The organism is Streptomyces rimosus (assembly GCF_008704655.1).
Classification (GTDB): Bacteria; Actinomycetota; Actinomycetes; order Streptomycetales; family Streptomycetaceae; genus Streptomyces; species Streptomyces rimosus.
In genome coordinates this window covers 5062044-5118493 of record NZ_CP023688.1, presented here as the reverse complement: position 1 = coordinate 5118493, position 56450 = coordinate 5062044, and the positions used below count along the sequence as shown (strand labels likewise).

Sequence of the window (56450 nt, the reverse complement as noted above, 5' to 3'; positions counted from 1 at the left end):
CTCCAGGGCCTCCGGCCAGCTCGCCGCGACCAGTTCGCCGGTCTCCGCGTCCCGCACCATCGGGTGCTCCAGCCGGTCGCGCTGCTGCGCGTACCGGAAGGCGAAGCGCCCCTTGTCGCAGATCCACTCCTCGTTGACCTCGGGGTCCTCGGCGGCCAGCCGCCGCATGACCTTGCCGCGCCGGTGGTCCGTACGGATGGCGCAGCCGCCCGCGCAGTGTTCGCAGGTGCCCGGCGAGGAGACCAGGTCGAAGGGGCGCGACCGGAAGCGGTAGGCGGCCGAGGTGAGGGCGCCGACCGGGCAGATCTGGATGGTGTTGCCGGAGAAGTACGACTGGAACGGGTCGCCCTCGCCCGTTCCGACCTGCTGGAGCGCGCCCCGCTCGATCAGTTCGATCATCGGGTCGCCAGCGATCTGGTTCGAGAAGCGGGTGCAGCGCGCGCACAGCACGCACCGTTCGCGGTCCAGCAGCACCTGCTTCGAGATCGGCACCGGCTTGGCGAAGGTGCGCTTCTTGCCCTCGAAGCGGGTGTCGGCCTGACCGGCGGACATGGCCTGGTTCTGCAGCGGGCACTCGCCGCCCTTGTCGCAGACCGGGCAGTCCAGCGGGTGGTTGATCAGCAGCAGTTCCATCACGCCGCGCTGTGCCTTCTCCGCGACCGGCGAGGTGAGCTGCGACTTGACCACCATGCCGTCGGTGCAGGTGATGGTGCAGGAGGCCATCGGCTTGCGCTGGCCCTCCACCTCCACGATGCACTGGCGGCAGGCGCCGGCCGGGTCCAGCAGCGGGTGGTCGCAAAAGCGCGGGATCTCGATGCCGAGGAGTTCGGCGGCCCGGATGACCAGCGTCCCCTTGGGGACGGAGATGTCGATGCCGTCGATCGTCAGCGTGACGAGGTCTTCGGGCGGGATGGCCGCCTCGCCGCCCCCCGCGGGGGCGTCGCTGGTGACCGTCATGCGTTCACCCCCAGGTGAGCGTCGGTGTCGGCCCAGGCGGTCGACTTGGCGGGGTCGAAGGGGCAGCCCTTGCCGGTGATGTGCTGCTCGTACTCCGCGCGGAAGTACTTCAGCGAGGAGAAGATCGGGGAGGCGGCGCCGTCGCCGAGCGCGCAGAAGGACTTGCCGTTGATGTTGTCGGCGATGTCGTTCAGCTTGTCGAGGTCGTCCATGCGGCCCCGGCCGGCCTCGATGTCGCGCAGCAGCTGGACGAGCCAGTAGGTGCCCTCGCGGCAGGGTGTGCACTTGCCGCAGGACTCGTGCGCGTAGAACTCGGTCCAGCGGGTCACGGCCCGTACGACGCAGGTGGTCTCGTCGAAGCACTGGAGGGCCTTGGTGCCGAGCATCGAGCCCGCGGCGCCGACGTTCTCGTAGTCCAGCGGCACGTCCAGGTGCTCGTCGGTGAACATCGGCGTGGAGGAGCCGCCGGGCGTCCAGAACTTCAGCCGGTGGCCGGGGCGCATGCCGCCGCTCATGTCGAGCAGCTGGCGCAGCGTGATGCCCAGCGGGCCTTCGTACTGGCCGGGGTTGGCGACGTGGCCGCTGAGCGAGTACAGCGTGAAGCCCGGGGACTTCTCGCTGCCCATCGAGCGGAACCACTCCTTGCCCTTGTTCATGATGGCGGGAACCGACGCGATGGACTCGACGTTGTTCACGACAGTGGGGCAGGCGTACAGGCCCGCCACCGCCGGGAAGGGAGGACGCAGCCGGGGCTGTCCGCGACGGCCCTCCAGGGAGTCCAGCAGCGCGGTCTCCTCGCCGCAGATGTACGCGCCCGCGCCCGCGTGCACGACGACGTCCAGGTCCAGGCCCGAGCCGAGGATGTCGCGGCCGAGATAGCCCGCTTCGTACGCCTCCCGGACGGCCTCGTGCAACCGCCGCAGGACGGGCACGACTTCACCGCGCAGGTAGATGAAGGCGTGGTGCGAGCGGATCGCGTGACACGCGATGACGATGCCCTCGATCAGGGAGTGCGGGTTGGCGAAGAGCAGCGGGATGTCCTTGCAGGTGCCCGGCTCGGACTCGTCGGCGTTGACGACGAGGTAGTGCGGCTTGCCGTCGCCCTGCGGGATGAACTGCCACTTCATCCCGGTGGGGAAGCCGGCGCCGCCGCGTCCGCGCAGGCCCGCGTCCTTGACGTACGCGATCACGTCGTCCGGCGGCATCGCGAGGGCCTTGCGCATGCCCTCGTAGCCCTCGTGCCGCAGATAGGTCTCCAGCGTCCAGGACCCCGGCTGGTCCCAGAAGGCGGACAGCACGGGCGCGAGCAGCTTCTCCGGGTTGGCCTTGCTGACCTCGGCGGCCACGGTCATCACTCCCCCTCCTCGGCGGTCGGACCGGCTGCGATGTCACCGCGGGGCGAAGCCCCTCCGTCCGGGGTGGTGGCGGGAGACGGGTGGGCGGGATCGCTCGCCGAGGTCTCCCGGGGCGCGTCGTGCGAGCTGGGGTGGGTGGCCGGTGCCTCGCCCGGCGCCCGCCCGGCGGCATCGCCCTCGCCCTCGGCGGGCACCGCGCCCCGCTGCGGTACGACATGGTCGGCGGACCCCGCACCGGGTACGGCCTCGCCCTTGGCCAGCCGCAGCCCCACCAGCGACGCGGGCCCGGCCCCGCCGGTGGCCTCGACCGCGCCGGGGCGCCGGTCGGGGAACCCGGCGAGGATGCGGGCCGTTTCCTTGTAGGTGCACAGCGGCGCACCCCGGGTCGGCTCGACGGTCCGTCCTGCCCGCAGGTCGTCCACCAGCCGTTTGGCGCTCTCCGGCGTCTGGTTGTCGAAGAACTCCCAGTTGACCATCACGACCGGCGCGAAGTCGCAGGCCGCGTTGCACTCGATGTGCTCCAGCGTGACCTTGCCGTCGTCGGTGGTCTGCCCGTTGCCGACGCCCAGGTGCTCCTGGAGCGTCTCGAAGATCGCGTCACCGCCCATGACCGCGCACAGGGTGTTGGTGCACACCCCCACCTGGTAGTCCCCGCTCGGCCCGCGCCGGTACATGGAGTAGAAGGTGGCGACCGCGGTGACCTCCGCCGTGGTCAGGTCCAGCATCTCGGCGCAGAAGCGCATGCCCGTACGGGTGACGTGCCCCTCCTCGGCCTGGACCAGGTGCAGCAGCGGCAGCAGCGCGGACCGCGAACCGGGGTAGCGGGCGATCACCTCCCTGGCGTCCGCTTCGAGCCGGGCCCTCACCTCGGCCGGGTAGTCGGGGGCGGGGAGCTGCGGCATCCCCAAGCTGACGTCTGTCACCGGTCGACGCCTCCCATCACGGGGTCGATGGACGCGACGGCGACGATGACGTCGGCGACCTGGCCGCCCTCGCACATCGCCGCCATGGCCTGGAGGTTGGTGAAGGACGGGTCGCGGAAGTGCACCCGGTACGGGCGGGTCCCGCCGTCGCTGACCGCGTGCACGCCCAGCTCGCCCTTGGGGGACTCCACGGCCGCGTACGTCTGGCCCGGCGGCACCCGGAAGCCCTCCGTCACCAGCTTGAAGTGGTGGATCAGGGCCTCCATCGAGGTCCCCATGATCTTCTTGATGTGGTCGAGCGAGTTGCCCAGCCCGTCGGGTCCGAGCGCCAGCTGGGCGGGCCAGGCGATCTTCTTGTCGGCGACCATCACCGGCCCCGGCGCGAGGCGGTCCAGGCACTGTTCGACGATGCGCAGCGACTGGCGCATCTCCTCCAGGCGGATCAGGAAGCGTCCGTAGGCGTCGCAGGTGTCGGCGGTCGGCACCTCGAAGTCGTAGTGCTCGTATCCGCAGTACGGCTGGGTCTTGCGCAGGTCGTGCGGGAGCCCGGCGGAACGCAGCACCGGCCCGGTGGCGCCGGTGGCCAGGCAGCCGGCCAGGTCCAGATAGCCGATGTCCTGCATCCGGCCCTTGAAGACCGGGTTGCCGGTGGCGAGCTTGTCGTATTCGGGCAGGTTCTTGCGCATCTTCTTCACGAATTCGCGCACCTGGTCGACCGCGCCCGGCGGCAGATCCTGGGCGAGCCCGCCGGGCCGGATGTACGCGTGGTTCATCCGCAGGCCGGTGATCAGCTCGTAGATGTCCAGGATCAGTTCGCGGTCCCGGAACCCGTAGATCATGATCGTGGTGGCGCCCAGCTCCATGCCGCCGGTGGCGATGGCCACCAGGTGGGAGGAGAGGCGGTTCAGCTCCATCAGCATCACGCGGATGACGGACGCCCGGTCCGGCACCTCGTCGGTGATGCCGAGCAGCTTCTCCACGGCCAGGCAGTACGCCGTCTCGTTGAAGAACGGCGTCAGGTAATCCATCCGGGTGACGAAGGTGGTGCCCTGCGTCCACGTGCGGTATTCGAGGTTCTTCTCGATGCCGGTGTGCAGGTAGCCGATGCCGCAGCGGGCCTCGGTGACGGTCTCGCCGTCGATCTCCAGGATCAGCCGCAGCACGCCGTGGGTGGAGGGGTGCTGGGGGCCCATGTTGACGACGATCCGCTCGTCGTCCGTACGGGCCGCGGCGGCCGCGATCTCGTCCCAGTCGCCGCCGGTGACCGTGTAGACGGTGCCCTCGGTGGTCTCCCGAGGGGTCGCATGGCTGGTGGACATCAGGTGTACGACCTCCGCTGGTCGGGAGCCGGGATCTGCGCGCCCTTGTACTCGACGGGAATGCCGCCGAGCGGGTAGTCCTTGCGCTGCGGGAAGCCCTGCCAGTCGTCCGGCATCATGATCCGGGTGAGCGCCGGGTGGCCGTCGAAGACCAGGCCGAAGAAGTCGTACGTCTCGCGCTCGTGCCAGTCGTTGGTCGGGTAGACGGCGACGAGGGACGGCACGTGCGGGTCGGCGTCCGGGGCCGACACCTCCAGCCGGATCAGCCGGTTGTGGGTGATCGAGCGCAGGTGGTAGACGGCGTGCAGCTCGCGGCCCTTGTCGCCGGGGAAGTGCACGCCGCTGACGCCGGTGCACAGCTCGAAGCGCAGCGCCGGGTCGTCGCGCAGGGTCCTGGCGACGGCCGGCAGGTACTCCCGCTCGATGTGGAAGGTCAGCTCGCCGCGGTCCACGACCGTCTTCTCGATGACGTTCTCGGGGACCAGTCCCTGTTCGTCCAGCGCGCCTTCGAGTTCGTCCGCGACCTCGTCGAACCAGCCGCCGTACGGGCGGGACGTGGCGCCCGGCATCCGTACGGACCGTACGAGCCCGCCGTACCCGGAGGTGTCGCCGCCGCCGGCCGCGCCGAACATGCCGCGGCGGGTGTCGATGACCTCGCCCTGGTCGCCGCGCTGGCCGGGGAGGTTCTGCGCGTTCAGGTCCTTGTCGGGGTTGACCCCGTTGGGCCCTTTGGCCGCGCCGGCCGCGTTGACACCGCCAGTGCCGTTGGTGTCACCGCCGCCGGTCCCGCCGGTTCCCTTGGTGCCGTCGCTCACCGCAGCAGCCCCTTCATCTCGATCGTCGGGAGCGCCTTGAGCGCCGCTTCCTCCGCCTCGCGGGCCGCCTGCCGCTGGTTGACGCCGAGCTTGGAGCTCTGGATCTTCTGGTGCAGCTTGAGGATGGCGTCCATCAGCATTTCGGGACGCGGCGGGCAGCCGGGCAGGTAGATGTCCACCGGGACGATGTGGTCGACGCCCTGGACGATCGCGTAGTTGTTGAACATGCCGCCCGACGAGGCGCACACGCCCATCGAGATGACCCATTTCGGGTTCGGCATCTGGTCGTAGACCTGCCGCAGTACGGGCGCCATCTTCTGGCTCACCCGGCCGGCCACGATCATCAGGTCCGCCTGGCGCGGCGAGCCGCGGAAGACCTCCATGCCGAAGCGGGCGAGGTCGTAGCGCCCGGCGCCGGTCGTCATCATCTCGATGGCGCAGCAGGCGAGGCCGAAGGTGGCGGGGAAGACCGACGACTTGCGCACCCAGCCGGCGGCCTGTTCGACGGTGGAAAGCAGAAAGCCGCTGGGCAGCTTCTCTTCAAGTCCCATTGATGGCTCCTAATCCCATTCCAGGCCGCCCCGACGCCATACGTAGGCGTAGGCGACGAAGACGGTGAGCGCGAAGAGGAGCATCTCCACGAGCCCGAAAATCCCGAGCGCATCGAAGGTGACGGCCCAGGGATAAAGGAAGACGATCTCGATGTCGAAAATGATGAAGAGCATCGCCGTCAGGTAGTACTTGATCGGAAATCGACCGCCGCCGGCCGGCTGCGGCGTCGGCTCGATTCCGCATTCGTACGCCTCTAGCTTCGCCCGGTTGTAGCGCTTGGGCCCGACGAGCGTGGCCATCACGACAGAGAAGATCGCAAAGCCTGCCCCGAGGGCTCCCAGTACGAGGATGGGCGCATAAGCGTTCACCGTCCCCGCTCCCTTCAGTCGACGATGACTGGATGGCGGTCCGCCCGGCCCCGCGCACCGCCCCACGAAGATCGCGCCTATGTGAGGCAGTTCACAAGCCCGAGCCGCCTGCATCTTATGCCCGCTGGTCTGTGATCTGCGACACGGGGTGCGACAACGCCTTTGTGATCTCCACCACCTGACGGCCGGTCATCCTGTCCGATGAGCGCCGATCTTCGTACGGGCAGCGCGCGGATGATCACCAGAGGTGATATTTCGCGGCGTAACCCCTGGTCAGCGAGGGGTTGCCACTATCAAGTGGTACGGGATGCAAGCAAATTGGCGCCGGTCGCCGCCAACTGATAAGGCACCGCGGGCCACTGGGCGAGGGGCACCCCACCCGCTCCACCGTGACCACCCCGAGACCGTTGTGACCGTCCCGTGATCATCGGTACGTGCCCGCGTTCACGAGCACACCCGCCCCGGCGACATCACGGGTACATAACGGGCACTCAGGAGTGAGCTATCCCACGCGCCTCACGGTCTTGAACGCTTGACCCTCGGGAAGCCTTGGCATGGCGGATCAGTTGGTGGTAAGCGCCTCCGGGGCCCGCACCGGCCCGTAAATGCCATGCGCAGGAACATGATCACGAAATTCGGACAGGCCACCGCCCGGCTCGCGACCGGCGATTAGTCCCTTTTATTCACCGTGTACGCGTCAAGTGTGGTGCACGCCACCTTTGTTGGCAGCAACCTGTGGCTCCTGATAGCCGTGGTGCCATGTCCCCGAACGCAGCCATACCCAGCCACCGGAAGCCCCGCCGTTCCGCGTCCTCGCGGGCACTGCGCGCAGGGGTCACCGGTGGCATCATCACCCTGGCGGTGACCGGCGCGAGCATGCCGGCCGGCGCCGCGGAGAAGCCCGTCTCCGAGACCCAGGAAATGCCGACCATCACCTCGGCACTCAGCACCAGCCTGGCCAAGAGCGCGGACACCGCCCAGCAGATGGCACTCGACTACGAGCTGCAGGCCGCGCAGGACACCGCCACCACCCAGGCCACCGAGGCCGCCACCAAGGCGAAGGCCGACGCCGACCGCAAGGCCGAGGCCGAGAAGAAGGCCGAACAGGCCCGTAAGGCCAAGGAGGAGAAGGCCGCCCAGGAGCGCGCCTCCCGCTCCTCCGAGCGCACGTCGCTGCGCGCCATGTCCGCGTCGTCCGACGACTCCCCCGTCACCGGCGCGACCGGCAGCACCGCCTCCCTGGTCAGCTTCCTGCGCGCGCAGATCGGCAAGTCCTACGTGCTGGGCGCCTCCGGCCCGTCCGCGTACGACTGCTCCAGCCTGGTCCAGGCCGCTTACCGGACGATCGGCATCGACCTGCCGCGCACCTCGCAGCCGCAGTCCACCGCCGGCACCCAGGTCAGCATGAGCAACCTCCAGGTCGGGGACATCCTCTACTGGGGCAGCGCGGGCAGCGCGTACCACGTGGCCGTCTACGTCGGTAACGGCAACTTCATCGGTGCCCAGAACTCCAGCACCGGCATCGTGGAGAAGCCGCTGAGCTACAGCCAGCCGACCGGCGCGGTCCGCGTCCTGTAGGACCGCCCCCGCACAACGGCCGAGGGCCGCCGTTCCCACCGCTCGGGAACGGCGGCCCTCGTGCGTTGCGTCAGCAAACGAGGGAAAGATCCTTTTTCATGACGGGTGGCCGGTTCCGGTCGCATCGTCCATTCGAGTAAGCAACGCCCGTTCGGCACAACTACCGTAACGGCTCTGTACCAGTTGTACCTCTCGCCGTACTCATCCCTTCCGCCCCGTAATGCCGACACCCCTTATCCGAGGCATCGACGGCGGCTGAACGAGAGGAAGCGTTTGCTTACATGAGAAACCGCCGCGCTCATACTTTTCGGGCCGTCACCTGGTCGGTGACGGCGACCGCTCTTGTCTCCGCCCTCAGCCTGGGACCGGTGCACGCCACCGACCTCCCCTGCCCCCAGTCCAAGGGCAGGCAGAAGTCCGCCGATAGCTGCCCGACACCGTCCGCCGGCAAGCCCGCCGCCAAGAAACCCGCCGCGAAGAAGCCCGCCGCCAATAAGCAGGCTCCGCAGAAGCCGCGGCGCAAGAAGCAGGCTGCGAAGAAGCCGCGTCCGAAGAAGCAGGCCGTAAGGAAGCCGTCGGGCGGGCGGCCGGCAGGCTGCCCGCCGTGCCAGTCCGCGCTTGGGAAAACCGCGGCGAAGGAGCCCGCCGCGAAGAAGCAGATGCCGAGAAAGCCGCGGCCCAAGAAGGAGGCCGCGAAGAAGCCCCGTCCGAAGAAGCAGGCCGCCATGAAGCCGGGGGGCGGGCGGCCGGCGGCCTGTCCGCCGTGCCGGCCCGGTACGAAGAAGCCGCCTTCCCAGAAGCCGTCGACACAGCCGCCCTCCACGACGAAGCCGCCGGCCAAGAAGAAGCAGCTCAAGGCGGACCACGGCTGGAGCTGGCAAGGGCTCACCATCGACGCCGCCGACCTGCGCAAGGTCAATGTCTTCCTCGCGCGCGCCAAGAAGGCCGAACGCACCATCAGCCCCCAGGTGCGCAGTCTCGCCCGTAAGACCAAGGCCACCATGGTCGGTTTCAACGAGCGCAAACGGTCCCCGGAATCCATCAAGCGCTCGGTCGCGCGCGATATGCAGAACAACCCGTCCGAGACCATGGACGATGCCTTGGACAAGGTTTACAACTCGGTGCGCTACATCCTCCAGTGGCCGGACGCGTCGTATGTCAAGGGCGTCAAGGACAGCACCAAGATGCTGGCCAAGTGGAAGAACGCGAACCTGCGCTGGTCCAACACGTGGGCGCGCGCACGGGGATACAAGGGAATCAATACCGCCTGGCGGGCGAACAATTCGGGCCACCCGTACGAGCTTCAGTTCCACACGCCGAAGAGCCAGGCCGCCCAGAAACGCAGCTCGAAGCTGTACGAAGAGGCACACCACCCGCGCACGACCGGCAGCCGCCGGGCACAGCTCCAGAACCAGATGAACCGCAATTACGCCTCGGTGCCGTGCCCCGCGGGGGCCCAGTTGCTCAGCGCGCCGCGGCGGCGGGCGATGGTACGGCCGGGGGTGACCACGCTGTAGGCGAAGCCTCGCCGATCCCGCCGAAAGTCAGGGGTTTTTCGCTGACGTATCCCACCGGGTCGCGAATACCGCGACCCGGTGAGCGGCAGTACGGTGAGCGAGGGTGTGGTGAACGACGTTCCGGTGTATCGCGAGATCCTTAAAGAACCAGGGCAAGAACCTTCCAACCTCCCCCCCTTCCCCCCGATTTCCCTTTGTCACCTGATCAGGTGATGGGCTCGCATCGGGGGGCCGGAAGGCTGTACGTTCACGCCACAACCCAAAAATTGAACGGCCCCCGACGGGACTGCCATCCCATGTGTCGAGGGCCTATCAAGAGGAAGCGATCCCTTCCCCATGACTCGATCCGAGTCTAACGCGCGGCCCTGCCCGCCCGCTGCCGTGTCGCCCACCGGCGTGACCCACGTTCGGCACCGCCACGACACCCACTTCACCGTCGTCGGCAATCACCTCGCCCTCCACCCGACGCTCTCCGCCGTCGCCATCGGCCTCGCCGTACGCATCCAGGCCCTGGCCGACGGCGCCCACGTCAGCATCCGGGCGCTCTCCATGCAGCTGCCGGAGACGGAGTACCGGATCGCGCGGGCCCTGAAGGAGCTGGAGGTAGCGGGCTACTTGGAGCGCCGCCGCGAGCGCGCTCCCGGCCAGCGGATCGTCACCCGAACCACGTACTACGAGCACCCGGGCACGCGCCCGGAGCCGGGTACACAGCCGCTACCGACGCCCCGGCCGCCCGAGCCCGCGGGAGACAAGCCGCCCCCGGCCCCGCCGCAGGAGCCGCCACCCCAGGAGCCGCCGCCGGACGAACCTCCACCGGACGAGCCCCCACCGGACGAGCCCCCACCCGACGAGCCCCCACCGGACGACCCCCTACCGGACGAGCCACCGCCCGCGCCCCGCCCACAGCCTGTGGATACGCCGGAGCCCGCCCCGGAGCCCGCCCCCGAGCCCGGCCCCGGCCCCGAATCCGCACCCGATCCCCACCCCGAACACTCCCCCGCCCCGGCCCCCGCCCTCATCCCCACCCCCGCCACCGACCTCCTCGCCTCCCTCCGTCTCGTCGACGCGCGGCTGACGCTCTCCGTGCGCGATGTGAGCCGGCTGGCCCCGGCGGTGGTGGAATGGCTCGACCGTGGCGTACCGCCCGCGAACATCGTCCGTACGCTCGCCTCGGCCCTGCCCCTCGGCACCATCTTCCGCCCGGCCGCGCTCCTGGAGCACCGGCTCACCGAGTGGCTGCCGCCGCCGCTTCCCGTCCATCCCGTGGTGCCCGGCACATCGCCGGGGTCCGCCGGGCCCGCACCCGTCCGGGTGTGCTGCACAGGCTGCGACCGTCCCTTCGTGGACCCGGCCCCGCCCGGAAGCCAGGACCCGCCGGTGACGCGCTGCCGTGCCTGCCGTACGCAGCAGCCGGCGGCCGAGGAGGAACCTCCGGCGCCGCAGCGCCCGTCCGCGCTCCGCAACGTCCAGGCGCCCCACCACCTCAAGACCGGAGCAGCCGCTTCTGTACGGTCTCAAGCGGCCCGTGCTCGAAATGCCGCAGCCACAGCCGGGCCCCGGTGAACAGCACCACGCACACCACCGCCCACAGGCCCATCACCCACCACGGCCCGTGGTCCGCCCAGCGCGCGGCCAGGCCGAGGCCGATGCCGTAACAGGCCAGCATGCACAGCACGTTCTGGAGGACGTAGCAGGACAGCGCCGTACGGCCGATCGCGACGAGCCCCGCGGTGAGCGGGCCGGGCCGGCGCACACGGTCGACGATCAGGCCGATGAGGCCCACGTAGCCGATCGCGACGACGGGGGCCGCACCGTACCGGCCCAGCAGATAGAAGTCCGAACCGGCCACCGCTGTAAGGACGTTGAGCGGAAGGCCGATGCCCAGGCCCCAGACGCACATCCGCCGCCGGATGCGCCGCCCGTTCGCGTCCGCGGCGAAGGCGCCCGCGCGGAACAGCCGTACTCCGAGGTGGAAGAGGAAGACCAGCAGGGCGAACGAGACGACGGGCTCGATGCGCAGGCCGACCGCGTTGTGCAGACGGAACGCGATCTGCTCCGGATAACTGCCCTCGGCGTACAGCGCGACGGCCTCGGCACTGGCCCCGCCGCTCCCGTTGGAGGACCTGCCGAGCGCGGCGGCCGTCAGCAGCGCCAGCACCACCACGTGCACGCCGCCCGCCACCGCCATCAGCACCCGCTGCGTACGTGCCGTACGCGTCAACTGCCAGGCCACCAGGAGCGCGACGACCGCGTACCCCATCAGCACGTCCCACGCGAAGACGAGGACGAAGTGGACGGTGCCCTCGACGAAGAGGAACAGCGCCCGCCACTTGTAGCGGCCGGGCCATGTGCGGCCGCGCTTGGCGGCGGACCGGAACTGGATGGCGAGGCCGACGCCGAACAGCATCGTCAGCATCGACAGGAACTTGCCGTCCGCGAGGAACCGGAAGGCCCCCTCCGCCAGCCCCGACCACGACGAGTCGGACACCGACATGGCGGCGCCGCCCTTCAGGACGCCCGCTTCCGCGCCGGGCGCCGCGAAGATCCAGACGTTGGTCATCAACGTCCCGAGAATCGCGACACCGCGCAGCACATCCAGCAGGGGCAACCGCGCGGCCCCGCCCCCACCGGCCACAGGAGCCACCCGGGCCCCCGCCGCGACCTCCGCCGTCTTTGTCCCCGCCACGCCGTCTCCCACCGCCGGTGCCAGTTTCCCCACCATCGTCGGGGCGCGCAGCGGCCGCTTCTTCGTCCGCTACGACGAGAAGCGGCTGCGTACGGCTACATCCTTCGATGCAGCGGGGGTGGAGACAGGGGTGGAGCCGGGGATGGAGACGGGGGTGCGGTCGAAGACGCCGGCAGGGACGCGGACCGCGTCACGCCTTCGGCGCCACCTTGCTCAGACCGTTGATGATGCGGTCCATCGCGTCGCCGCCCGTGGGGTCGGTGAGGTTGGCGAGCATCTTGAGGGTGAAGCGCATCAGCAGGGGGTGGGTCAGACCGCGCTGGGTGGCGATCTTCATGACCTTGGGGTTGCCGATGAGCTTCACAAAGGCGCGGCCGAGCGAGTAGTAGCCCCCGTAGGTGTCCTTGAGGATCTTCGGGTAGCGCTGGAGGGCCAGCTCGCGCTGCGCGTACGTGGCGCGGGCGTGCGCCTGCACGATGACCTCGGCGGCGATCGCGCCGGACTCCATGGCGTACGCGATGCCCTCGCCGTTGAACGGGTTGACCAGGCCGCCCGCGTCACCGACGAGCAGCAGGCCCCTCGTGTAGTGCGGCTGGCGGTTGAAGGCCATGGGGAGGGCGGCGCCGCGGATCGGGCCGGTCATGTTCTCCGGGGTGTAGCCCCAGTCGGCGGGCATCGAGGCGCACCACGCCTTGAGGATCTCGCGCCAGTCCAGCTCCTTGAAGGAGGAGGACGTGTTCAGCACGCCGAGACCGACGTTGCTCGTACCGTCACCCATGCCGAAGATCCAGCCGTAGCCGGGCAGCAGCCGGTCCTGCGCGCCGCGGCGGTCCCACAGCTCCAGCCAGGATTCGAGGTAGTCGTCGTCGTGCCGGGGCGAGGTGAAGTACGTACGGACCGCGACGCCCATCGGGCGGTCCTCGCGGCGGTGCAGGCCCATCGCCAGCGAGAGGCGGGTGGAGTTGCCGTCCGCCGCGACCACGAGCGGGGCGTGGAAGGTGACCGGCGTCTTCTCCTCGCCCAGCTTCGCCTGGACGCCCTCGATACGGCCGGTCAGATCGTTGATGATGGGCGCGCCCACGTTGCAGCGCTCGTACAGGCGCGCGCCCGCCTTCTGCGCCTGGCGCGCGAGCTGCTCGTCGAAGTCGTCGCGCTTGCGGACCAGACCGTAGTCCGGGTACGACGCCAGATCCGGCCAGTCGAGCTGGAGGCGATTGCCGCCGCCGATGATGCGCAGACCCTTGTTGCGCAGCCAGCCCGCCTCCTCGGAGATGTCGATCCCCATGTTGATCAGCTGCTTGGTGGCGCGCGGGGTCAGCCCGTCGCCGCAGACCTTCTCACGCGGGAAAGCGGTCTTCTCCAGGAGGAGGACGTCCAGGCCGGACTTGGCGAGGTGGTACGCGGTCGCCGAGCCGGCCGGACCGGCCCCCACGACGATGACATCCGCGCGGTGCTCGGAGCGGGGGGTGGTCACGGACTCGCTCACGGACTCAGTCGCGGATTCGGTCACGGCGGGATCTCCCGGAAGTCGATATCTGGGTGCCGACCGGCACTGGGCCCCGTCAGTCTATGGGGGCACTGCTGATCAGGATCTGAAGGGTTGGTCGGTCCATGCACGAGCCACAGGCACAGCCGTTCCCGGCACCACGGCCGCCGTCCGCGGCGGGCTTCACGCTCCGGGTGCCGTCCGAGGAGGACGCACTGCACTGGCACCGGGTGTTCGCCCACCCGGACGTGATGGAGTTCTACGGCGGCACCCCCGCCGAACTGTCCGTCTACCAGGAACTGACCGCACGGCAGCGGCGGCACCACGCGGAACACGGGTTCTGCATGTACTCGATGATCGGTACGGGAGCCGGTGGCGAGGAGGCCGGCACCGTCCTCGGCTTCACCGGCGCGCAGCCGTGGCCGCGCGACTGGGGCCCGGTGGGCGAGATCGAGATCGGCTGGCGGCTGGGGCGGGCGCACTGGGGCAAGGGATACGCGACACAGGCGGCCCGCGCCGCGCTGGAGGCGGTACGGGCCGCGGGCGTACGGAGCGTGGTGGCGATGGTGGCGTCCGGGAACGAACGGTCCATCGCCGTGACGCGGCGGCTCGGCATGCGGCACGCGGAGACGTTCCGTACGCCGTCCGGGCAGGAAGGATTCTGCTTCCGGCTGGAACTGTGAGCAGGCGTACGGGTAAGGGGCCGGGCGCGGGCGCGCGGCCCGCCGCCCTCACACGCCCGGCTTCGTCCCCCGGTGCAGGGCGACGATGCCGCCCGTCAGATTGCGCCAGGCCACCTTCGACCAGCCCGCCCGCTGGAGGAGCGCGGCCAGCGCGGGCTGGTTGGGCCAGGACCGGATGGACTCGGCGAGGTACACATACGCGTCCGGGTTGCTGCTCACCGCACGCGCGACCGGCGGCAGCGCCCGCATCAGGTACTCCGTGTAGACCGTACGGAACGGCCCCCACGTCGGCTCGCTGAACTCGCAGATGACGACCCGGCCGCCCGGCTTGGTCACCCGGTACAGCTCGGCCAGCGCGGCGTCCGTGTCCTGCACGTTGCGCAGCCCGAAGGAGATGGTGACGGCGTCGAACACATCGTCCGCGAAGGGCAGCCGCATGCCGTCACCGGCCACGAACGGCATCCACGGGTGGCGCTTCTTGCCCTCCCGCAGCATGCCCACGGAGAAGTCACAGGGCACGACGTACGCGCCGGCGCGCGTGAAGGGCAGCGAGGAGGTACCCGTCCCGGCGGCAAGGTCGAGCACGCGCTCGGCGGGCCGCGCCGCCACGGCCCGGTCCACCTCCTTGCGCCACAGCCGCGACTGCCCGAGGGACAGCACATCGTTGGTCAGGTCGTAGCGCGCCGCCACGTCGTCGAACATCGCGGCGACATCCTGCGGCTGCTTGTCCAGGGAGGCTCGGGTCACTCGCCCATTGTCCCCCACGCCCCGAGAAGGCTTTGGACGGGGACGGCCCGATGCCCCCCTCAGAACATCCGGGCGGTCCAGCGGTGCTGCATCAGGTGCGAAGCATCGTGAGCGGCCGAATCGGCCGTCCCCGCGAGAAAGATCCTGCCGGGCGGTAGCCGGGGTTCCGGTTGCGTTGACGGGTCCCTGACGCGTTGGGCGGCGGCCTTCACGGGCCCTTGACGGCGGCCGTCACAGCTCCAGCAGACTCGCCAGGTCGATGCCGATGGGGAAGGGCCGGTCCGTCTCCAGTTTCTCGGTGTGGCGAGGGTGCTCGGGGGCGGGTACGTACTCGCCCACGTCGCGGCGCAGCCAGAACTCGTGCACCACCGGCTTGTCGTCCTCACCGTGCTCCACCCGCCAGAAGTACGGGATGCCCGCCTCGGCATACAGGAAGGGCTTGCTGCTCCGGTCCCGGACCTGGGACCCCGGCGAGACCACTTCCACCACGAGCTTCACGATGGAGGCGGGCGTAGCCCCCAACGGGGCGACGTCGATACCGCTCTTGTCGAAGACGACGACATCGGGCTTGACGGAGTTGTACGCGTCGAGCAGCAGGCTCCGCTCGGAATTGACGCCGTACGGATCGGGCTTGAGCTGCTTGAGGCGGAAGAACAGCTCGTCCCGCACCTGGTCGTGCCACCACTCCGCCATGCCCCGAACCACGACCGCTCCGTCCATGAGTTCCCAGTCGAAGGGCAGCTCCAAGTCCTTGACCTGGTCGTACGTCCACCGCCCGCCGGGCGGGCTCATCCAGGTCTCCGGAGTCGCCTTCTCCAGCCGCCGGTCAGTGCTCATCACTGCTCCCATGGACGCGAGTGTGGACGCGAGTGCGGATCACGGTCCTGAATACGACAGTACCGTCACACGAAGTGACGGGGGCGCTTCTCGGCGTTGACGGTGGGGCGGTGGGGGCGGTCAGCGTCCCCGGTGGACCAGTCGTCCGCCCAGGACCGTCACCAGGCACCGGCCGTCCTCCGTGAAGACCGCGAAGTCGGCGGGGGCGCCGGGCGCCAGGGGCCGTGGGGCCGAGCCGCCGCGCAGGCCCGAGCGGGCGACCGCGGTGCGGACGGCGGGGTGGGTGAAAGGGCCCGCGATCGACGTCGTGCCGGTGGCGAGCAGGCGCTGCACCCCTCTGCGGGCGCTGGCGCCCCAGCGGGTCTCGGTCATGCCGAGGGCGGTCAGCGCGTCGCCCGTCAGCGGGGCCGTGCCCAGGTCGCCGGCCTCGCGCGGGTCGGGGTGGTAGGCGGCCTCCAGGTAGGCCGTGCCGTGCGGTTCGTGGCGGCCGGGGGTCAGGACGCCGTCCCACTCGCGGACCCGGGCGCGCTCGCCGTAGCGCTCGTACAGCTCCTCGTACGGGCCGATCGCCTCGATGCGGTCACCGGAGACGACGACCGCGTGCCCGGGGACCGGGGCGCCGTCCGCAGCGCGGCGGACGGCGTGCACGCGGTGGATCGTCAGCACGGCGGGATCAGTTCGCTTCGACGAGCTTCAGCTCGGGGTGCGCCGTGCCGCCCTCGATCGCGGTGGACGAGATGTGGGAGGCCACGCGCTCGTCGACCGGGTCGTTGGCCGGGTCGTCGTGGACGACCAGGTGCTCGTACGTGGTCGTGCGCTGCGCCGGTACGCGGCCCGCCTTGCGGATCAGGTCGATGATCTCCTGGCGGTTGGAGCGGTGCTTGGCGCCGGCCGAGGAGACCACGTTCTCCTCCAGCATGATCGAGCCGAGGTCGTCCGCGCCGTAGTGCAGCGACAGCTGGCCGATCTCCTTGCCGGTGGTCAGCCAGGAGCCCTGGATGTGGGCGACGTTGTCGAGGAAGATCCGGGCGATCGCGATCATCCGCAGATACTCGAAGATCGTCGCCTGGGTGCGGCCCTTGAGGTGGTTGTTCTCGGGCTGGTAGGTGTACGGGATGAAGGCGCGGAAGCCGCCCGTACGGTCCTGAACGTCGCGGATCATGCGCAGGTGCTCGATGCGCTCGGCGTTGGTCTCGCCCGTACCCATGAGCATGGTGGACGTGGACTCGACGCCCAGCCTGTGCGCCGTCTCCATGATCTCCAGCCAGCGCTCGCCGGACTCCTTCAGCGGGGCGATGGCCTTGCGCGGGCGCTCCGGCAGCAGCTCGGCGCCGGCGCCGGCGAAGGAGTCCAGGCCCGCGGCGTGGATGCGGCGGATGGCGTCCTCGACGGTGGTCTTGGAGATGCGGGCCATGTGCTCGACCTCGGAGGCGCCGAGGGAGTGGATGACCAGCTGGGGGAACGCCTTCTTGATCGCGGAGAAGTGCTCTTCGTAGTACTCGACGCCGTAGTCCGGGTGGTGGCCGCCCTGGAACATGATCTGGGTGCCGCCCAGCTCCACGGTCTCCGCGCAGCGGCGCAGGATGTCGTCGAGGTCGCGGGTCCAGCCCTTGGCGGTGTCCTTGGGCGCGGCGTAGAACGCGCAGAACTTGCAGGCCGTCACGCACACGTTGGTGTAGTTGATGTTGCGCTCGATGATGTACGTCGCGATGTGCTCCGTACCCGCGTAACGGCGGCGGCGCACGGCGTCGGCGGCGGCGCCCAGCGCGTGCAGCGGCGCGGAGCGGTACAGGTCGAGCGCCTCCTCGGGCGTGATCCGCCCGCCCTCCGCGGCACGGTCGAGTACGGACTGAAGGTCGGCGTTCTCGGTCACCGGGCGTCCCTTCGGAGGCGGGCATAACGACCGAACCAGCGTACGCCAGCGGTCCGGCACCACTGGCGGCGGGCGGCGCGGGCGGCTCAGCCGCCGCCCCTCCGGGACGCGTCGGGTCAGCCGCCCGTCTTCTTCAGGGACGCGTGGGGGCGGCCGCCCGCCTCGTCGTCGGAGGCGAAGGCGAGCGTGCCGCCCTTGCCGAGCGTGTACGTGACGGCCGCCTCGGCCCCCGTGCAGCCGGGCCCCGGCTTGCCGTCCGTGCGTTCCCGGACGGTCAGCGCGGTGGCGGTGGCGGACACCAGCTCGGCCTTGGCCTCGCACCGGGCGATCAGGAAGTCGTACGTGGTGCGGACCACGTAGTCGCCCTTGGCGCCCGGGGTGATCGTGCTGGTGATGGTGCCGTTGGGGAGGTTGTGGCGGGTGACGACCGTGCCGGTCCAGGTGCCGAGGAACGGCTCGGGAACGGCCGACGCGTCGGGCCGGGTGTCCCCGGGCGCCGGGGACCGCCCGCTGCCGGGCGGCTTCGCGGCCGCGTCCCTGCCGCCGTCGCCGCCCTGCCCCGGCAGCAGCTGGAAGACGAACGCGGCGGTCGTCGCCGCGGCGAGCACACCGGCCACGGAAAGCACGAGCGTGCAGCTCAGCCTGCGACGGCCGGAGCCGTCGGCCCCGCCGCCGAGGACGCCGTTGAAGGTGAGGCGGCGTTCTTTGGAGGAGGGTGAGGCCGGTGACCCGGGTGGCCAAGGTGGCCCGAGCGGCTTCGGCGGCGGCGTCGGGATGCCGCCGGAGGGATGACCGATACGGGCGTCCGCCGAGGTGGCGGCCGGGACGTCGGCTACGGCGTCGAAGGGGACGAGGCCGGAGCCGTACGAGGGGTCCGGAGGCCCGAAGGCCCCCGCCACGTGGGACTCGTCCGGGCCCACGCCTACGCCCGGGCCCACGCCCGCGCTCGGAGCCACCCGCCCGTCCAGGTTCAGCAGTTCCACCGCCTGCCGGCTGACCCGCTCGACCAGCGGCGCAGGCAGCCATCCGGTGCCGCGCTCCGGAGCACCGCCCAGCCGCCGCACGATCTCCCCCGGCGCAGGCCGGTCCCCGGGGCGCTTCGCCAGGCAGGCCGCGGTCACCTCGCGCAGTTCGCCGGTGAGGGCGGCGCCCAGGTCGGGGTCCTCGTGGACGACCTTGTAGAGCAGGGCGGCCGAGCTGTCCCCGGTGAACGGGCCGGCCCCGGTGGCCGCGTACGCCAGTACCGCGCCGAGCGAGAACACGTCGCAGGCGCCGGTGACGTCCCTGCCCAGGATCTGCTCGGGTGCCATGTAGCCGGGCGAGCCGACCTGGACGCCGGTGGCGGTGAGCGCGGCGCCGCCGTCCATGGCGCGGGCGATGCCGAAGTCGATCAGCAGCGGGCCGTCGAGGGTGAGCATGACGTTGGACGGTTTGACGTCGCGGTGCACCAGGCCGTGGGTGTGTACGGCGGCCAGCGCCGCGGCCAGCCCGGCGCCCAGCGTCCGTACGGCGGACGCGTCCAGCGGGCCGAAGTCCTCGACGGCCCGGGTGAGCGAGGGCCCGGCGACGTAACCGGTGGCCACCCAGGGGACGGGGGCGTCCGGGTCGGCGTCCAGTACGGGCGCGGTCCAGGCGCCGCCGACCCGGCGCGCGGACTCCACCTCGCGCCGGAAGCGCGCCCGGAACCGATCGTCGGCGGCGAGCCGCGCGTGCACCGATTTCACCGCGACGGTCCGGCCGCCCGCGCTGCGTCCCAGGTAGACCCGCCCCATGCCGCCCGCGCCGAGCCGGCCCAGCAGCCGGTACGCACCGATGACGCGCGGATCGTCCGCCCCCAGCGGCTCCATCGCCTCGCCTCCCCCTCCCGGCCCGGATCCCGCACCAGCCTATGGGCCTATGACCCAGGTCATGCCGGGTCCGGTGAACCGGCACAACGGCTTTCGCCTCCAAAGAGGTGGAACGCCAGCAACAGTCCGACTTGTCCCGCGGGGCAGCTCACCGACCGGAGTACTTCCGTGCAGCATCATGCCGGGCAGCAGCCCTCGTACGGCTCCGCCGAGCCGCCCCCGTACGGCTCGGCGCAGCAGCCCTCGTACGGTTACGTCCAGCACGGGCCGGGGCCCGAAGGGCCTGACCGCCCCGACCGCTCCGGCCGGCGTTCCCGGCCGCGGCGGGCCCGCGCCGGGCGGCGCAAGCGGTTCCTGTGGATCGGCGCGGCCGTCGCCGTCCTCGGGCTGGCGTCCGTCCCCGTACTGAACGCCTTCGACGTCTTCTCCGACAACGGCGACCCGATGTCCTTCGACCGGACCGGCCCCGGCGGCGGCTCGGGCGACGCCGGAAAGGGCGGGTCCTCCGGTACGGGCGATCCCCGGGTACGGATGCCCACGGGCCCGCGCGCGGATTTCACGACGGCGAACACGCTGGACGACGGCACCAAGATCGGCGTGACCACGCTGCACGGGAAGAAGTCCGGCTTCACGGGCAGGGTCTGGGTCTGGGCCCCCAAGGAGTACTACGAGGAGAAGTACGCCAAGAGCGCCTTCCCGGTCCTCATCGCGCTGCCCGGCGGCCCCGGCTACCCGGTCAACTACTGGATGGGAACCGACCTGAAGCTGCAGAGCAGCATCAGCGAGTGGTCGAAGTCGGGCAAGAGCAAGCCGTTCATCGTCGTGATGCCGGTCCTGAACGCGGACAACAAGAACTACTACGACGGCAGCGACATCCCGGGGCAGCCGAAGATGGGCACCTGGATGTCCGACGACGTCCCCGACCTGGTCAAGGCCAACTTCCGCACCTTCGCCTCGCGGGACGGCTGGGCCTTCATGGGCTCGTCGTCCGGCGCCTTCGTGGGCCTCAAGCAGGTGCTCCAGCACCCCGACCGGTTCAAGGCCGTGATCGCCAGCGGCCCTGACCTGCGGCCGGACTCGCCGCTGTGGCGCGGCCACGAGAAGGAGATGCGGGCCAACGACCCCGAGCAGCTGGCCAAGAGCCTGATCGCCCGTCCCGGTGCGCCGGACGTGCACCTCGCCTTCCAGATCGGCACCAAGGAGGGCGGCCGGGCCAAGCTGGAATCCTTCATGAAGAAATACGGCAAGGGGCCGATCAAGACCCGCCTTCAGGTGATCGAAGGCGGCGGCCACAACGCCAGGGGGTACGTCCGGGGCATGGACGACGGAACCATGCAGTGGATCAGCAAGGTGATACCGGGCCCGACGCCCGCGCCGTGACGTGACATGACGCGATGTGGCGCGCGACCCGAGGCGCGCCGCGGAGCATTTCGTACGGCTTGCCGACGCTTGCCGATGCGTACGATTCGCACGCCTTGCCGACGCGTACGCCTTACGGACTTTCCCGCCGGGTTTCGACGGGCCCGAGAGACGCCCGCGCGGGATTGCCGCCCCTTTCCCAGGAGCTGGCCTGGGCCCCTGAGGCACCTGCGGGACTTCCCGAGGATTCCGTGCGGCCCTTTCGGCCGCCCTCGGTGAATTCCCGGTGTCTTCCCGGCGACTTTCCGCCGCCCCGTCCATGGCGTCCGTGCGACTTCCGCGCACTCGCGTACGACTTCCACACACCTTCCGCGCGGCTCCCGTACGCCCCCCGTACGACTTCCGCGCGCATCGGGAACACCTTCCCTATGCCGTCGGGACGCATCGATATGCCGACCGCATACCCGCACCCGGCCCGCCCGCGGAATTCGCCGCCGGAATCGGGCCTCAGGCCCGCGGGTGCTCCAGGAGGTCCACCCGCACATCCGCCGGATAACCGGTCGTTTCTCCCGTTCTGCGGGCGAATTCCGCCACACCGCGCAGCTGGTCGGGGCCGAAGCGGAAGTCCAGCGTCGTGAAGTAGCGCTCCAGCACCTGCTCGTCGAAGCTCTCCCAGCGCGCGGCCTGCTCGGCCACCTTGCCGACCTCCTCCAGCGACAGGTCGCGGGAGGCCAGGAACGCCTCGTGCACCTTGCGTACGACCAGCGGCTCGCGCTCCAGGTAGTCGCGCCGGGTCGCCCAGACGGCGAAGACGAACGGCAGACCCGTCCAGTCCTTCCACATCTGTCCCAGATCGTGCACCTGGAGGCCGAGCCGGGGCGCGTCGTGCAGGTTCGCGCGCAGCGCCGCGTCCCCGATCAGGACCGCGGCCTCCGCCTCCTGCATCATCAGGCCGAGATCGGGCGGGCAGGTGTAGTAGTCAGGGGTGACGCCGATCTTCTCGGCCAGCAGCAGTTGGGCCAGACGTACGGACGTACGGGAGGTCGAGCCGAGCGCGACCCGAGCCCCGTCCAGCTCTTCCAGGGGCTTTTGCGACACGATCACGCAGGACATGACCGGGCCGTCGCAGCCGACCGCCAGGTCGGGGAAGGCGACCAGGTCGTCGGCGGCCCGCAGGAACTCCACGAGGGTGACCGGGGCGATGTCGAGGTCGCCGCGCACCAGCTGTTCGCTGAGCTTTTCCGGGGTGTCCTTCGTGAGCTCCAGGTCGAGCAGGGTGCCCGTACGCGCGAGGCCCCAGTACAGGGGCATGCAGTTCAGAAACTGGATGTGGCCCACCCGCGGCCGGCTGCGACGGTGGTCGGCTGCGACTCCTGCGGATGCGTCTCCAACGGTTGAATTGTCCACATGCGGAGGCTAGACCCGGCACGCGCCGGACGGTGCGGCGGGGCCTCCTGTGGTTCCTCCCGGACCGGTCCACCGCGCGGGTAAACGTGATCTTTGGCTCTTCCGCCCTACAACCGCCCCGTGCTACGCTCAGCGCAAGTTGCAGTTTGGTTTCCCTTGCAGTACAGAGCCTGCGGAGCATGTGACGCCGCAGGCTTTTGTAGTTTTCAGACTTCTTGCAGGTTCTGGAGCAGGGCAACCCTTTGGCCCAAGGAGGGCTTATGGCTACCGGAACCGTGAAGTGGTTCAACGCTGAAAAGGGCTTCGGCTTCATCGCCCAGGACGGCGGCGGCCCGGATGTCTTCGTTCACTACTCTGCGATCAACGCCTCTGGCTTCCGCTCCCTGGAGGAGAACCAGCAGGTGAACTTCGACGTCACGCAGGGCCCGAAGGGCCCGCAGGCGGAGAACGTCACGCCGGTCTAAGTTGCCCGGTCCGACCGATCGCGGTTCGGCTTAGCAGTACCCAAGGAGCCCCGCCTCTTCCTTTCGGAAGGGGACGGGGCTCCTGCCTTTTCGCCTGCCGCTGGGCTTGGCCGATTTGCGGTGGGCGCCCGCGCGGTCTCCGGACGCGGCCTCCGGCCTGCTTGTCCTCAAACGCCGGACGGGCTGGATTCACCTCTTCGCCCCCTGCGGCTACCGTGCTGTGCCATGACCGGGCCGACCATCGCGGTGCACCATGTGCGGGCCGTCCTCGGCGGGGCGCGGCGGGCAGGGCTGGACACCGTGCCGTTGCTGCAGGCCGCGGGGATATCGCCGTTGCTGCTCGGGGACGACCGGGCGCGGGTGGCGGCGGACCGGTTCGCGCGGCTGGTCAAGGAGCTGCACCGGGCCACGGACGATGAATTCCTGGGGCTCGGGCCGCGGCCCAGCCGCCGGGGCACGTTCGCCATGATGGGCCTCGCCTGCGTGGGCTGCCCGGATCTCGGTACGGCACTGGAGCGGGCCGTACGGTTCTACGGGCTGTTCCCCGGCGGGCCCGAGATGGCCGTGACGATGCCCGGCCGGAACGGCGAGCCCCGTATCCCCGACCGGGACGACCGGGACATCCGGGACGCCTCCCCTGCCCGCCCCGCCGAGTTCTCCCTCCTCAGCGACCTGCGTCCGTACCCCGAGGGCACCTTCCTCGCCGAGTCCGTGCTGATCATCTGGCACCGGCTGTCCAGCTGGCTCATCGGCCGGCACATTCCGCTGTCCGATGTGTGCTTCGTCCACCCGGCCCCCGCACACGCACACGAGTACGAGCTGCTTTTCGACTGCGCGGTGCGCTTCGGTGCGCCGCGTACCGCGGCGGTCTTCGACGCCCGCTGGCTGGCGGCACCGGTCGTCCAGGACGAGGCGGCGCTGGCGGCGATGCTGCGGCGGGCGCCCGCCGACCTGCTGAGCCGGCGGGAGTACGGCACGACCTTCACCGAGCGGGTGCGCCGCGCGCTCGCCCCGGCCCTGCGCAGCCCGGGCCCGGCGCGGCTGCCGGAGGCGGCCGAGGTCGCGGCGCGGCTGGCGGTGAGTCCGGCGACGCTGCGCCGCCGGCTCCAGGCGGAGGGGACCTCGTACCAGCGGCTGAAGGACGCGGTGCGCCGGGACGCGGCGATCAGCGCGCTGGCGGCGGGCCGGGAGCCGATCGCCGCGCTGGCGGCGCGGCTGGGCTTCTCCGAGGACACCGCGTTCCACCGCGCGTTCCGGCGCTGGACGGGAACCACTCCGGGCGCGTACCGGCTGCGCCCGCCCTCACCTGCCCTCCCGGGCTCCCCGGTCCTCCCACCCACGCCTGCCCTGCCGGGCGCCCCTGCCCTCCCGGGTCAGCAAAGCTGAGCGTCCTGGTCAGCGCCTTACTTACCCGCGAGTCACTACGGTCACCCCAACTACCCCGTCCTCCGGACCGTTGGGAGAGCCGCATGGTGCCCCACACCCCCCATGACCGGCGTGCGAATCGCGCGCTGCGCACCACCGCCGCCACCGCCGCCACGGCGCTCGCCCTCTCGCTCGGCCTCACGAACGCCGCCGCCACCACACCGGCCGCCCCGCAGCCCGCCCCGGCGGCCGCACAGACGGCCCCGCGCCCCGGCGACATCGTGAAGTCCTCGCCCACCTCCTTCCACCCCCTCCCCGGCCAGCCGACCCGTACCCGCGCCTGGCACATGGAGTACCGGTCGACCAGCGCCCAGGGCACCCCGAACGTCGTCTCCGGCACGGTCATCGTCCCGGACGACGGCCGTACCGGGCCGCGCCCCCTGGTCACGTACGCCGTCGGTACGGTCGGCCTCGCCGACATGTGCGCGCCCTCGGCCGGCTTCCCCAAGGGCACCACCGTCGAGGCCAACCTCATCCAGCAGCTCACGGCGCGCGGCTGGGCGGTGGCCGTGACCGACTACGAGGGCCTGGGCACGCCCGGCGACCACACGTACACCGTCGGCCGGGCCGAGGGGCAGGCCGTACTGGACGCGGCCCGCGCCGCCCAGCGGCTGCCCGGCGCCGTGCAGGCGGGCGTCACCGCGGACTCCCCGGTCGGGATCATGGGCTATTCGCAGGGCGGCCAGGCGTCGGGCTGGGCGGCCGAGCTGCACGGTACGTACGCGCCGGAGCTGAAGGTCAAGGGCACCGCGACCGGCGGGGTCCCGGCGGATCTGCTCAAGGTCGCGGACTTCAACAACGGCAATGTGGGCGCGGGCCTGATCCTGATGGCCGCCGTCGGCCAGGACGCCGCCTTCCCCGAACTGGACCTGGCGAAGTACCTCAACGCCAAGGGGCGGCACTACGTCGACTTCATGAAGAACAACTGCGTGGCGATCGACGGCATCGCGGGCGCCTTCAAGAAGATCTCCGACGTGACGGTCAGGAACCCGCTGTACGAGGCGGACTGGCAGCGGCGGCTGCGCGAGTCGGACCTCGGCACGCGCAGGCCGGACGCGCCGGTGTTCCTCTACCACGGCACGCTCGACGAGCTGATCCCGTACGGCGTCGGCCGGCAGCTGCGCGCGGACTGGTGCGCCAGGGGCGCCGACGTGCGGTGGAGCACGATCCCGCTGGGCGAGCACGTCATCGGCGCGGTAGCGGGCGCCGTACCGGCCGCGAACTGGCTGGCGGACCGTTTCGCCGGTAAGGCGACGAACGGCAACTGCGGCTGAGCCGCGCCCCGTTGGTACGTGAGCGGCAAGGAACCCCGCGCCACTTCCCCCACAGAGGTGACACGGGGTTCCCGTTTGCCGGGCCCGGCCCCCACCACGTTACCGGGGGGTCAGTTAACGTGGCATCAGGGCCCGGGCGCCTCGCTCCCGCCCCGTATGTACAGCTCCTCGATCTCCTCGGCGAAGTCGCGCGCGATGGCGGCCCGCCGCAGTTTCAGGGACGGCGTGAGATGACCGGCCTCCTCGGTGAAGTCCACCGGCAGCACGGTGAAGCGGCGTATCGATTCCGCCCGTGACACCAGTTTGTTGGCATCGTCCACGGCGTCCTGGATGTCGGCCAGCAGCACCTCGTCCGTGACCAGTTCCGCCATCGGCACCCGCTGCTTCTTCTCCATCATCCGCCAGTGCGCCAGGCCGTCGGCCTCCAGCGTGATCAGCGCGGTGATGTACGGGCGGTCGTCGCCGATGACCATGCACTGGCCGACGAGCGGATGCGCCCGCAGCCGGTCCTCCAGCGGGGCCGGGGCGACGTTCTTGCCGCCGGAGGTGACGATCAGCTCCTTCTTGCGGCCGGTGATGGTCAGATAGCCGTCGGCGTCGAGGGCGCCGATGTCGCCGGTCGCCAGCCAGCCGCCGTCGCTCTTCCCGTAACCGTGTTCCTCGTATGCGGGGAGCCCCTGGCCGTGCCCGGCCCCGAACCCGTCGCCGTTCCGCAGCGGGCCGCCGGTCGCCGCGTCCCAGTAGCCCGTGAAGACCTGGGGGCCGCGCAGCAGCACCTCGCCGTCGTCCGCGATCCGTACCGCGGTGCCGGGCAGCGGCCGCCCCACCGTGCCGATACGGGGCCTGAGCGGCGGGGTGAGGGTGGCCGCCGCGGTGGTCTCGGTCAGCCCGTAGCCCTCGAAGATCTCGATGCCCGCGCCGGCGTAGAAGGCCGCGAGGCGGTGCCCGAGCGGGGAGCCGCCGCAGATCGCGTAGCGGACCTTGCCGCCGAGCGCGGCGCGGATACGGCGGTAGACCAGCGGGTCGTACAGCCGGCGGGCGGCCTTCAGCGCCGCGCCGGGACCGCTGCCGGTGCCGTGCTCCTTGGCCTCGACGGCTTCCCCGTAGCGCCGGGCGATGCGGGCCGCGCGGTCGAAGGAGGCGGCCCGGCCCATCCTCTCGGCGGTGGCGCGGCCGGTGTTGTAGACCTTCTCCAGGACGTAGGGGATCGCGAGCAGGAACGTCGGCCGGAAGGTGGCCAGGTCGGCGAGCAGGTCCTCGGTACGGATGCTGGGCGCGTGGCCGAGGCGTACCCGCGCGCGCAGGCAGCCGACCGCGACCATCCGCCCGAAGACGTGTGACAGCGGCAGGAAGAGCAGCGTCGAGGCGGGCTCGCTGCTGACCGACTTGAAGACCGGGTGCAGCAGTTCGGTGGCGTTGTCCACCTCGGCGAAGAAGTTGCCGTGGGTCAGGACACAGCCCTTGGGGCGGCCGGTGGTGCCGGAGGTGTAGACGAGGGTGGCGATGTCGCCGGGTCCGGTGGCCGCCCGCCGTTCGGTCACCAGCGCGTTCGGCACCCGCCGGCCGGCCGCGACGAGCTGCCCGACCGCGCCGGTGTCCAGCTGCCACAAGTGCGCGAGGTCCGGCAGCCCCGTACGGACCGAGCTGATCAGCCGGGTCTGCTCGACGCTCTCCACGACACACGCCGCGGCGCCCGAGTCGCGCAGGATCCAGTGCGCCTGGTGGGCGGAGGAGGTCGGGTAGACCGGTACGGTGACCAGCCCGGCCGCCCAGGCGGCGAAGTCCACGAGCGTCCACTCGTAGGTCGTACGGGCCATGATGGCCAGCCGGTCGCCGGGCCGCAGCCCGTGCGCGATCAGGCCCTTGGCCACGGCGAGCACCTCGGCGGCGAACTCGGCGGCGCTCACGTCCCGCCACGCGCCCCCGGCACCCGGGCCCGCCTTCTTGCGCGCCAGAACCACCTCGTCCGGCGCTTGCGCGGCGTTGTCGAAGGGGATGTCTCCCAGTGAACCGGTCCGCACCGGCGGCGCCAACGGCGGTACGGACACCTCCCGTACGACCCCGTCCCGCACCTGGGTGCGCGGCTTGGCCGGAGCGGGCGCCGAGGGCCCGCCTTGCAGTTCCCGGCCGGGCAGATCCCGGCCGGGCAGTTCGCGACTGGACACGAGCGGCTCCTCGTCCCGCGGTGAGCGCGGCGGCCGGCACACCCAGGCGCCCGGCGGCGCGGACCCCAACGGACCTCAGGAGCAGGCCCGTTCGGGGCCGTGACAGCGCGGCGCCTCGCGGCCGCACCCTCGACCATCACCTGACCCGACAGTAACCTTACTTCGAAGTAAATTTACGCGAGGACCAGGAGTTGGCCAATGCCCGAACACCGTCTTCCGTCCCCCCGATCCGGCCCCGCGGCGCCTCCTCGCCCGCCGCGCGCCCCGGCAGCGCCGCGCACCGCACCGGCCGGGTGCCTGATGCCGGGCGAGGCGCCGGGCGGCGCACCGGGCGGCGCGGCGACCGGCCGGTCCCGCCCGCCACGGCTGCTGCCCGCGCTGGCCAAGGGCGTCCTGACCGGGATCGGCAAGCACCCGCGCCCGGACGCCGCCCTGCCGCGCACCCGCCTCATACTGCCCGCCGTACGCATCGGGCTCGGCCGCGCCGCCTCGTACGCGCGGGTCTGCGGCTACGACGCCGCCGAGCCGCTGCCCGTCACCTATCCGCACATCCTCGGATTCCCGCTGGCCGCACGGCTGATGAGCACACGGGACTTCCCGCTGCCGATGCTCGGCCTGGTGCACACCGGCATCGAGATCACCCAGTACGCGCCACTGCACCCGACCGACACCCTCGAACTGACCGTGTTCGCGGCCGCGTTGCGGGCACACCGGCGCGGCACCGAGGTCGTCATGACGACCGAGGCGCGCCGGGGGGACGCGCTGGTGTGGCACGACCGCAGCACGTATCTGGCGCGGCACCGGACGGCCGAGGGCGAGGGGGCGCGGGGCGCCGGTTTCCAGGCGGCCCCCGCCCGCCCGCGTGAGCTGCCCGTACGCGCCCAATGGCGCCTGCCGACGGACCTCGGCCGCCGGCACGCCGCCGTCTCCGGCGACTACAACCCGATCCACCTCCACGCCCTCACGGCCCGCCCGCTCGGCTTCCCGCGCGCCATCGCGCACGGCATGTGGACATTCGCCCGCTGCGCCGCCGAGGCGGTGCTGCCGGGCACGCCGTCGCTGCGCATATCGGCGGAATTCCGGGCCCCGGTGCTGCTGCCCGCCACCGTTTCGTACGCCTACGAGACCACGCGTACGGGCGGCAGCTTCCAGTTGCTCGGCGGCCCGGACGGCCGGACGCGTGTGCACCTGGAGGGGCGGGTGGAGACGGACGTGTGAGGGACGGCGCCCCCCTGGAAGGCGCCCCCTACGGCCTCAACTCCCCGGCGACCACCGCTCCCCGGCCATCAGCCGCCCCAGCCCGGCCCACGCGAAGTTCATCAGCGTCGCCGCGGTGTCCTTGGCGGGCGGGCGCTCCCCCGCGCCCGGGCCGCCGGAGTTGGCCCAGTCGGCCAGTGATTCGGCGGCGCCCACCAGGGCGTGCGCCAGTCCGGAGACTTCGCGGGCGGCCGGTTCCCGGTCGCAGCCCGCCTCCTGGGCCGCCGCCCCGATCATCGCGGTGACGAATTCGACGATCTCGGCGCGCAGCACGGCGACTTCGACCGCGAACGGCTCGCCCTGGGTACGGGCCTGCTGGTGGAGCACCGTCCAGCCGTCCGGATGCTCGGCCGTGTGTGCGAAGAATCCCTTCAGCCCGCTCCACAGCTGCCGGTCGGCGGACACCCCCGGCTCCACCGCCGCCCGTACGGCCTCGGCGAGCGCCGCCGCCTCCCGCCGGATGACGGCGCTGAACAGCTCCTCCTTGGAGTTCAGATACAGATAGACCAGCGGCTTCGACACCCCGGCCACCTCGGCGATCTCATCCATCGAGGCCGCCCGGTACCCGCGCCGCGCGAAGGTCAGCACGGCCGCGTCGAGCATCTGCTGCTCCCGTACGGCCCGCGGCATCCGCTTGCTCTTCACAGCTCCCACACCAATTGCCCTTCTGTCCCGCCCCTTTACCCCCAAGTAAGTTTACGTTTTCCCGCCTTGTCCGCCCGGTCTTGACGTGATCGCTTCGTTTACGAGACGATACGACTCGTCTCGTTCAGTTCGACGGAAGGACCCCGCCATGCAGCAGGCGCACCAGCAGTTCGTGGACGCGGCCCCGGGCGTGCGCCTGTGGACCGAGCAGCGCGGCCCGGCCGACGCGCCCCCACTGCTGCTCGTCATGGGTGCCCAGGCCGCCGGCCTCGGCTGGCCGGAACCGTTCGTGGACGCGCTCGCCGTCCAGCACCGCGTCATCCGTTACGACCACCGCGACACCGGCCGCTCCACCTGGTCCTTCGACGAGCAGCCGTACCGCATCACGGACCTGGCGCAGGACATCGTCCGCGTCCTCGACGGCCTCGGCATCGAGCGGGCGCACCTGGTGGGACTGTCCCTCGGCGGGATGCTGACCCAAATCGTCCTCGCCGACCACCCCGACCGCGTCCTCAGCGCCACCCTGATGGGCACCTCCGCGATGAGCACCACCCCGTACACCCGCCCGGACGGCACCGAAGTCCCCGTCGACGAACTGCCCGGCATCGCGCCGGAAGTACTGGAGATGTGGGCCCGCCCGGTCGAGGACCACGGCCTGGAGGCCGAACTCGACCGGCGGGTGGAGCACTGGCGGGTGCTCAGCGGCGGACAGCTGCCGTTCGACCCCGCCCACTACCGCGACCTGGAACGCCGCATCATCGAACACACCGGCCGCTACGACGTCTCCACCGCCCCCGCCCGCGCCGACCACTCCGGCATGCTCCGCACCGAGGCCCTGGCCACCACCGAGGTCCCCACCCTCGTCATATCCGCCCCCGCCGAACCGGTCTTCCCACCGCCGCACCCCCAGCACCTGGCCCAGGTCATCCAAGGCGCCAACCTGGTGGAAATCCCGGGCATGGGCCACGCACTGCCGCCGGAGGTGCAGGGGCCGCTGGCGGAGGCGATTCTGGCGCATACGGGGAAGGTGGGCTGAGGGGGACCGAGCGCGTCACGTTCCGGGCCGTTCCTTCGGCCCGGGGCCCAGCATCGGCACAACGGCCCGCCGGACAACAGCCGTAACCGTATTGTCTGTATGCACGTTGGTCAGAGCGCGGTATGTCGTCTGTGACCAGGGGTGGGGCATGGCCAAGCCGAAGCGTGCGGGGATCTACGTCCGGATCAGCAAGGACCGCAAAGGCGAGGAGCTCGGCGTCCAGCGCCAGGAGAAGGCGTGCCGGGAGCTCTGCGAGCGCATGGGCTGGTCCGTCCTCAAGGTCTACCCGGAGAACGACGTGTCCGCGTCGACCACCAGCAAGCGCGGCCGCCCCGCCTACACGGAGATGCTCCGCGACGCGCGCGACGGCTTCATCGACGGCATCGTCGTCCACTCCATCGACCGTCTGACGCGTCGGATCAGCGAGTTGGCCGGCTTCCTGGAGGAGCAGCAGAAACACGGCTTCGCGTTCGCCACGACGGAGGGCGAAGACACATCGACCGCCGGCGGACGCATGATCCTGACGATCAAGGGCGCCGTGGCCCAGCAGGAGACCGAGCGCATGTCGGAGAGGATCAACACCTCTCTCCTGCAGCGCAGGGAGCAGGGCAAACCGCACGCGGGCGGAAAGCGGCAGTTCGGCTTCAAGGAAGGATCGTGCTTCCAGGAGCTGGACCAGGCCGAGACCGAACTCGTCCGCGAGGGCCACCGGATGCTCATGGACCGGAACCCGAAGACTCCCGGCGACGTGGCCCGGTTCTGGAACTCCTGCGGCTCCACATCTCCTCAGGGCGGCGCCTGGACGATCCAGTCCGTGAAGCGGGTGTACCGCTCCGAGCGGACCGGCGGAATCGTCACGTACAAGGGGCAGGACATCGGGGACAGCGTCTACGCCGCGCCACTGACCCGGGAGCAGTGGGAGACCGTACAAGCGCTGCTCGACAGCCGGGCCACACCGGCACCGCACGGCTCCGGCAGGCGGAAGCACCTGTATTCGGGATTCCTGCGGTGCGGGAACTGCGGGTCGGCCCTGCGCGTCCAGTGGGCAACCGTTCAGGGACGGACGTTCCGGCGTACGTTCTGCCATTCGGGCCAGCGGGGCAAGGACGGCCGTCTCGGCTGCGGGAAGGTCAGCCGCAAGTACGTGTGGATCGAACAACAGCTCAACGAGGTGATCGCGGCGGCTCTCAGCGCACGGGAGCCGCAGCGGCAAGAGGCTCCGGCCGAGGACTTCAGGGGCGGGATCGGCCTCCTGGAGGCCCGTATCCGGACGCTCCGGGGCCGTTGGAAGGACGGCCGGATGGCGGACGAGGACTACTTCGATTCGTTGGCCCACCTCCGCGAAGAACTCCGGACGCTCCGGGCCCGTGCGGCCGCGTCAGTCGTCCGCCGCTCCCGTACAGAGAGCGATGCGCCGGCGGTCTGGGCGGACGAGACCGTGGAAAACCTCGAACGCCGCCGGGCCATCGTGGCTTCGGTGATCGACCACGTCGACGTGTTCAGCGTCGGTCGCGGGCGGCGCAAGCCTCCCGAGACCACGTCGATCAGGATCACACCGGCTTCGGGCTGACCGCGTGAACACGTCCGTGCCCCCGTACCCGGAGGCGGGTACGGGGGCACGGACGGCGGACGAATCAGGGTCGTCAGGCGGCGGCAGCCACCGACTGCGTCTCGTCCACGGGAGAGGACGTCGCCGAGTCGTACTTGTCGCGGTCGAGGATCTTCTCCTGCGCGGCCACGATCAACGGCGTTACAACCTGGCCCGCCACATTCGTAGCCGTCCGCATCATGTCCAGGATCGGGTCGATCGCCATCAGCAGACCGACGCCCTCCAGGGGGAGGCCGAGGGTGGACAGGGTGAGGGTGAGCATGACGGTGGCGCCGGTGAGGCCGGCGGTGGCGGCGGAGCCGATGACCGAGACGAAGGCGATCAGGACGTAGTCGCCGATGCCGAGGGGGACGTCGAAGATCTGGGCGATGAAGATCGCCGCGAGCGCCGGGTAGATGGAGGCGCAGCCGTCCATCTTGGTCGTGGAGCCGAAGGGCACCGCGAAGGACGCGTACTCCTTGGGGACGCCCAGGCGCTCGGTGACCTTCTGGGTCAGCGGCATGGTGCCGACCGAGGAGCGGGAGACGAACGCCAGCTGGATGGCGGGCCAGGCGCCCTTGAAGAAGTGCAGCGGGTTGGCCTTGGCGAAGACCGACAGCAGCAGCGGGTAGACGCCGAACAGCACGATCGCGCAGCCGACGTAGATGTCGACGGTGAACGTCGCGTACTTGCTGATCAGGTCCCAGCCGTAGTCCGCGATGGCGTAGCCGATCAGGCCGAGGGAGCCGATCGGGGCGAGCCGGATGACCCACCACAGGGCCTTTTGCAGCAGCTCCAGCGCGGAGCGGCTCAGGCGCAGCACCGGCTCGGCGCGGTCGCCCAGCTTCAGGGCCGCGATGCCGGCCACCGTCGCCATGAAGACGATCTGCATGACCTTCAGCTCGGTGAAGGGCGTGATGACGTCCTTGGGGACGATGCCGGTCAGGAAGTCGATCCAGGAGCCGGCGTGCTCGGGGAGCTTGCCGTCCTTGGGGGTCAGGCCGGTGCCCGCGCCGGGGTTGCTGATCAGGCCGATCGCCATGCCGATGGCGACCGCGATCAGCGAGGTGACCATGAACCACAGCAGGGTGCGGGTGGCCAGCCGGGCGGCGTTGTTGACCTGCCGCAGGTTGGTGATCGAGACCAGGATGGCGAAGAAGACCAGCGGGGCCACGGCCAGCTTGAGCAGCTGGACGAAGAGGTGGCCGATGGTGTCGAGGGTGGTCTTCAGCCAGGAGATGTCACCGCTCTTGGCGATCCAGCCGAGCAGCACACCGAGGACGAGGCCGAGCAGGATCTGGGCCCAGAACGGGACCTTGGGTATCGGGAAGGTTCTGGCGGTCTCGGGGGACCGCCCGGTCTCGGAAGACGTGGTGGACAACGGACACACTCCGGGGACAGACAGGCGTCGAAAGGGTGAGGAGACGGCGCACAGCGCCAGGAGACAGGAGGTCCGTAACCGATCCGTACGGGATCTCCGGCCGCTGCGAGCTGGGATCAGCGGCGGCAACAGGCCGCGGACATACAGCGGCAAAGATCGACGTGCAGGCGCGCCACGAGCGGGACGCCCGTGGTGTGGTGGTGCGCTACTGCTGTCTTCATGGCGAACACGTTAACACTTGAACTTTGGGGAACCCAAAGAGATTCTTTGGGAGAGGGAGACGGAAGACGCCCGGATCGTCCGGTGAGACGCGTGATGCCCCGCCGTGGAGGGGTTTTCTCCACGACGGGGCATCCGTCGGCTGTGAGGCGCGTTACAGCGCCGCGGGTACGGGGGCGACCCGTACCCGCGCTACAGGAGGCCGTCCTCCTGGCGGGCGTTGGCCGCGATACGGGCCTTCTGCTTGTCCACCTTGGCCACGATCTGCTCGGACATCGCGTCCCGCTGCTTGCGCAGGAGCACGAAGCTCAGCGGCGCGGAGATCACGATCGCGAGCAGCAGCAGCCACACCGCGTTGGAGCTGCCCACGCCGAGCGGGATGACGTGGAAGTACGCCAGCACCCAGACCAGCGCGAAGCACACGACGAAGATCCCCAGGCGCAGGGCGGTGTAGCGGAGCGTGGCGAACTTCTGGCTACTCACGGGCGGACCTTCTTCACGACGACAACCGAAAGGGTCTGCATCCAGTCAAGCACAGCCCGATTCGTGATCTTTCGGGCCCCCACCGAACCGGAGCGTGGCACGACGGCCATCGGCCCCGGCCCGGCTACGCCAGCTCCCGCCACATGGTGACGTCGTCCCGGTAGTCGTCGTCGGCCACCTTGATCGCCGACGGCACCCGGCCGACTTCCTTGTAGCCGCAGGCCCGGTAGAAGTCCTCCAGGCCGTTGCCGCCCCGGCAGGTGAGCCGGACGGCCTCGACGCCGTCCATCGAGCGGGCGGCCTCCTCCACGGCCGTCAGCAGGGCGCGGCCGGCGCCCTGCCCCTGGAGGCCGGGGTGGACCATCACCGTGGAGGCCCACAGCCAGTGCCGGTGGATGCGGTGGGTGTTCAGGTGCAGGAACGCGGTGGCCCGCACCCGTCCCTGCCCGTCGCGGCCCACGATCAGCCGGGCGTGCCCCTCGGACATCGACGCCAGGTGGGCGAGCAGGTCGCCGCGTACGTCCTCGGGCGTCACCGGCGGTACGTAACCGACGGCGCCGCCCGCGTTGGACACCTCGGCCCACAGCGTACGGATGCCGTCGGCCAGTTCGGGGGTGACGGCGGGGTCCAGGTCGAAGCGGAGATCCATGCCGCGGTCCCTTGCCGCTCTGCCCGGGTTCACACCCGCATCGGCTGCGGGGCCTCGCGGCGGTTCGCGTCCGGGCCCGGGTATTCCTGGATGATCTCGTAGCGGGTGTTGCGCTCGACCGGCCGGAAGCCCGCGTCGCGGATCAGGTCCAGCAGGTCGTCGCGGGTGAGCTTGTTCGGCGTGCCGTAGTTGTCCGCGTCGTGCGTGATCTTGTACTCGACGACCGAGCCGTCCATGTCGTCGGCGCCGTGCTGGAGCGCGAGCTGCGCGGTCTGCAGGCCGTGCATGACCCAGAAGACCTTCACGTGCGGGACGTTGTCGAACAGCAGCCGGGAGACGGCGAAGGTCTTCAGCGCCTCGGCGCCGGTCGCCATCGTGGTGCGCGCCTGGAGGCGGTTGCGGACCTTGCCGTCCTTCATGTCCACGAAGTCGTGCTGGTAGCGCAGCGGGATGAAGACCTGGAAGCCGCCGGTCTCGTCCTGGAGCTCGCGCAGGCGCAGTACGTGGTCGACGCGGTGCCGGGGCTCCTCGATGTGCCCGTACAGCATGGTGCAGGGGCCCTTGAGGCCCTTCTCGTGCGCCAGGCGGTGGATGCGCGACCAGTCCTCCCAGTGGGTGTCGTGGTCGACGATGTGCTGACGCACCTCCCAGTCGAAGATCTCGGCACCGCCGCCGGTCAGCGACTCCAGGCCGGCGTCGATCAGCTCGTCGAGGATCTCGGAGGCGGACAGCCCGGAGATCTTCTCGAAGTGGTGGATCTCGGTGGCGGTGAACGCCTTGAGGGAGACCGTGTCGGGCAGCGCCTCCTTGAGGGCGCTGAGCGAGCGCGGGTAGTAGCGCCACGGCAGGGTCGGGTGGAGGCCGTTGACGATGTGCAGCTCGGTGAGCTTGTCGCCCTCCATCGCCTTGGCGAGGCGGACGGCCTCCTCGATGCGCATCGTGTACGCGTCCTTCTCGCCGGGCTTGCGCTGGAAGGAGCAGTACGCGCAGGAGGCGGTGCACACGTTGGTCATGTTCAGGTGACGGTTGACGTTGAAGTGCACCACGTCGCCGTTCTTGCGGGTGCGCACCTCGTGGGCGAGGCCGCCGAGCCACGCCAGGTCGTCGCTCTCATAGAGGGCGATGCCGTCCTCGCGGGTCAGCCGCTCCCCGGACCGGACCTTGTCCTCCAGCTCGCGCTTGAGACCCACATCCATGGATGCAGTCATCCGGCCGCCTCCCATATCTCTGCCAAAATCGGGCTTCACCGAGCGTACTCCCCCGTTTTCCTGCCCCGGCGGGCCCCCACGCCTGTACGGCCGGGGGCCCGCCGTACAGGCGTGGAAGCGGGGTCCTACGCGTCCTCGGGCAGCTCGCCGACGCGGTTCTCCCACTTGGTGGAGAGCACGATGGTGGTACGCGTACGGGAGACGCCCTTGGTCCCGGAGAGCCTGCGGATGGTGCGCTCCAGGCCGTCCACGTCGCTGACCCGGACCTTGAGCATGTACGAGTCGTCGCCCGCGATGAACCAGGCGTCCTCGATCTCCGCGAGGTCGCGCAGCCGCATGGCCACGTCCTCGTGGTCGGCGGCGTCCGAGAGGGAGATGCCGACCAGGGCCGTGACGCCCAGGCCGAGCGAGGCCGCGTCGACGGTGGCCCGGTAGCCGGTGATCACGCCGGCCGCCTCCAGGCGGTTGATCCGGTCGGTGACGCTGGGCCCGGACAGGCCCACGAGCCGGCCCAGCTCCGCGTACGAGGCCCTGCCGTTCTCCCGCAGTGCCTGGATGAGCTGCCTATCTACGGCATCCATACGCCCCTGACCTTCCATTCGCTCTGCAATCCCGGCTTTTCCATGTAGAATCTAAGGCATACAGGGGCTGCGACCCTGCAAACCGTCAATCTCAGTTGATCAAAGACGATCTTTCACAGGAGAAGTCACCGTGTACTCGATCGAGATGGCCTACGCCCGCATGCGCGAGCTGCAGGACCTGGCCAATCGTTCTCGTGCCCACCGTCCTGCCGCCGCCGCTGAGGGCAAGCGCCGCTTCGGCCGCAACGGCTCCGCCAAGAAGCGCTAGTCGGCCTCCCTGGAGCCCGAGCCCAGCTCCCCCACCCACCGCCGGTAGAGCCGGTGCGGCACCCCGGCCGCGTCCAGCACCCGGCCCGCGACGAAGTCCACCAGATCCTGGATGTGCGTCGCTCCCGCGTAGAACGCCGGAGAGGCGGGCAGCACCACAGCGCCCGCCTCGTCCAGCGTCACCAGATGCTTGAGGGTCTGCCCGTTCAGCGGGGTCTCCCGCACCGCGACCACCAGCCTCCTGCGCTCCTTGAGCGTCACGCTCGCCACCCGCTGGAGCAGGTCCTTCGACAGCCCCAGCGCGACCCCGGCCACACACGCCGTACTCGCCGGCACGATCAGCATTCCCTTGACGGGGTACGAACCCGACGACGGCCCCGCCGCGAGGTCCCCGGCCGGCCAGTAGCGCACCAGATCCAGGTCCGCTTCCGTGACCGCGAACGTGCCCGGCTTGCCGTCCGCGCCGAGCGCCAGCCACTCCCGCAGGTCGGCGCGCCAGTGCGCGTCCCGGAAGGAGATGCCCGTCTCGTCCAGCAGCGTCAGCCGCGAAGCCCGGCTGACGACCAGGTCCACCGCTTCCCCCGCCGCGAGCAGGCCGCGCACCACGGACGCCGCGTACGGCGTGCCGGACGCGCCCGAGACACCCACCACCCAGGGACGGCGGGGCGCATCGGCGGACCCGGTGCCCGGCCGGGCGGAGCGGCCGCCGGGCCTTGTGACACCGGGCTGACTGGGGTTGTTGTCCTGCGGTTCCACGGCATCGAGCCTATCCGGCGGAACCACCGGACCCGTCACGGCCGTTTGGAGAAGTGAACGGGGAAAGGAAGGTGCCGCCGATGATGACGCGAGCGCTGGAGCGCGCGAAGCCGGCCGCCGCGCTGATGCTGGGGTGGGTCGCGCTGCTGTGGGTCCTGGAGATGGCCGACGCCGCTTCGGGGAACGCGCTGGACACCTTCGGCGTACGACCGCGCGAGATGAGCGAGCTGGCGGATGTGCTGCCCGCCGCCTTCATCCACTTCGGCTTCGACCACCTCGCCGCGAACACCCTGCCGCTGCTGCTCCTCGGCTTCCTCGCCGCGCTGCGCAGCGGCCTCGCCCGGTTCGTCGGTGTGGCCCTGCTCATCGCGCTGACCAGCGGACTGGGCGTCTGGCTGACCGCGCCAGCGGGCAGCAACACCGCCGGTGCCTCCGGCGTCGTCTTCGGCCTCTTCGGGTATCTGCTGATACGCGGCTTCATCGACCACAAGCCGCTGGACATCGCCCTCGGCGCGCTCGTCGCCGTGGTGTACGGCTCGATCCTGTGGGGCGCGCTGCCGAGCGACAATGGCGTCAGCTGGCAGGGCCATCTGTTCGGGCTGGTGGGCGGCGTGCTGGCGGCGTTCGTCTTCCGGCAGCGGGCGGCCGAGGCGCCGCCCGGTGGTACGGCCCGGCCGATCCCGTAGTCTCGCCGGACGGCGCGTTCGCAAGGTCGCGCGCCGCGGCACAGAACAGCACGACCCTTGGGGGGACCTGGCATGGTCGAATTCCACAAGCCCGACGAGCCGCAGCAGCCTCAGGACCGGCAGCCGGCTCCGCAGGACCAGCAGCAGGACCAGCAGGCTCCGCAGGACCAGCAGCAGCCCCAGCAGGCCCCACAGTCGGCGCAGACACCGCCCCCGTACGGCGCCGGGCCCGAGCAGCAGCCCGCGCCGCCCCCGCAGGGCGGCGGTTACGGCCAGGCTCCCGGCCCCCAGTCGTACGGCCCGGGCCCCGGGTACGGTCCCGGTCCGGGCCAGGGCGGCGCCTCCGGCCCGTACGCCCAGGGGCCCGGCGGATACGCGCAAGGCCCTGGCCAGTACCCGCAGGGCGGCGGCTGGGGCCCCGGCGGGCAGCCCGGCTACGCGCAGCCGATGCGGCCCCCGACGACCAGCGCCATGTGGGCCCACCTGGGCGCGCTGCTGACCATCACCGTCGGCTCCAGCTTCTGCTGCGGCCTGGGCGGCGTCCTCGGCTGGATCGCCCCGATGACGATCCGCGGCAACGAGCAGAACCGGCACGATCCGCTGGTGCGCCACCACAGCACCCAGGCCATGAACTTCGGCATCACCCAGGCCATCGTGGTGGCGATCGGCGCCGTGCTCTATTTCTCCGCCCTGCTCGTCGGCATCGGCCTGGAGCACGCGAACGGAGGGCGGGCGCCGCTGGCGGCCCCGCTCGCCATCATGATCGTCGCGCTGCTGGTCGTGGCGTTCGAGATCACCAGCATCGTGTTCGCCATCATCGCCACGGTGAAGGCGAACCGCGGCGAGTTCTGGTCGTACCCGAAGGCCGTCGCCTGGCCGATGGTCAAGCCGTAACGCACCAGACGTCACAAAGCGCTCCGGGGCAGGCCCCGGAGCGCTTCGTCGTTGGCAGGGCCGTCAGACCGTCAGGCCGCGCACGATCAGGTCCAGCAGCGCGCAGACGAACAGCGCTATACCGATGAAGCCGTTGACCTGGAAGAACGCCCGGTTCAGCCGGGAGAGGTCGTGCGGGCGCACGATGGTGTGCTCGTAGAGGAACGCGCCGACGACGATCACCAGGCCGAGCCAGAAGAACACCCCGGCGTGGGTGGCGAGCGCGTACCAGACCAGCAGCGCCGTGGTGACGGCGTGGCTGGCGCGGGCGCCGTGCAGGGCCGCCGGGATGCCGAAGCGGGCCGGTACGGACTTCACGCCGTGCGCCCGGTCCGCCTGCACGTCCTGGCAGGCGAAGATCAGGTCGAAGCCGCCGATCCAGACGCCCACGGCCAGGCCGAGGATCACCGCGTCCCAGGACCAGGACCCCGTGACGGCTATCCACGCGCCGACCGGGCCCATCGCCTGGGCCAGACCGAGGATCGCGTGCGGGAAGTTCGTGAAGCGCTTGCCGTACGGATAGACCACCATCGGGATGACGGCGATCGGCGCCAGCGCCAGGCACAGCGGGTTGAGCAGGGCGGCGGCGCCCAGGAAGAAGACCACCGCGATCAGCGCGCCGGTCCAGGCGGAGCGCACCGAGACCGCGCCGGTGACCAGCTCGCGGCCCGCGGTGCGCGGGTTACGGGCGTCGATCTCCCGGTCGATGATGCGGTTGGCGGCCATCGCGAACGTGCGCAGCCCCACCATCGCGACCGTGACCAGCAGCAGCTTGACCCAGTGGACGGTCTTGTCCCACTGGTGCATCGCGGTCAGCGAGGCGATGTAGGCGAAGGGCAGCGCGAAGACCGAGTGCTCGATCATCACCAGCCGGAGGAAGGCTTTGATCCGGCCGGGCGGTGCGGGTTCGGGGGCGAAGAGATCCGGTGTCGCTGAATCGGCGCTCATGTCTAGAACCCGTACTCCTTCCAGCGGCGGTCGACCTTCGCCGCCGTCGCGGTGTCCGACTCGACCATCTCCGGCCAGCCGCCGTCCCTGGTGTACCCCTCCTCGGGCAGCTTGCGCGTCGCGTCGATGCCCGCCTTGCCGCCCCAGAACTGCTGGTACGAGGCGTGGTCGAGGTGATCGACCGGCCCCTCGACGACGGTCAGGTCGCGCGCGTAGTCGGTGTTGCCCAGCGCCCGCCAGGAGACCTCGTGCAGGTTGTGCACGTCGCAGTCGGCGTCGACCACGATGATCAGCTTGGTCAGCGACATCATGTGGGCGCCCCAGATGGCGTGCATCACCTTCTGGGCGTGCTTGGGGTACTTCTTGTCGATCGAGACGATCGCGCAGTTGTGGAAGCCGCCCGACTCGGGCAGGTGGTAGTCCACGATGTCCGGCACGATGATCTTGAGCAGCGGCAGGAAGAACCGCTCGGTGGCCCGGCCCAGCGGGCCGTCCTCCGTCGGCGGCCGGCCCACCACGATCGACTGGAGCAGCGGACGCCGGCGCATCGTCACACAGTCGATGGTCAGCGCCGGGAACGGCTCCTGCGGCGTGTAGAAGCCGGTGTGGTCGCCGAAGGGACCCTCCGGCAGCATCTCGCCGGGCTCCAGCCAGCCTTCCAGTACGACCTCGGCGTTGGCCGGTACCTGGAGCGGCACGGTCTTGCAGTCCACCATCTCGATCCGCTTGCCCTGGATGAAGCCGGCGAACATGTACTCGTCCATGTCGCCGGGCAGCGGCGCGGTGGAGGCGTAGGTGACGGCCGGCGGGCAGCCGAAGGCGATGGCGACCGGCAGCTTCTCGCCGCGCTTGGCGGCCACCTGGTAGTGGTTGCGACTGTCCTTGTGGATCTGCCAGTGCATGCCGATGGTGCGCTTGTCGTGGCGCTGGAGGCGGTACAGACCGAGGTTGCGCACACCGGTCTCCGGGTGCTTGGTGTGGGTCAGGCCCAGGTTGAAGAACGACCCGCCGTCCTGCGGCCAGGTGAACAGCGCGGGCAGCCGCTCCAGGTCCACCTCGTCGCCCTGGAGCACGACCTCCTGGACCGGGGCGCTGTCGCCCTTGACCTTCTTCGGCGGGACGTGCGCCATGTTCGCGAGCTTGCCGAAGGCTTCGCGCACACCGACGAAGCCGTGCGGCAGCTCCGGCTTGAGCAGCCCGCCGATCTTGTCGCTGATCTCGTCGTACGACGTCAGGCCGAGCGCCTTCAGCAGCCGGCGGTCGGTGCCGTACACGTTCATGGCCAGCGGCATCGACGAGCCCTTGACGTTCTCGAAGAGCAGTGCCGGGCCACCGGCCTTCTGCACCCGGTCGACGATCTCGCCGACTTCCAGATGCGGATCGACCTCGGCCTTGATGCGCTTGAGGTCACCCTCCCGGTCGAGCGCGCGCAGGAACGAGCGAAGATCGTCATAAGCCATGCTGTCCAGTATCCGGTACGCACTACCCTGGACGGGTCACCGGGCCCCGCGAGGCCCGCCCGTCAGCACAGGGGGGCTGCTTCCGCAATGCTCAGGTATCTGCCGTTCCTTCTGATCCTGGCGCTGTGGATCTACGCGTTCATCGACTGCCTGAACACGCCGGAGAACCAGGTCCGCGGCCTGCCGAAGATCGCCTGGGTCTTCATCATCCTGCTGTTCGGCGAAGTGCTCATCGGCCCGGTCGCCTGGCTGGTGGCCGGCCGCCCGCGGCGCGAACACGCCGGCGGTGGCGCGCCGTGGCCCGGCGGCGCGCGCGGCCCGGCGCAGAAGTGGGTCGCACCGGACGACAACCCCGAGTTCCTGCGCTCGCTCAAGGACGAGAACAAGAAGGACGAGGCGCTCCTGAAGGACTGGGAGGCGGACCTGCGGCGCCGCGAGGAGGAACTGCGGCGCAAGGAAAACGGTTCGTCGGACGGCGAGGGGAACAACCCGCCGGCCAAGGGCTGAGGGCCCGGCCTTCGGGGCGTGGGGGCGTTTGCGGGCTGTCGGCTCCTGGCGCAGGGCCGTTCCGTGCGCCGTCGGCCCGGAGCGTACGGCCGTCCCGCCTCCCGGAGCGCACGGCCGTACGCCGCGCGCCCTCGGCCCGGGGCGTACGACCACTCCGCGCGCCCCTCGCCCCTCGCCCACCGGCCGGATCGCGGCCCGTACGTTGCCGGACCGCTCCCGGGCGAGGAGAGTGGCCGTCGTGAAGGATCTGGAGCGCGCGATGCTGGCGACGGCGGTCGCCGAGGCACGGGCCGGACTGGCCGAGGGCGGCATCCCCATCGGTGCCGCGCTGTACGGCCCCGACGGTGCCCTCCTCGGACGCGGCCGCAACCGGCGCGTCCAGGACGGCGACCCCACCGCACACGCGGAGACCACCGCCTTCCGCGCCGCCGGCCGGCAGCGCCACTACCGCGGCACCACGATGGTCACCACCCTCTCCCCGTGCTGGTTCTGCAGCGGCCTGGTCCGCCAGTTCGGCATCTCGCGCGTCGTGATCGGCGAGGCCCGTACGTACCACGGCGGACACGACTGGCTGGCGCAGAGCGGCGTACGCATCGTGCTGCTGGACGACGCGGAATGCGTGGCCATGATGCGGGAGTTCATCGCGGCCCGCCCCAAGCTGTGGCACGAGGACATCGGCGATGAATGAGACCCGTGACCCCGCGCCCGAGCACGGCCCCGCCCCCACCACCGGCCTCGCCATCCCCACCATCGACCTCGCCCGCTGGCGGTCCGACGGCCCGGACGCGCGCCGCGCGACCGCGGCGGCCGTCGACACGGCCCTGCGGACCACCGGCTTCCTCCTCATCACCGGCCACGGCCTCGACCAGGACCTGCGCACCCGCATCCGCCGCACCGCCCGCACGTTCTTCGCCCTGCCCGCCGCGGAGAAGCAGCCGTACGCCACCGAGGTCGGCGGGCGCGGCTGGCTGGGCCCAGGCGCCGAGGCGAACGGCGCCGCCGAGGGCACCGCGACACCGCCGGACCTCAAGGAGTCGCTGTCCTTCGCCTCCGAGGAGCCGACCGGCGATCCGGCCGTCGACGCCGAGTGGTTCCTGCCCAACATCTGGCCCCACCAGGTCCCGGCCCTCCGCCTCGACGTCCAGGACCTGCTGACCGCCCTGCGCGCCCTCTCCGACTCCCTCCTCGAACTCCTCGCCACCACACTCGGCGCCGCCCCCGACCGCTTCACCCGCCACACCGCACACCCCACCTGGGGCTTCAACATCAACTGGTATCCGGGTACGCGGACGGTGGGCGAGGCGCTGCCCGGCCAGTTCCGCATCGGCCCGCACACCGACTTCGGCACGGTCACGGTCCTGGACCGGCAGCACGGCAAGGGCGGCCTCCAGGTCTGGACCGACCCGGCCCACGGCGGCACCGGCTGGCAGGACGCCCCGTACGTCCCCGGCTCCCTGACCGTCAACATCGGCGACCTCATGGCCCGCTGGACCGACGGCCGCTGGCGCGCCGGCCGCCACCGCGTCCTGCCGCCCCCGCCCGACGCCCCCGCCGAAGAGCTGATGTCCCTCGTCTACTTCTACGAGTGCGACCCCGGCACCCGCATCGGCCCCCTCGCCGACTCCCACACGTACCTGCGCGCCCAGCTCAACGCCATCAACCCGGGCCGTCCCGCCTGACCCCGACCCCGCAAATTCAGTGGCCGCTCAGGGCATCGAACCGCAGACTGACGCCCCATGAACAACCAGCCCCACCCATCCCCCACCGAACCCCCGCGCCGCATCCGCGCCGCCCACACCGCCACCACGATCACCGTCTACCAGGCGTACGCCCCGTCCCTCGGCCTCCCCGCCGCCCGCGACGGCCGCTTCCCGCCCGCGTGGAAGCGGGAGCGGATGACGTGGATCAAACCGTCGTTCCTGTGGATGATGTACCGCTGCGGCTGGGCCACCAAGCCCGACCAGGAACGCGTCCTCGCCATCGAACTCGACCGCACCGGCTTCGACTGGGCCCTGCGCCACGCCTGCCTGTCCCACTACGACCCGGCCGTCCACCCCGACCGGGACACCTGGAAACACCAGCTGCGGCACTCCCCCGCCCGCATCCAATGGGACCCCGAACGCGACCTGCACCTGGCCGCGCTCCCCCACCGCTCCCTCCAGCTGGGCCTGTCGGGCGAGGCGTCCCGCCGCTACGCCGACGAGTGGACGGTCGCGATCCGCGACGTCACCCCGCTGGCCCACAAGATCCACGCCCTCGTCCGCGAGGGCAACACCGCAGCCGCGACCGCCCTCCTCCCCGAGGAACGCCCCTACCCGGCCCCGGCGGAAACCCCGGGCCTGTCCCCCACACCGGCCTGACCCTTACTGTCCTGCGGCCGCGTAGTCGGCACGCAGCTCCCGCCACCGATCCAAGTTCCACGTGGACCAGTCCTTGGGACGGCCGTCGAGCGCGTCGGCGAGAAACTCGAAGTGGTGGTGCCAGCCGGCCAGGCAGTCCAGGCGGGAGGCGGCGGAGCCGGTGAACTCGTTCGTGAAGCGCAGACGGGTGCCCTCGGAGCCCTCGTCCCGGAGGTCGAAGCGCATACGGCCGTGAACGTCGACGGTGTACTCCGCCAGCCGCACCGGCCCCCAGCCCGTGACCCGCCCGGGAGCCACCGTCGCGTTCCCGTGCTCATCGGTGTTCTGCCACCGAAGCGTGATCACCCCACCCTCATGCCGCACAAACGGCTCGGCCACAGCAAGCCACCCCGGCAGCCCCTCCCGAGTAGCCACCGCCTCCCAGACCCGCTCCGCCCCCTGCGGAAAACGCAGCTCATACCGGAGGGTGTGAGTATCACCGGCGGAAACAGCAGTGCCGTACGGCACAGAACTCTCCAGACGCTCCATGAGCCCACCATCGCGCACGGCACGGGGTTCGGCAGGTCGGGGTGGGGCGGGTGGACCAGGTCCCCGAGCAGAAGCTGGCCGGTCGCCGGTCGGCTTTGGCGCGGGCTCCTGGTCGAGGGCATGGCACAGCGCGGCGTGGACTCGTTCTGCCTCGGATACGGTCAGCCGCAACGGGGCGGTGGCGATCGGGGCCCCACGGCGGGTGATCCGGACCAGCACAGCCAGTCGGCCGTCTGATTCGCGGCTGACGGTGTTGCTCGCCAATGGGGCGAGCAACACCCGTACGGCTCCTGTCCCGTCCGGCTCATTCGGTCACCTCGTCGTCGAGCGCCTGCCGCTCTTCCGACTCGGCAACGGCGTCATCATGTTCGGCCAGCAACCCGCCCCTGCTTTCGGCCACCCGCAATGCGTCGCGCAGCGCTTCGCACAGTCGGGTGCTCAAGAAACGGAATTCGAGGGCCCCGGCCTTCCGGCCTCCGAGTATTTCGGTCGCGTGGTCGAGCAGTTCAGCCCCCATGGTGAGCTGGACTTCCTCCATCTCGTCGGCGAGCCGGGACAGAATGCCGCCGTTGTCGTCGGCCACGAGATAAGAGCGCTGCCCGGCCAGTCCCGGCCAGGGAAGCAGTCGCGGGTGAACGCTCACCATCCCACCGCCGCGTGGCGCGAAGCGCTCAGTGGCGCCCCGAAAGCCCTACTCATTCGGTTCCGCATGTCGACCTGCCTCCTCCGGATTGGCCATGCCCCGGGATGCCGTCACGCACCACCGGGCGTCTTGTCTCGACAGTCAACGACCGTCTTCGGCCCATAGGCAGCGTCGATACGGGAGTTCACGTGCACACGAGGTTCGGAATACCGCTCCAGGGGGTTCACGGTGAACCCTTACGCGAGCGAACTCACCGTGCCACCATGGGCACCCACCGTGACCTCCGGAAGGGCGGCTGGGACATGCGCCAAGAGCCGAACCACCGCTTGGCCGCCGTCATGGCGGAAGCCGGAGCCTCGAACAAAGGGCTGGCCAAACGCATGCGTGAGGTCGCGCAACGACATGGCGATCACCTCGGCACCACGCATGTCGCCGTCCAGCGGTGGCTGGACGGGAAGGGCATCCAGCGGCAGACCGCGCTGTACGCAGCCGAGGCATTGAGCGACAAGTTACGGCGGAGGCTTACGCCACAAGAGCTGGGGTTTTCCGGTGTCCCGCGGGCTCTCGGCAGCTCATTCGGTATGGACTACGCCCGGTCGCTCCCCGAGTTACTGGATGCACTTGGCGGCCTCACGCACCAGTGCCCCGAGGGCGGCCGGTCGGACGAAACCCAGCTCCCGGACGCCGATGTGCATTCCGCTGTCCTTACCTGGCTGGTCTCCCGGTCGGAGGGCGTGCCCAGTGGCGCCCCTGTCACTCGCCGAGTCGGCATACGGGATGTCGCCGCGATCCGTACTGCCGCCGGGTTCTTCATGCAGCTGGACTTCCGGTTCGGTGGCGGGCATGCGCACAAAGCCTTTCGGCACTACTTTCGGGAAGACGTACTTCCCCTCCTGGGAGCCTGCTACAGCGCCAAGGTGGGTGAGGCATTGTTCAAGGCCGTCTCGGAAATGTCGCAGTTGTTGGCCTGGAGCGCGTACGACATCGGGAACCATGCTCTCGCCGAGCGTTACCTGCTGTCGACTCTGCGACTTTCTCATGTAGTGGGCGACCGCATGATGGGCGCGCGAATTCTGGCCAACTTGAGCCATCAGGCCAACTACCTGGGTAATGCGCCGCGGGCCCTGACGTTGGCCCGTGCGTCGGTGGAGGGTGGCAAGGCCGGTTCCACGCCTCGCGCGATGGCACTGTTCTCCGCCCACGAGGCTCGCGCCTTGTCCACGGCACTGGACCACAAGGGCGCTGCCCGCGCGATGAACGAGGCTGAGAGGTTCTTCGCGCAGGCCGGGAGTGCCGATGACCCGGACTGGCTCGCTTACATGGATGAAGCCGAGCTGAACGGCGAGTTCTGCCACTGTTTCCGAGACCTCGGGCAGGGAACGGAGGCAGTCCGGTTCGCCGAACGCGCCGTAGAGCTCACCGACCCCAAGTACGCCCGCTCGCTCGGTTTCTGCCGCATGGTGCTCGCCCAGAGTCAGTTGCTCAACGGAGAACTCGAAGCTGCTCTGGCCACCGCCGGGCTCGCCGTCGAAGCGGGAGACGCCCTCCAGTCAGCCCGGTTCCAGCGTTACGTGGACGACTTCCGGTGCGAGGTGTCGGCCCGCGCGGCCCATCCTGTCGTGCAGCGCTTCACCGAACAGGTGCGGCAGGCCATGGGCAGGATGGACGACGAGTGACGCGGGTCATCCCGGGCTCCAGTCGCGTGGCTCGTCCTCGTTCCGCAGCGAGGAGATGCGCCGGGCGTACTCCGCCGCCGTTTCGGCACTCTCGGCGACGTTCTGCATGAGCCACGTCGTCATCTTGAATTCCTGCAAAGCTCGCAGGGTGGGGAAGCCCGGCCAGCCGCGCAGGTCCCGGCCATATGCGCCGACGAAAGCACCGTACTGTTCCTTCGTCTGCCACCCCAGGCTGTGATGCTCGGTGGCGGTGACCATCAGATCCCATTCGGGATGGTCGAAGCTGAATCGTTCGAGATCGATCAGGGTGACCCGGCCACCGCGATCCACCATCAGGTTCTGCACGTGCGCGTCACCGTGCACGGCGCATTTCCGGGATTCGAAGCGCAGGCCCGCGACACGTTCCCGGAGTTCTCCGGCGCGCTTGCGCAGGAAGGCGCGGTCGTCCTCCGGTATGCCGGCTGCTGTTGCGATGCGCCGGTCGGTCCGGCCCAGGGCCGGGTACGGCGGTAAGGCCAGTGTGTCCGGGACGGTGAGCGAATGAAGGTCTCGGAGGACCGCGCCCAGTTCTCCGTACGTCGGCTTGCGGGGGCCTTCCTCGATCACATGCCAGAACGTGACGGGGTGGCCGTCCACCACCACGGGCTGTTCCAGGTCGTCGACCACGCGTGTCACGGGGAATCCCGTACGTGACAGCCAGCGGGATACGCGCACCTCGCCCTGGACCGCATCCAGGTACTCCCGCGAGCGGGCGATCCGCACCACCACAGGGTGTGCCGCCAGCCGGAACAGCGCGTTCTCTCCTAAGCGGATCAGGCGCGCCCCGTCACTGTCGAGGCCCGCCCGTCGGCAGGCCCCGGCCAGTACCCGGGCGGCACCGCCCGACGTGAATGCGTGCTGCGTGCTCCGCTCGGCGTCGGACGGCATGCCCGTATCCACTCCTCAGCGCCGCTGGCCGATAGCCACGCCCCCCGAATCAGATCCCCGAGTAGGAATGCAGTCCCGAGAAGAAGTAATTCACGACGTAGTAATTGAAGATGTACGTCAGGAACGCGAACAGGCCCAGGTAGGCGGCCTTGCGGCCCTTCCAGCCGACGGTGGCGCGGGCGTGGAGGTAGGCGGCGTAGGCGACCCAGGTGACGAAGGACCAGATTTCCTTGGAGTCCCAGCCCCAGTAGCGGCCCCATGCCTCGCCGGCCCAGATGGCGCCGGCGATGATCGTGAAGGTCCACAGGGGGAAGATCGTGGCGTTCACGCGGTAGGAGAACTTGTCCAGGCTGGCGGCCGCGGGGAGGCGCTCCATCACGGAGGTGGCGAAGGCGCCGGGCTGCTTGCCGTTCGGGTCGGCCAGCTTGCTCTCGTAGCGGTCGCGGAAGAGGTAGAGCAGCGTGGAGACGGCGCCGAGGTAGAGGAACGCGCCGGAGATGATCGCGCAGCTGACGTGGATCCACAGCCAGTAGGAGTGGAGGGCCGGGACCAGCTGGGAGCTTTCGGTGTAGAGCCAGGTGACGGCCACGCCGAGGTCCAGCAGGACGGTGGCGGTCAGCAGCAGGCCGATCCAGCGGACGTTCTTCCGCAGGGCGAGGAGGATGAGGTACGCGGCGACCGCGACCATGCCGAAGGTCGTGGAGAACTCGTACATGTTGCCCCAGGGGGCACGCTGCACGGACAGGCCGCGGGTGAGGACGCCGCCGAGGTGGATCAGGAACGCGAGGGTGGTCAGCGAGATGGCGATCCGGCCGTAGAGGTCGCCCTTCTCGGTGCCGCCCGCGGCGCCCGGGCCGTCCGGGACGTCCCGCTTGCCGTTGGCCGCGCGGGTGACGACCTTGGGGCGCTCCAGTACGGCGGTGCCGCCGCCCTGCTCGGCCGTGCGGGCCGCCGGGGCCTTGGCGGGGGCCGGCGCGGTGGCGGTCAGGGCCGCTGCCGTGCGGCCGACCTTGCTGCGGCTGCCGAAGGCCCACTCGGCGAGGTGCGCGAGGAAGGCGAGGGTGTAGACGGCCATGGCCGAGTAGATCAGCATGTTGCTGATACTGGCCAGGCTCTCGTTGGTGGCTGCGGCAGCGAGGTTCACGCGCGCGCTCCTTCGGAGGGGTCGGCAGGATCATCGGCGGAGTCGGTGGAACCGGTGGACTTCGCCGTGCTTTCGGAGCCGGTGGGGGTGGGTTTCTTCTCGTCGGCGGCCGGGGACGGGGCGGGGACGGGGGCGGAGTCCGCGCTCGCGTCCTCGTCCGTGACCGGGCCGGAATCCGTGGCCGCCTCCGCCAACGGCGCGTCCGCCTCCAGCGCCCCCGCCAGATCGGCCAGCTCCTCCGGAAGGCGGGTGGACTCGCTGCGGCCCAGGCCCGCCATCTCGACGACGGTCACGCCGTCGGCGCCGCGTACGGCCCGTACCCAGACCCGGCGGCGCTGGATGAACAGGGAGCCGGCCAGGCCGATCAGGATGGCGATCGCGCCGATCAGGGCGAGGCCGTTGCCGGGCTGGTGGGAGACCTGGAAGGTGGCCCACTGCTTGACGCCGACGAACTTGATGCTGCCGTCGCCGCCGGGGAGCTTCATGGTCTCGCCGGGCTTCATCATCTGGGCGACGGCGCGGCCGTCCTGCTTGTACTGCTTGAGGTTCTTCTTCTCCAGCTGGTACACGCTCTGCGGCAGTCCGGAGTCCACGCCGAGGTCGCCGTGGTACGCGGTCAGCGTCAGCCGCGGGTTGTCCAGCGCGGGGAACGTGGAGAACATCGAGCCGGAGCCCTTGCCGCCGTACGTGGGCACGAAGAAGCCCGAGAAGCCGAGCTGGTTGCGCTTGCCGGCGGCGGTCTGCGCGTTGGGCACCTTGACCACGCCGGTGGAGGTGTAGTTCTGCATGTCCTGCGGCAGGAACGGCACGGCGCCGCTGTAGACCTGCTTGCCGCGGCCGTCGGTGACCTCGACGACCGGCGCGTAGCCGTGCGAGAGCAGGAAGATCTTGGAGTCCGCGATCTCCAGCGGATGGTTGACCTCGATCTTGCCCGGGTGTTCCTTGCCGTCCGCGCCCTGGAAGTACGAGATGTTGGCGCGGAACTCGCGCGGGGTGCCCTTCTGGGGGCCGGTGCGCTCGTAGGACGCGTCGAAGCTCTTGAGGGAGAAGCCGAACGGTTCGAGGTCGTCGGTGTCGTAGAAGGCGCCGGATTTGAAGTTGTCGTACTGGGTGAGGCTGTTGGCGAAGCCGTCTCCCTCGACGACCAGCTTGCCGCCCTCGGACTTCCACAGGCTGCCGACGGCGACCGCGACCAGGATCACGATCAGTGAGACATGGAAGATCAGGTTGCCCGCTTCGCGCAGGTAGCCCTTCTCGGCGGCGACCGCGTCATCGACGGTGTGGGCGCGGAAGCGGCGCTTCTTCAGCAGGCGCTGGGCCGCGCCGAGCACCTCGTCGGGCGCCCGGTCCGTACGCCACGTCGTGTACGCGGGCAGCCGGGTCAGCCGGCGCGGGGCGCGCGGCGGGCGGCTGCGCAGCTGGCCGACGAACTGCCACGAGCGCGGCACGATGCAGCCGATCAGCGAGATGAACAGCAGCAGGTAGATCGCGGAGAACCACACCGAGCTGTAGACGTGGAACAGGCCCAGCTTGTCGTACAGCGGCGCCAGCGTCGGGTGGTCGGTGCGGAACTGCTCGACCTTGGTCGGGTCGATGCTGGTCTGCGGGACCAGCGAGCCGGGGATGGCGCCCAGCGAGAGCAGGAACAGCAGGATCAGCGCGACCCGCATCGACGTCAGCTGCCGCCAGAACCACCGGGCCCAGCCGATCGGCCCGAGGGACGGCAGGGAGACCTCCCCGGCCGCCTCCTCCTCGGGGGCGGTGGACAGCTGCGAGCCCGCGGCGCCGACCTCGGCGTCGTCGGCGTCGCGGGGGGTGTCGGTCTTGGAGGCCATCAATCAGATCCCTGGGGTGAAGCTGCTGGTCCAGCTCTGCAGGCCGGACATCATGTCGGCCCATACGCCGGTGAGGAGCAGGACGCCGAGCACGACCATCATGCCGCCGCCGAGCCGCATCACCCACACGTAGTGGCGCTTGACCCAGCCGAAGGCGCCCAGCGCCTTGCGGAAGGCGAGGGCGACGAAGACGAAGGGCAGGCCCAGGCCAAGACAGTAGGCCACGGTCAGCAGGGCGCCGCGCCCGGCACTGGCCTGGTTGAGGGCGAGCGAGCTGACCGCGGTGAGCGTCGGGCCCAGGCACGGCGTCCAGCCGACGCCGAAGAGCACACCGAGCACCGGCGCGCCGGCCAGGCCCATGGCGGGCTTCTTGTGGAAGCGCAGCTCGCGCTGGCCGAAGTTCTTCAGGACGCCGGCGAAGGCCAGGCCGAGCAGGATCATCAGGACGCCGAGGACCTTGTTGATCGGGTCCTGGTAGTCCTGGAGCTCCTGGCCGAAGTAGCCGAAGAGGGCGCCGCCGGAGACGAACACGGCGGTGAAGCCGAGGACGAAGAGGGAGGCACCGGCCAGCATCCGGCCGCGCTTGGCCTCGGCGAGGTCCGCTCCGGTCACGCCCGTGACGTAGGACATGTAGCCGGGTACGAGCGGCAGCACGCAGGGCGAGAAGAAGGAGACCAGGCCGCCGAGGAGGGCGACGGGCACGGCGAGCAGCAGCGCGCCCGAGGTGATCGTGGCGGCGGGGCCGGTGGCGGCGGCGAGCGTGATCACGTGATCACTTCTCGTCGATCAGCGGCTTGAGCATCTTGCGCAGCTCGTCCTCACCGAGCGGCCCGATCGAGCGCGCGGCGATCTTCCCCTGCCGGTCGACGGCGATGGTGGAGGGGATGGCCTGCGGGTTGAGGCTGCCCTTGGGGAAGCGCAGCATCAGCTTGCCGGTCGGGTCGAACAGGCTCGGGTACGGCACCTTGTGCTGTTCCTCGAAGCTGACCGCCTGGGACTTCTGCGAGTCGCGGGTGTTGATGCCGACGAACTGGACGCCCTTGTCCTTGGTCTCGTTCGCGACCTTGGCGAAGTTGGGGGCCTCGGCGATGCAGGGGGCGCACCACGATCCCCAGACGTTCAGGACGACGACCTTGCCCTTGTAGTCCGCGATGTCCAGCTTGGCACCCTGGGTGGTTTCGCCGGAGATCTCGGGTACGGGCTTACGGTCCGCCTTCGCGACCCGCTCGACGCCGTCCTTGCCCTCGACGAACTGGGTCTGCTCCGAGCCGCCCGAGCGGCCCTCGCCGCAGGCGGCCAGGGTCAGCGCCGCGAGCGCGGCACCCGTGGCGAACAGGGCGGTGCGGCGATGACTGGCGAGTCGTCGGGGGACGCGGCAGGCACTCATGTGAAAAGTTTCGCATGGGGCGGTTACGGATCTTCCGCACCCCCCTCGCCGGGTCGGCGCCGGGCCGGTCCGGGCAGGTCCGGGCACGTCAGGCGTACCGCGCCGGGCGAGCTGTACGGGCCGCGGCCGACGTACGGGCCGGAGCGCGCCACCCCGGCCCGTACGGATGCGTGGAGTCGCCCCGTACGGCCCGGACGCCGTTCCGGCTCAGGCCCCCGAAAGGAACGTCTTCCAGCCGCCGGCCGGCTTCTGGCCCACGCCCAGGCCCTGGAGCTTGGCGACGACCTTGGGGTCCTGGGCGTCCAGCCAGTCGGTGAACTGGCGGAAGGAGACCAGCCGCACGTCCTTGCGCTTCTCGTCGGCGATGTGCTTCAGCGCCTCCTCGACGGCGTCCATGTAGATGCCGCCGTTCCACTGCTCGAAGTGGTTGCCGACGAACAGCGGCGCGCGGTTGGTCTCGTAGGCCCGCTCGAAGCCCTTGATGTAGGCGCCGGTGGCCTCCTTGCGCCAGCCCGGGTAGTTGGCGGGCGGGCCCTTGGTGGAGTTCTTCGACTGGTTGGCGAGGATGTTGTAGTCCATCGAGAGGACCTCGAAGCGGTGCCCGGGGAAAGGTATCTGCTGGAGCGGGAAGTCCCACAGGCCCATCTTCTTCTTCGGCCAGCGCTGCACGCCGCCCGGCGAGCTGGCGTCGTAGCGCCAGCCCAGCTTCTTGGCGGTGGGGAGCAGATTGTCCTGGCCGAGCAGGCACGGCGTACGGCCGCCGACCAGCTCCTTCTTGTAGTCGAACGGCAGCGGCTCCAGATCGGTGAAGCCGGTGTTCGTACGCCACTTCGTGACGAAGTCCATCGCCTGGTCGATCTCGGACTGCCACTGGGCCGGGGTCCAGTGCTTGACCGAGGTGCGGGCCTCGCCGCAGAAGTGCCCGTTGAAGTGGGTGCCGATCTCGTGGCCCTCCAGCCACGCCTCCCGCACGTTCTTCAGCGTCGCCTTGATGTGCTCGTCGGAGAGGTAGCCGATGTCGGAGGCGCCGACCTTGTTGTTCGGCGGGCGGTAGAGGTGCTTCTTGGACTCCGGGAGGCAGTACAGCCCGGAGAGGAAGAAGGTCATCGCCGCGTTGTGGTCCTTGGCGAGCTTGCGGAAGCGCGGGAAGAGGCCGTTGCCGACCTCTCCCGCGCCGTCCCACGAGAAGATCACGAACTGCGGCGGGGTCTCCCCCGGCTCCAGCCGGCGCGGCTTGTCCGGCTGGTGGGGCTGCGGTCCGGCGTCGGCCGTCGATCCGTCGCCGATCGGCTTGGCCTTCGCCTGGACGTCGTTCTTGCCGTTGCCGGACCCGGAGCCGGACCCGGAGCCGGAGGAGCAGCCCGCGACGCCGAGCGCCGCGGCCGCACCCACTCCCATGCCCAGCAGGTTCCGCCGACTGATCGCGCGCATACCGTCGTCCCCATCCGTACTCGTCACACTCAATATCCGTATAAACGGACATGGAGTAAGAGGTTCTGGCGAACACGGAGGTTCCGGACTAATAGCGCAATTTTATTATTTTACTTTTTGTCGACCCTGCGTCACATAGCCAACACTGCATCACACCGGTCCCTCGCGTCCCTCACGCAACAGGATGCGAGAAACCGGCCGGAGGTTACGCCCCGGCGGCCTTGGATTTCCCCGGGGCCGGCTTGGCGCCCGCCCGCAGATGCACCGGCACCAGATCGAGCGCCGGCTCGGTGTACCCCACCGAAATGATCTTGTCGCCGCGGAAGGTGAACGACGTCAGCGAGGCGAGCGTGCACTGCCGCTTGCGCGGGTCGTGCCACAGCCGCCGCCGCTCCGCGAAGCTGCGCACCACCCAGATCGGCAGCTGGTGGCTGACCGCCACCGCCTCGTGCCCGCGGGCCGCGTCGCGCGCCGCGCCGAGCGCCGCCATCATCCGTACGACCTGCTCCAGGTACGGCTCGCCCCACGACGGCCGGAACGGGTTGGTCAGGTACTTCCAGTTCCCCGGCTTCTTCAGCGCGCCGTCGCCGACCCCGAAGGTCTTGCCCTCGAAGACGTTGGCCGCCTCGATCAGCCGCTCGTCGGTGGCCAGGTCGAGGCCGTGCGCCTTGGCGATCGGCGTCGCGGTCTCCTGCGCCCGCTCCAGCGGGGACGCCACGACATGCGTGACGTCCCGCCCCGCCAGATGCTCGGCCACCCGGTCGGCCATCCGCCGGCCCAGCTCGGAGAGGTGGTAGCCGGGCCGCCGCCCGTACAGCACGCCCTCGGGGTTGTGCACCTCGCCGTGCCGCATCAGGTGGACGACGGTGGTCTCTTCGCTGTTCATGTCACCCATCTTCCGGTCCGTCCCGCCGTACGCACCGCTCACGCGGTCGCTTCGGCGGCGGCCCGCGCGGCCGACGGCAGCGCCGCGGCGATCCGCTCGACGGCCCGCTCGTCGTGCGCGGTCGAGACGAACCAGGACTCGAACGCGGACGGCGGCAGGTACACGCCCTGGGAGAGCATCGAGTGGAAGAAGGCGGTGAAGCGGAACGCCTCCTGCGCCTTGGACCCGTCGTAGTCGGTCACGTCCCGGTCGGTGAAGAAGACCGAGAACATGTTGCCCGCGACCTGGACGCGGTGCGCGACGCCCGCCTTGGTCAGCGCGTCGGTGACCAGCGAGCGCACCTCGGCCGAGACCGCGTCGACCTTGTCGTACGCCGCCTGGTCCAGCAGCTTGAGCTGGGCGACGCCGGCGGCCGTCGCGACCGGGTTACCGGACAGGGTGCCCGCCTGGTAGACCGGGCCGGCCGGGGCGAGGTGGGCCATCACGTCGGCGCGGCCGCCGAAGGCCGCGGCCGGGAAGCCGCCGCCCATGACCTTGCCGAAGGTCATCAGGTCGGGCCGGACGCCGTCGATGCCGTACCAGCCGGTGCGGCTGACCCGGAAGCCGGTCATGACCTCGTCGGAGATGTACAGCGCGCCGTTCTCGGCGCACAGGTCCTTCAGGCCCTGGTTGAAGCCGGGCAGCGGCGGGACGACGCCCATGTTGCCGGGCGACGCCTCGGTGATCACGCAGGCGATCTCGCCGGGGTGGGCTGCGAAGGCGGCCCGTACGGCCTCGATGTCGTTGTACGGCAGCACGATCGTGTCCCCGGCCTGGGCACCCGTGACGCCGGGGGTGTCCGGCAGCCCGAAGGTCGCGACGCCGGAGCCGGCCGCGGCCAGCAGCGCGTCGACGTGCCCGTGGTAGCAGCCGGCGAACTTCACGACCTTGGCGCGGCCGGTGTAGCCGCGCGCCAGGCGGATGGCGGACATGGTGGCCTCGGTGCCGGAGGAGACCAGGCGCACCTGCTCGACCGGGTCGATCCGGTCCACGATCTGCTCGGCCAGCTCGACCTCGCCCTCGCCGGGCGTGCCGAAGGAGGTGCCGCGGGCGACGGCCTCCTGGACGGCGGCGGTGACCTCGGGGTGGGCATGTCCGAGGATCATCGGGCCCCACGAGCACACGAGGTCGACATACTCGCGGCCGTCGGCGTCGGTGAGGTACGGACCGGTACCGGACACCATGAACCGGGGCGAACCGCCCACCGCGCGGAACGCGCGCACGGGGGAGTTCACCCCGCCCGGCGTCACAACGGCCGCGCGGTCGAAGAGCGTCTGCGAAACTGGGGCTTCATAGGGAAAAGGCACTGTGATCCTGACCTGCACAAACGTAGGAAGGGGCGACGGCTTGCGG

Annotated in this window: 54 protein-coding genes (1 of these 54 only partly in view); 19 read left to right on the top strand and 35 right to left on the bottom strand. The window is 70.4% G+C overall.

The window, feature by feature from the left end; translation table 11 throughout:
- From CP984_RS21815 to CP984_RS21785, 7 genes are all read right to left on the bottom strand, one after another.
- A protein-coding gene (locus tag CP984_RS21815) for an NADH-quinone oxidoreductase subunit G (RefSeq protein ID WP_030184579.1) crosses the window boundary here: on the bottom strand, positions 1-957 show its start. The gene continues 1608 nt to the left of window position 1, outside the view; the window shows 957 of its 2565 coding nt (coding positions 1-957); the start codon lies at positions 955-957; its stop codon lies beyond the left edge, outside the window.
- Entirely contained in the window at positions 954-2309 is a 1356-nt protein-coding gene (gene nuoF / locus CP984_RS21810) for an NADH-quinone oxidoreductase subunit NuoF (protein WP_003984241.1), read from the bottom strand. Before nuoF ends, CP984_RS21815 begins: the two co-directional genes overlap by 4 nt.
- Entirely contained in the window at positions 2309-3235 is a 927-nt protein-coding gene (nuoE, locus tag CP984_RS21805; protein WP_003984242.1) for an NADH-quinone oxidoreductase subunit NuoE, read from the bottom strand. Before nuoE ends, nuoF begins: the two co-directional genes overlap by 1 nt.
- Entirely contained in the window at positions 3232-4554 is a 1323-nt protein-coding gene (locus tag CP984_RS21800) for an NADH-quinone oxidoreductase subunit D (RefSeq protein WP_003984243.1), read from the bottom strand. The genes nuoE and CP984_RS21800 overlap by 4 nt, the downstream gene beginning before the upstream one ends.
- Positions 4554-5252, bottom strand: coding sequence for an NADH-quinone oxidoreductase subunit C (locus tag CP984_RS21795; RefSeq protein ID WP_030184582.1), 699 nt, complete (start codon positions 5250-5252; stop codon positions 4554-4556). Before CP984_RS21795 ends, CP984_RS21800 begins: the two co-directional genes overlap by 1 nt.
- A 113-nt stretch (positions 5253-5365) precedes the next feature.
- Positions 5366-5920 carry a NuoB/complex I 20 kDa subunit family protein gene (locus CP984_RS21790; protein ID WP_003984245.1) on the bottom strand — a complete coding sequence of 185 codons (555 nt, stop codon included), beginning with the start codon at positions 5918-5920 and terminating at the stop codon, positions 5366-5368.
- Between the two features lie 9 nt (positions 5921-5929).
- On the bottom strand, positions 5930-6289 hold the full coding sequence (locus tag CP984_RS21785) for an NADH-quinone oxidoreductase subunit A (RefSeq protein WP_003984246.1): 360 nt from the start codon (positions 6287-6289) through the stop codon (positions 5930-5932).
- A gap of 759 nt (positions 6290-7048) precedes the next feature.
- Here CP984_RS21785 and CP984_RS21780 point away from each other — a divergent pair.
- The 3 genes from CP984_RS21780 to CP984_RS41360 all read left to right on the top strand — a co-directional run bounded on the left by CP984_RS21780 (position 7049) and on the right by CP984_RS41360 (position 10947).
- Positions 7049-7867 carry a C40 family peptidase gene (locus CP984_RS21780; RefSeq protein ID WP_003984247.1) on the top strand — a complete coding sequence of 273 codons (819 nt, stop codon included), beginning with the start codon at positions 7049-7051 and terminating at the stop codon, positions 7865-7867.
- Between the two features lie 368 nt (positions 7868-8235).
- On the top strand, positions 8236-9384 hold the full coding sequence (locus CP984_RS21775; protein WP_139679700.1) for a hypothetical protein: 1149 nt from the start codon (positions 8236-8238) through the stop codon (positions 9382-9384).
- A gap of 396 nt (positions 9385-9780) precedes the next feature.
- Complete coding sequence (locus CP984_RS41360) at positions 9781-10947, top strand: helix-turn-helix domain-containing protein (protein ID WP_157849557.1); 1167 nt, start codon at positions 9781-9783, stop codon at positions 10945-10947.
- Here the strand turns inward: CP984_RS41360 and CP984_RS21765 are convergent.
- Together CP984_RS21765 and CP984_RS21760 are read right to left on the bottom strand one after the other, a co-directional pair.
- Positions 10868-12070, bottom strand: a complete 1203-nt coding sequence (locus tag CP984_RS21765) for a DUF418 domain-containing protein (RefSeq protein WP_371280722.1) — start codon at positions 12068-12070, stop codon at positions 10868-10870. The two genes, CP984_RS41360 and CP984_RS21765, sit on opposite strands and share 80 nt — an antisense overlap.
- A gap of 190 nt (positions 12071-12260) precedes the next feature.
- Positions 12261-13580: a geranylgeranyl reductase family protein gene (locus CP984_RS21760; protein ID WP_003984252.1), complete on the bottom strand. Its 1320-nt coding sequence runs from the start codon at positions 13578-13580 to the stop codon at positions 12261-12263.
- 101 nt (positions 13581-13681) lie between these two features.
- Between CP984_RS21760 and CP984_RS21755 the strand changes: the two genes are divergently transcribed.
- Positions 13682-14239, top strand: coding sequence for a GNAT family N-acetyltransferase (locus CP984_RS21755; RefSeq protein ID WP_003984253.1), 558 nt, complete (start codon positions 13682-13684; stop codon positions 14237-14239).
- Positions 14240-14287: 48 nt separating this feature from the next.
- On the opposite strand, the gene CP984_RS21750 is transcribed toward CP984_RS21755, so the two are convergent.
- From CP984_RS21750 to CP984_RS21730, 5 genes are all read right to left on the bottom strand, one after another.
- Positions 14288-14986, bottom strand: coding sequence for a demethylmenaquinone methyltransferase (locus tag CP984_RS21750; RefSeq protein ID WP_003984254.1), 699 nt, complete (start codon positions 14984-14986; stop codon positions 14288-14290).
- A gap of 231 nt (positions 14987-15217) precedes the next feature.
- Positions 15218-15823: a Uma2 family endonuclease gene (locus CP984_RS21745; RefSeq protein WP_003984255.1), complete on the bottom strand. Its 606-nt coding sequence runs from the start codon at positions 15821-15823 to the stop codon at positions 15218-15220.
- Positions 15824-15943: 120 nt separating this feature from the next.
- Positions 15944-16489, bottom strand: coding sequence for an amidohydrolase family protein (locus CP984_RS21740; RefSeq protein ID WP_003984256.1), 546 nt, complete (start codon positions 16487-16489; stop codon positions 15944-15946).
- A 7-nt stretch (positions 16490-16496) separates the two neighbouring features.
- Positions 16497-17696, bottom strand: a complete 1200-nt coding sequence (mqnC, locus tag CP984_RS21735) for a cyclic dehypoxanthinyl futalosine synthase (RefSeq protein ID WP_003984257.1) — start codon at positions 17694-17696, stop codon at positions 16497-16499.
- 116 nt (positions 17697-17812) lie between these two features.
- Positions 17813-19543 (bottom strand): serine/threonine-protein kinase, encoded by a 1731-nt coding sequence (locus CP984_RS21730; protein ID WP_003984258.1) that lies wholly within the window; start codon positions 19541-19543, stop codon positions 17813-17815.
- Between the two features lie 168 nt (positions 19544-19711).
- Here CP984_RS21730 and CP984_RS21725 point away from each other — a divergent pair, with 168 nt between their 5' ends.
- Entirely contained in the window at positions 19712-20923 is a 1212-nt protein-coding gene (locus tag CP984_RS21725) for an alpha/beta hydrolase (protein ID WP_003984259.1), read from the top strand.
- A 486-nt stretch (positions 20924-21409) separates the two neighbouring features.
- On the opposite strand, the gene CP984_RS21720 is transcribed toward CP984_RS21725, so the two are convergent.
- Positions 21410-22309, bottom strand: a complete 900-nt coding sequence (locus tag CP984_RS21720; protein WP_078575528.1) for a menaquinone biosynthetic enzyme MqnA/MqnD family protein — start codon at positions 22307-22309, stop codon at positions 21410-21412.
- Between the two features lie 260 nt (positions 22310-22569).
- On the opposite strand from CP984_RS21720, the gene CP984_RS21715 reads away from it, so the two are divergent.
- From CP984_RS21715 to CP984_RS21705, 3 genes are all read left to right on the top strand, one after another.
- Complete coding sequence (locus CP984_RS21715; RefSeq protein WP_003984261.1) at positions 22570-22773, top strand: cold-shock protein; 204 nt, start codon at positions 22570-22572, stop codon at positions 22771-22773.
- A gap of 225 nt (positions 22774-22998) precedes the next feature.
- Entirely contained in the window at positions 22999-24159 is a 1161-nt protein-coding gene (locus tag CP984_RS21710; RefSeq protein WP_003984262.1) for an AraC family transcriptional regulator, read from the top strand.
- A gap of 83 nt (positions 24160-24242) precedes the next feature.
- Positions 24243-25472, top strand: a complete 1230-nt coding sequence (locus CP984_RS21705) for a lipase family protein (RefSeq protein WP_003984263.1) — start codon at positions 24243-24245, stop codon at positions 25470-25472.
- A 125-nt stretch (positions 25473-25597) separates the two neighbouring features.
- Here CP984_RS21705 and CP984_RS21700 read toward each other — a convergent pair whose 3' ends face one another.
- Positions 25598-27592: an AMP-dependent synthetase/ligase gene (locus CP984_RS21700; RefSeq protein ID WP_030183604.1), complete on the bottom strand. Its 1995-nt coding sequence runs from the start codon at positions 27590-27592 to the stop codon at positions 25598-25600.
- A 345-nt stretch (positions 27593-27937) separates the two neighbouring features.
- Here CP984_RS21700 and CP984_RS21695 point away from each other — a divergent pair, with 345 nt between their 5' ends.
- Positions 27938-28855 (top strand): MaoC/PaaZ C-terminal domain-containing protein, encoded by a 918-nt coding sequence (locus CP984_RS21695; RefSeq protein ID WP_030190452.1) that lies wholly within the window; start codon positions 27938-27940, stop codon positions 28853-28855.
- Positions 28856-28891: 36 nt separating this feature from the next.
- Here the strand turns inward: CP984_RS21695 and CP984_RS21690 are convergent, their stop codons facing one another.
- Entirely contained in the window at positions 28892-29548 is a 657-nt protein-coding gene (locus CP984_RS21690; RefSeq protein ID WP_030183601.1) for a TetR/AcrR family transcriptional regulator, read from the bottom strand.
- 139 nt (positions 29549-29687) lie between these two features.
- Between CP984_RS21690 and CP984_RS21685 the strand changes: the two genes are divergently transcribed.
- Positions 29688-30575 (top strand): alpha/beta fold hydrolase, encoded by an 888-nt coding sequence (locus CP984_RS21685; RefSeq protein WP_003986097.1) that lies wholly within the window; start codon positions 29688-29690, stop codon positions 30573-30575.
- Between the two features lie 148 nt (positions 30576-30723).
- Complete coding sequence (locus tag CP984_RS21680) at positions 30724-32145, top strand: recombinase family protein (protein ID WP_003986098.1); 1422 nt, start codon at positions 30724-30726, stop codon at positions 32143-32145.
- A gap of 73 nt (positions 32146-32218) precedes the next feature.
- Here the strand turns inward: CP984_RS21680 and CP984_RS21675 are convergent, their stop codons facing one another.
- The 5 genes from CP984_RS21675 to CP984_RS21655 all read right to left on the bottom strand — a co-directional run bounded on the left by CP984_RS21675 (position 32219) and on the right by CP984_RS21655 (position 36684).
- The gene (locus CP984_RS21675) at positions 32219-33544 is read right to left on the bottom strand and encodes a dicarboxylate/amino acid:cation symporter (protein WP_003986099.1); all 1326 of its coding nucleotides are present in this window, start codon (positions 33542-33544) and stop codon (positions 32219-32221) included.
- Positions 33545-33955: 411 nt separating this feature from the next.
- Complete coding sequence (locus CP984_RS21670; protein WP_003986100.1) at positions 33956-34246, bottom strand: DUF4229 domain-containing protein; 291 nt, start codon at positions 34244-34246, stop codon at positions 33956-33958.
- Between the two features lie 124 nt (positions 34247-34370).
- Positions 34371-34895 (bottom strand): GNAT family N-acetyltransferase, encoded by a 525-nt coding sequence (locus CP984_RS21665; protein WP_003986101.1) that lies wholly within the window; start codon positions 34893-34895, stop codon positions 34371-34373.
- Between the two features lie 29 nt (positions 34896-34924).
- Complete coding sequence (gene mqnE, locus CP984_RS21660) at positions 34925-36091, bottom strand: aminofutalosine synthase MqnE (protein WP_003986102.1); 1167 nt, start codon at positions 36089-36091, stop codon at positions 34925-34927.
- A gap of 137 nt (positions 36092-36228) precedes the next feature.
- Positions 36229-36684, bottom strand: coding sequence for an Lrp/AsnC family transcriptional regulator (locus CP984_RS21655; RefSeq protein WP_003986103.1), 456 nt, complete (start codon positions 36682-36684; stop codon positions 36229-36231).
- 130 nt (positions 36685-36814) lie between these two features.
- Between CP984_RS21655 and CP984_RS41355 the strand changes: the two genes are divergently transcribed.
- Positions 36815-36952, top strand: a complete 138-nt coding sequence (locus CP984_RS41355; RefSeq protein ID WP_003986104.1) for a hypothetical protein — start codon at positions 36815-36817, stop codon at positions 36950-36952.
- Here the strand turns inward: CP984_RS41355 and CP984_RS21650 are convergent.
- Complete coding sequence (locus CP984_RS21650; RefSeq protein ID WP_030183596.1) at positions 36949-37602, bottom strand: UbiX family flavin prenyltransferase; 654 nt, start codon at positions 37600-37602, stop codon at positions 36949-36951. The two genes, CP984_RS41355 and CP984_RS21650, sit on opposite strands and share 4 nt — an antisense overlap.
- A 185-nt stretch (positions 37603-37787) precedes the next feature.
- Between CP984_RS21650 and CP984_RS21645 the strand changes: the two genes are divergently transcribed.
- Complete coding sequence (locus tag CP984_RS21645) at positions 37788-38393, top strand: rhomboid family intramembrane serine protease (RefSeq protein ID WP_003986106.1); 606 nt, start codon at positions 37788-37790, stop codon at positions 38391-38393.
- Between the two features lie 72 nt (positions 38394-38465).
- On the top strand, positions 38466-39287 hold the full coding sequence (locus CP984_RS21640; RefSeq protein ID WP_003986107.1) for a DUF4870 domain-containing protein: 822 nt from the start codon (positions 38466-38468) through the stop codon (positions 39285-39287).
- Between the two features lie 63 nt (positions 39288-39350).
- Here CP984_RS21640 and mqnP read toward each other — a convergent pair whose 3' ends face one another.
- Entirely contained in the window at positions 39351-40274 is a 924-nt protein-coding gene (gene mqnP, locus CP984_RS21635; protein ID WP_003986108.1) for a menaquinone biosynthesis prenyltransferase MqnP, read from the bottom strand.
- A gap of 2 nt (positions 40275-40276) precedes the next feature.
- Complete coding sequence (locus CP984_RS21630; RefSeq protein ID WP_003986109.1) at positions 40277-41734, bottom strand: menaquinone biosynthesis decarboxylase; 1458 nt, start codon at positions 41732-41734, stop codon at positions 40277-40279.
- An 87-nt stretch (positions 41735-41821) separates the two neighbouring features.
- Here CP984_RS21630 and CP984_RS21625 point away from each other — a divergent pair, with 87 nt between their 5' ends.
- The 4 genes from CP984_RS21625 to CP984_RS21610 all read left to right on the top strand — a co-directional run bounded on the left by CP984_RS21625 (position 41822) and on the right by CP984_RS21610 (position 44601).
- Entirely contained in the window at positions 41822-42241 is a 420-nt protein-coding gene (locus CP984_RS21625; protein WP_030183589.1) for a PLD nuclease N-terminal domain-containing protein, read from the top strand.
- 259 nt (positions 42242-42500) lie between these two features.
- A complete protein-coding gene (locus CP984_RS21620) occupies positions 42501-42929 on the top strand; it encodes a nucleoside deaminase (protein ID WP_043979823.1) in 429 nt (142 codons plus the stop codon).
- Positions 42922-43920 carry an isopenicillin N synthase family dioxygenase gene (locus CP984_RS21615; protein ID WP_003980996.1) on the top strand — a complete coding sequence of 333 codons (999 nt, stop codon included), beginning with the start codon at positions 42922-42924 and terminating at the stop codon, positions 43918-43920. The genes CP984_RS21620 and CP984_RS21615 overlap by 8 nt, the downstream gene beginning before the upstream one ends.
- Positions 43921-43977: 57 nt before the next feature.
- Entirely contained in the window at positions 43978-44601 is a 624-nt protein-coding gene (locus CP984_RS21610; RefSeq protein WP_003980995.1) for a DUF4291 domain-containing protein, read from the top strand.
- A 3-nt stretch (positions 44602-44604) separates the two neighbouring features.
- On the opposite strand, the gene CP984_RS21605 is transcribed toward CP984_RS21610, so the two are convergent.
- Both CP984_RS21605 and CP984_RS21595 read right to left on the bottom strand, forming a co-directional pair.
- Positions 44605-45129: an SRPBCC domain-containing protein gene (locus CP984_RS21605; RefSeq protein ID WP_030183585.1), complete on the bottom strand. Its 525-nt coding sequence runs from the start codon at positions 45127-45129 to the stop codon at positions 44605-44607.
- Positions 45130-45433: 304 nt separating this feature from the next.
- Positions 45434-45712 carry a hypothetical protein gene (locus CP984_RS21595; protein ID WP_306464333.1) on the bottom strand — a complete coding sequence of 93 codons (279 nt, stop codon included), beginning with the start codon at positions 45710-45712 and terminating at the stop codon, positions 45434-45436.
- 323 nt (positions 45713-46035) lie between these two features.
- Here CP984_RS21595 and CP984_RS21590 point away from each other — a divergent pair, with 323 nt between their 5' ends.
- Positions 46036-47448 (top strand): hypothetical protein, encoded by a 1413-nt coding sequence (locus tag CP984_RS21590; RefSeq protein WP_003980992.1) that lies wholly within the window; start codon positions 46036-46038, stop codon positions 47446-47448.
- A 6-nt stretch (positions 47449-47454) separates the two neighbouring features.
- Here CP984_RS21590 and CP984_RS21585 read toward each other — a convergent pair whose 3' ends face one another.
- The 8 genes from CP984_RS21585 to hemL all read right to left on the bottom strand — a co-directional run bounded on the left by CP984_RS21585 (position 47455) and on the right by hemL (position 56404).
- Positions 47455-48375 carry a phosphotransferase enzyme family protein gene (locus tag CP984_RS21585; RefSeq protein ID WP_003980991.1) on the bottom strand — a complete coding sequence of 307 codons (921 nt, stop codon included), beginning with the start codon at positions 48373-48375 and terminating at the stop codon, positions 47455-47457.
- A gap of 49 nt (positions 48376-48424) precedes the next feature.
- Positions 48425-49519 (bottom strand): c-type cytochrome biogenesis protein CcsB, encoded by a 1095-nt coding sequence (ccsB, locus tag CP984_RS21580; protein WP_003980990.1) that lies wholly within the window; start codon positions 49517-49519, stop codon positions 48425-48427.
- On the bottom strand, positions 49516-51354 hold the full coding sequence (resB, locus tag CP984_RS21575; RefSeq protein ID WP_003980989.1) for a cytochrome c biogenesis protein ResB: 1839 nt from the start codon (positions 51352-51354) through the stop codon (positions 49516-49518). The genes ccsB and resB overlap by 4 nt, the downstream gene beginning before the upstream one ends.
- Positions 51355-51357: 3 nt before the next feature.
- Positions 51358-52119, bottom strand: coding sequence for a cytochrome c biogenesis CcdA family protein (locus CP984_RS21570; RefSeq protein ID WP_030183579.1), 762 nt, complete (start codon positions 52117-52119; stop codon positions 51358-51360).
- Positions 52120-52126: 7 nt separating this feature from the next.
- Positions 52127-52741 (bottom strand): TlpA family protein disulfide reductase, encoded by a 615-nt coding sequence (locus CP984_RS21565; protein WP_003980987.1) that lies wholly within the window; start codon positions 52739-52741, stop codon positions 52127-52129.
- Positions 52742-52948: 207 nt separating this feature from the next.
- Positions 52949-54172, bottom strand: a complete 1224-nt coding sequence (locus CP984_RS21560) for a polysaccharide deacetylase family protein (protein WP_003980986.1) — start codon at positions 54170-54172, stop codon at positions 52949-52951.
- Positions 54173-54377: 205 nt separating this feature from the next.
- Positions 54378-55058: a histidine phosphatase family protein gene (locus CP984_RS21555; protein ID WP_078575532.1), complete on the bottom strand. Its 681-nt coding sequence runs from the start codon at positions 55056-55058 to the stop codon at positions 54378-54380.
- Between the two features lie 38 nt (positions 55059-55096).
- Positions 55097-56404 (bottom strand): glutamate-1-semialdehyde 2,1-aminomutase, encoded by a 1308-nt coding sequence (hemL, locus tag CP984_RS21550; RefSeq protein WP_078575526.1) that lies wholly within the window; start codon positions 56402-56404, stop codon positions 55097-55099.
- Positions 56405-56450: the final 46 nt, after the last annotated feature.

Excerpts from the sequence above, each read along its gene's own strand:
- resB (WP_003980989.1), bottom strand. The coding sequence starts at position 51,354 with ATGGCCTCCAAGACCGACACCCCCCGCGACGCCGACGACGCCGAGGTC.
- CP984_RS21555 (WP_078575532.1), bottom strand. The coding sequence starts at position 55,058 with ATGAACAGCGAAGAGACCACCGTCGTCCACCTGATGCGGCACGGCGAG.
- CP984_RS21655 (WP_003986103.1), bottom strand. The coding sequence starts at position 36,684 with ATGGATGCCGTAGATAGGCAGCTCATCCAGGCACTGCGGGAGAACGGC.
- CP984_RS21560 (WP_003980986.1), bottom strand. The coding sequence starts at position 54,172 with ATGCGCGCGATCAGTCGGCGGAACCTGCTGGGCATGGGAGTGGGTGCG.
- CP984_RS21745 (WP_003984255.1), bottom strand. The coding sequence starts at position 15,823 with ATGAGCACTGACCGGCGGCTGGAGAAGGCGACTCCGGAGACCTGGATG.
- CP984_RS21625 (WP_030183589.1), top strand. The coding sequence starts at position 41,822 with ATGCTCAGGTATCTGCCGTTCCTTCTGATCCTGGCGCTGTGGATCTAC.
- CP984_RS21640 (WP_003986107.1), top strand. The coding sequence starts at position 38,466 with ATGGTCGAATTCCACAAGCCCGACGAGCCGCAGCAGCCTCAGGACCGG.
- CP984_RS21730 (WP_003984258.1), bottom strand. The coding sequence starts at position 19,543 with ATGGAGCCGCTGGGGGCGGACGATCCGCGCGTCATCGGTGCGTACCGG.
- CP984_RS21710 (WP_003984262.1), top strand. The coding sequence starts at position 22,999 with ATGACCGGGCCGACCATCGCGGTGCACCATGTGCGGGCCGTCCTCGGC.
- mqnE (WP_003986102.1), bottom strand. The coding sequence starts at position 36,091 with ATGGATGTGGGTCTCAAGCGCGAGCTGGAGGACAAGGTCCGGTCCGGG.
- CP984_RS21565 (WP_003980987.1), bottom strand. The coding sequence starts at position 52,741 with ATGAGTGCCTGCCGCGTCCCCCGACGACTCGCCAGTCATCGCCGCACC.
- CP984_RS21605 (WP_030183585.1), bottom strand. The coding sequence starts at position 45,129 with ATGGAGCGTCTGGAGAGTTCTGTGCCGTACGGCACTGCTGTTTCCGCC.
- mqnP (WP_003986108.1), bottom strand. The coding sequence starts at position 40,274 with ATGAGCGCCGATTCAGCGACACCGGATCTCTTCGCCCCCGAACCCGCA.
- CP984_RS21630 (WP_003986109.1), bottom strand. The coding sequence starts at position 41,734 with ATGGCTTATGACGATCTTCGCTCGTTCCTGCGCGCGCTCGACCGGGAG.
- CP984_RS21780 (WP_003984247.1), top strand. The coding sequence starts at position 7,049 with ATGTCCCCGAACGCAGCCATACCCAGCCACCGGAAGCCCCGCCGTTCC.
- CP984_RS21790 (WP_003984245.1), bottom strand. The coding sequence starts at position 5,920 with ATGGGACTTGAAGAGAAGCTGCCCAGCGGCTTTCTGCTTTCCACCGTC.
- CP984_RS21610 (WP_003980995.1), top strand. The coding sequence starts at position 43,978 with ATGAACAACCAGCCCCACCCATCCCCCACCGAACCCCCGCGCCGCATC.
- CP984_RS21585 (WP_003980991.1), bottom strand. The coding sequence starts at position 48,375 with ATGCCGTCCGACGCCGAGCGGAGCACGCAGCACGCATTCACGTCGGGC.
- CP984_RS21755 (WP_003984253.1), top strand. The coding sequence starts at position 13,682 with ATGCACGAGCCACAGGCACAGCCGTTCCCGGCACCACGGCCGCCGTCC.
- CP984_RS21620 (WP_043979823.1), top strand. The coding sequence starts at position 42,501 with ATGCTGGCGACGGCGGTCGCCGAGGCACGGGCCGGACTGGCCGAGGGC.
- CP984_RS21705 (WP_003984263.1), top strand. The coding sequence starts at position 24,243 with ATGGTGCCCCACACCCCCCATGACCGGCGTGCGAATCGCGCGCTGCGC.
- nuoF (WP_003984241.1), bottom strand. The coding sequence starts at position 2,309 with ATGACCGTGGCCGCCGAGGTCAGCAAGGCCAACCCGGAGAAGCTGCTC.
- CP984_RS21680 (WP_003986098.1), top strand. The coding sequence starts at position 30,724 with ATGGCCAAGCCGAAGCGTGCGGGGATCTACGTCCGGATCAGCAAGGAC.
- CP984_RS21645 (WP_003986106.1), top strand. The coding sequence starts at position 37,788 with ATGATGACGCGAGCGCTGGAGCGCGCGAAGCCGGCCGCCGCGCTGATG.
- CP984_RS21695 (WP_030190452.1), top strand. The coding sequence starts at position 27,938 with ATGCCGGGCGAGGCGCCGGGCGGCGCACCGGGCGGCGCGGCGACCGGC.
- CP984_RS21685 (WP_003986097.1), top strand. The coding sequence starts at position 29,688 with ATGCAGCAGGCGCACCAGCAGTTCGTGGACGCGGCCCCGGGCGTGCGC.
- CP984_RS21665 (WP_003986101.1), bottom strand. The coding sequence starts at position 34,895 with ATGGATCTCCGCTTCGACCTGGACCCCGCCGTCACCCCCGAACTGGCC.
- CP984_RS21715 (WP_003984261.1), top strand. The coding sequence starts at position 22,570 with ATGGCTACCGGAACCGTGAAGTGGTTCAACGCTGAAAAGGGCTTCGGC.
- CP984_RS21800 (WP_003984243.1), bottom strand. The coding sequence starts at position 4,554 with ATGTCCACCAGCCATGCGACCCCTCGGGAGACCACCGAGGGCACCGTC.
- CP984_RS21590 (WP_003980992.1), top strand. The coding sequence starts at position 46,036 with ATGGGCACCCACCGTGACCTCCGGAAGGGCGGCTGGGACATGCGCCAA.
- CP984_RS21615 (WP_003980996.1), top strand. The coding sequence starts at position 42,922 with ATGAATGAGACCCGTGACCCCGCGCCCGAGCACGGCCCCGCCCCCACC.